Origin of the sequence: Saccharopolyspora flava (genome assembly GCF_900116135.1) — a bacterium.
GTDB classification, from domain to species: Bacteria; Actinomycetota; Actinomycetes; order Mycobacteriales; family Pseudonocardiaceae; genus Saccharopolyspora; species Saccharopolyspora flava.
On sequence record NZ_FOZX01000007.1, the window covers coordinates 112,443 to 170,113 of the forward strand.

General features: G+C 71.3%; 36 protein-coding genes and 1 tRNA gene (2 of these 37 cut by a window edge). 30 read left to right on the forward strand and 7 right to left on the reverse strand.

Going from position 1 to position 57,671, the window contains the following annotated elements:
- From BM424_RS20130 to BM424_RS20155, 6 genes are all read left to right on the forward strand, one after another.
- Nucleotides 1-5,951 carry the 3' portion of a type I polyketide synthase gene (locus BM424_RS20130; RefSeq protein WP_245775999.1) on the forward strand. Its footprint begins 511 nt before the window's first position, so only the last 5,951 of its 6,462 coding nucleotides appear in the window; its start codon lies off the left edge, out of view; the stop codon is at nucleotides 5,949-5,951.
- Nucleotides 5,918-7,483, forward strand: coding sequence for an acyl-CoA carboxylase subunit beta (locus BM424_RS20135; protein ID WP_093420396.1), 1,566 nt, complete (start codon nucleotides 5,918-5,920; stop codon nucleotides 7,481-7,483). The genes BM424_RS20130 and BM424_RS20135 overlap by 34 nt, the downstream gene beginning before the upstream one ends.
- Nucleotides 7,480-8,457: an alpha/beta hydrolase gene (locus tag BM424_RS20140; protein ID WP_093420399.1), complete on the forward strand. Its 978-nt coding sequence runs from the start codon at nucleotides 7,480-7,482 to the stop codon at nucleotides 8,455-8,457. Before BM424_RS20135 ends, BM424_RS20140 begins: the two co-directional genes overlap by 4 nt.
- 346 nt (nucleotides 8,458-8,803) lie before the next feature.
- On the forward strand, nucleotides 8,804-10,138 hold the full coding sequence (locus tag BM424_RS20145) for a PucR-like N-terminal domain-containing protein (RefSeq protein WP_245776000.1): 1,335 nt from the start codon (nucleotides 8,804-8,806) through the stop codon (nucleotides 10,136-10,138).
- 640 nt (nucleotides 10,139-10,778) lie between these two features.
- Entirely contained in the window at nucleotides 10,779-11,807 is a 1,029-nt protein-coding gene (locus tag BM424_RS20150; RefSeq protein WP_093420404.1) for a PQQ-dependent sugar dehydrogenase, read from the forward strand.
- Between the two features lie 155 nt (nucleotides 11,808-11,962).
- Nucleotides 11,963-12,994 carry an aldo/keto reductase gene (locus tag BM424_RS20155; protein WP_093420406.1) on the forward strand — a complete coding sequence of 344 codons (1,032 nt, stop codon included), beginning with the start codon at nucleotides 11,963-11,965 and terminating at the stop codon, nucleotides 12,992-12,994.
- Here the strand turns inward: BM424_RS20155 and BM424_RS20160 are convergent.
- Nucleotides 12,984-13,988: a LacI family DNA-binding transcriptional regulator gene (locus tag BM424_RS20160; protein ID WP_093420409.1), complete on the reverse strand. Its 1,005-nt coding sequence runs from the start codon at nucleotides 13,986-13,988 to the stop codon at nucleotides 12,984-12,986. The genes BM424_RS20155 and BM424_RS20160 overlap by 11 nt on opposite strands.
- 163 nt (nucleotides 13,989-14,151) lie before the next feature.
- Here BM424_RS20160 and BM424_RS20165 point away from each other — a divergent pair, with 163 nt between their 5' ends.
- The 3 genes from BM424_RS20165 (at nucleotide 14,152) to BM424_RS20175 (ending at nucleotide 19,148) form a co-directional block, all read left to right on the forward strand.
- Nucleotides 14,152-15,147, forward strand: a complete 996-nt coding sequence (locus BM424_RS20165) for a zinc-dependent alcohol dehydrogenase family protein (RefSeq protein ID WP_093420686.1) — start codon at nucleotides 14,152-14,154, stop codon at nucleotides 15,145-15,147.
- A 108-nt stretch (nucleotides 15,148-15,255) separates the two neighbouring features.
- Nucleotides 15,256-16,668 carry a sugar porter family MFS transporter gene (locus tag BM424_RS20170; RefSeq protein ID WP_093420411.1) on the forward strand — a complete coding sequence of 471 codons (1,413 nt, stop codon included), beginning with the start codon at nucleotides 15,256-15,258 and terminating at the stop codon, nucleotides 16,666-16,668.
- A gap of 887 nt (nucleotides 16,669-17,555) precedes the next feature.
- Nucleotides 17,556-19,148 (forward strand): long-chain fatty acid--CoA ligase, encoded by a 1,593-nt coding sequence (locus BM424_RS20175; RefSeq protein WP_093420414.1) that lies wholly within the window; start codon nucleotides 17,556-17,558, stop codon nucleotides 19,146-19,148.
- Here the strand turns inward: BM424_RS20175 and BM424_RS20180 are convergent.
- Nucleotides 19,138-20,883: a helix-turn-helix domain-containing protein gene (locus BM424_RS20180; protein ID WP_245776001.1), complete on the reverse strand. Its 1,746-nt coding sequence runs from the start codon at nucleotides 20,881-20,883 to the stop codon at nucleotides 19,138-19,140. The two genes, BM424_RS20175 and BM424_RS20180, sit on opposite strands and share 11 nt — an antisense overlap.
- Nucleotides 20,884-21,018: 135 nt before the next feature.
- On the opposite strand from BM424_RS20180, the gene BM424_RS20185 reads away from it, so the two are divergent.
- A complete protein-coding gene (locus tag BM424_RS20185) occupies nucleotides 21,019-22,365 on the forward strand; it encodes an MFS transporter (protein ID WP_093420416.1) in 1,347 nt (448 codons plus the stop codon).
- A 142-nt stretch (nucleotides 22,366-22,507) separates the two neighbouring features.
- Complete coding sequence (locus tag BM424_RS20190) at nucleotides 22,508-23,983, forward strand: tannase/feruloyl esterase family alpha/beta hydrolase (RefSeq protein ID WP_093420691.1); 1,476 nt, start codon at nucleotides 22,508-22,510, stop codon at nucleotides 23,981-23,983.
- Here BM424_RS20190 and BM424_RS20195 read toward each other — a convergent pair.
- Both BM424_RS20195 and BM424_RS20200 read right to left on the reverse strand, forming a co-directional pair.
- Complete coding sequence (locus BM424_RS20195; RefSeq protein WP_139274108.1) at nucleotides 23,965-24,999, reverse strand: esterase/lipase family protein; 1,035 nt, start codon at nucleotides 24,997-24,999, stop codon at nucleotides 23,965-23,967. The two genes, BM424_RS20190 and BM424_RS20195, sit on opposite strands and share 19 nt — an antisense overlap.
- Nucleotides 25,000-25,034: 35 nt before the next feature.
- Nucleotides 25,035-26,006, reverse strand: coding sequence for an SAM-dependent methyltransferase (locus tag BM424_RS20200; protein ID WP_093420422.1), 972 nt, complete (start codon nucleotides 26,004-26,006; stop codon nucleotides 25,035-25,037).
- Between the two features lie 130 nt (nucleotides 26,007-26,136).
- Between BM424_RS20200 and BM424_RS20205 the strand changes: the two genes are divergently transcribed.
- Nucleotides 26,137-26,210: transfer RNA gene (locus tag BM424_RS20205), tRNA-Pro, on the forward strand.
- Between the two features lie 206 nt (nucleotides 26,211-26,416).
- On the opposite strand, the gene BM424_RS28945 is transcribed toward BM424_RS20205, so the two are convergent.
- Nucleotides 26,417-27,265, reverse strand: coding sequence for a hypothetical protein (locus BM424_RS28945; RefSeq protein WP_175548184.1), 849 nt, complete (start codon nucleotides 27,263-27,265; stop codon nucleotides 26,417-26,419).
- Here BM424_RS28945 and BM424_RS29240 point away from each other — a divergent pair.
- From BM424_RS29240 to BM424_RS20275, 13 genes are all read left to right on the forward strand, one after another.
- The gene (locus BM424_RS29240) at nucleotides 27,256-27,534 is read left to right on the forward strand and encodes a hypothetical protein (RefSeq protein WP_217649769.1); all 279 of its coding nucleotides are present in this window, start codon (nucleotides 27,256-27,258) and stop codon (nucleotides 27,532-27,534) included. The two genes, BM424_RS28945 and BM424_RS29240, sit on opposite strands and share 10 nt — an antisense overlap.
- 337 nt (nucleotides 27,535-27,871) lie before the next feature.
- On the forward strand, nucleotides 27,872-28,861 hold the full coding sequence (locus BM424_RS20220) for a substrate-binding domain-containing protein (RefSeq protein ID WP_093420424.1): 990 nt from the start codon (nucleotides 27,872-27,874) through the stop codon (nucleotides 28,859-28,861).
- 47 nt (nucleotides 28,862-28,908) lie between these two features.
- Complete coding sequence (locus tag BM424_RS20225) at nucleotides 28,909-30,405, forward strand: sugar ABC transporter ATP-binding protein (RefSeq protein ID WP_093420426.1); 1,497 nt, start codon at nucleotides 28,909-28,911, stop codon at nucleotides 30,403-30,405.
- 19 nt (nucleotides 30,406-30,424) lie between these two features.
- Nucleotides 30,425-31,426, forward strand: coding sequence for an ABC transporter permease (locus BM424_RS20230; RefSeq protein ID WP_093420428.1), 1,002 nt, complete (start codon nucleotides 30,425-30,427; stop codon nucleotides 31,424-31,426).
- Nucleotides 31,426-32,514 (forward strand): zinc-dependent alcohol dehydrogenase family protein, encoded by a 1,089-nt coding sequence (locus tag BM424_RS20235; RefSeq protein WP_093420431.1) that lies wholly within the window; start codon nucleotides 31,426-31,428, stop codon nucleotides 32,512-32,514. Before BM424_RS20230 ends, BM424_RS20235 begins: the two co-directional genes overlap by 1 nt.
- Nucleotides 32,511-33,596, forward strand: coding sequence for a DUF4380 domain-containing protein (locus BM424_RS20240; RefSeq protein WP_175548185.1), 1,086 nt, complete (start codon nucleotides 32,511-32,513; stop codon nucleotides 33,594-33,596). The genes BM424_RS20235 and BM424_RS20240 overlap by 4 nt, the downstream gene beginning before the upstream one ends.
- Nucleotides 33,593-34,348, forward strand: a complete 756-nt coding sequence (locus BM424_RS20245; protein ID WP_093420435.1) for an SDR family NAD(P)-dependent oxidoreductase — start codon at nucleotides 33,593-33,595, stop codon at nucleotides 34,346-34,348. Before BM424_RS20240 ends, BM424_RS20245 begins: the two co-directional genes overlap by 4 nt.
- Before the next feature lie 25 nt (nucleotides 34,349-34,373).
- Nucleotides 34,374-35,090 carry a FadR/GntR family transcriptional regulator gene (locus tag BM424_RS20250; RefSeq protein ID WP_093420437.1) on the forward strand — a complete coding sequence of 239 codons (717 nt, stop codon included), beginning with the start codon at nucleotides 34,374-34,376 and terminating at the stop codon, nucleotides 35,088-35,090.
- Nucleotides 35,087-36,232, forward strand: coding sequence for a galactonate dehydratase (gene dgoD / locus BM424_RS20255; protein WP_093420439.1), 1,146 nt, complete (start codon nucleotides 35,087-35,089; stop codon nucleotides 36,230-36,232). The genes BM424_RS20250 and dgoD overlap by 4 nt, the downstream gene beginning before the upstream one ends.
- 11 nt (nucleotides 36,233-36,243) lie before the next feature.
- Nucleotides 36,244-36,867 carry a bifunctional 4-hydroxy-2-oxoglutarate aldolase/2-dehydro-3-deoxy-phosphogluconate aldolase gene (locus BM424_RS20260; protein WP_093420441.1) on the forward strand — a complete coding sequence of 208 codons (624 nt, stop codon included), beginning with the start codon at nucleotides 36,244-36,246 and terminating at the stop codon, nucleotides 36,865-36,867.
- Nucleotides 36,864-37,778 carry a sugar kinase gene (locus BM424_RS20265; protein ID WP_093420443.1) on the forward strand — a complete coding sequence of 305 codons (915 nt, stop codon included), beginning with the start codon at nucleotides 36,864-36,866 and terminating at the stop codon, nucleotides 37,776-37,778. The genes BM424_RS20260 and BM424_RS20265 overlap by 4 nt, the downstream gene beginning before the upstream one ends.
- The gene (locus BM424_RS20270) at nucleotides 37,775-38,626 is read left to right on the forward strand and encodes an SMP-30/gluconolactonase/LRE family protein (protein WP_245776003.1); all 852 of its coding nucleotides are present in this window, start codon (nucleotides 37,775-37,777) and stop codon (nucleotides 38,624-38,626) included. The genes BM424_RS20265 and BM424_RS20270 overlap by 4 nt, the downstream gene beginning before the upstream one ends.
- A gap of 185 nt (nucleotides 38,627-38,811) precedes the next feature.
- Entirely contained in the window at nucleotides 38,812-39,225 is a 414-nt protein-coding gene (locus BM424_RS20275) for a pyridoxamine 5'-phosphate oxidase family protein (protein ID WP_093420446.1), read from the forward strand.
- Nucleotides 39,226-39,621: 396 nt separating this feature from the next.
- Here BM424_RS20275 and BM424_RS20280 read toward each other — a convergent pair whose 3' ends face one another.
- The gene (locus tag BM424_RS20280; protein WP_093420448.1) at nucleotides 39,622-39,846 is read right to left on the reverse strand and encodes a hypothetical protein; all 225 of its coding nucleotides are present in this window, start codon (nucleotides 39,844-39,846) and stop codon (nucleotides 39,622-39,624) included.
- 82 nt (nucleotides 39,847-39,928) lie between these two features.
- Here BM424_RS20280 and BM424_RS20285 point away from each other — a divergent pair, with 82 nt between their 5' ends.
- Entirely contained in the window at nucleotides 39,929-40,525 is a 597-nt protein-coding gene (locus BM424_RS20285) for a TetR/AcrR family transcriptional regulator (RefSeq protein ID WP_175548186.1), read from the forward strand.
- Nucleotides 40,526-40,624: 99 nt separating this feature from the next.
- Here the strand turns inward: BM424_RS20285 and BM424_RS28450 are convergent, their stop codons facing one another.
- On the reverse strand, nucleotides 40,625-40,891 hold the full coding sequence (locus BM424_RS28450) for an alpha/beta fold hydrolase (protein WP_139274109.1): 267 nt from the start codon (nucleotides 40,889-40,891) through the stop codon (nucleotides 40,625-40,627).
- Between the two features lie 810 nt (nucleotides 40,892-41,701).
- Between BM424_RS28450 and BM424_RS20290 the strand changes: the two genes are divergently transcribed.
- The 4 genes in view from BM424_RS20290 to BM424_RS20305 are tightly spaced (at most 14 nt apart) and all read left to right on the forward strand, a layout consistent with a single transcriptional unit that may run on beyond the window.
- The gene (locus BM424_RS20290) at nucleotides 41,702-42,577 is read left to right on the forward strand and encodes an ACP S-malonyltransferase (protein ID WP_093420453.1); all 876 of its coding nucleotides are present in this window, start codon (nucleotides 41,702-41,704) and stop codon (nucleotides 42,575-42,577) included.
- Between the two features lie 3 nt (nucleotides 42,578-42,580).
- Nucleotides 42,581-42,826 (forward strand): phosphopantetheine-binding protein, encoded by a 246-nt coding sequence (locus tag BM424_RS20295; protein WP_093420455.1) that lies wholly within the window; start codon nucleotides 42,581-42,583, stop codon nucleotides 42,824-42,826.
- Between the two features lie 14 nt (nucleotides 42,827-42,840).
- A complete protein-coding gene (gene asnB, locus BM424_RS20300; protein ID WP_093420457.1) occupies nucleotides 42,841-44,811 on the forward strand; it encodes an asparagine synthase (glutamine-hydrolyzing) in 1,971 nt (656 codons plus the stop codon).
- Nucleotides 44,808-57,671 carry the 5' portion of an SDR family NAD(P)-dependent oxidoreductase gene (locus BM424_RS20305; protein WP_093420460.1) on the forward strand. 6,918 nt of this gene lie beyond the right edge of the window, so only the first 12,864 of its 19,782 coding nucleotides appear in the window; its start codon is at nucleotides 44,808-44,810; the stop codon falls past the right edge of the window. Before asnB ends, BM424_RS20305 begins: the two co-directional genes overlap by 4 nt.

The window sequence follows — 57,671 nt, forward strand, 5'->3', positions numbered from 1 at the left end:
CGGCGATGGACCCGCAGCAGCGGCTGCTGCTGGAGGTGACCTGGCAGGCGCTGGAGCACGCGGGCATCCCGCCGCAGGAGCTGCGCGGCAGCCGCACCGGCGTGTTCGTCGGCCTGTCCTCGACCGAGTACGGGTCGCTGACGATGAGCGAGCTCGACACCGTCGACGCCTGGACCGGCACCGGGGCGGCCGCGGCGATCGCCGCCAACCGCCTGTCGTACCTGCTGGACCTGCGCGGACCGAGCCTTACCACGGACTCGGCGTGCTCGTCGTCGCTGGTGGCCGTGCACCAGGCGGCGGCGAGCCTGCGCGACGGCGAGTCGGACCTGGCCGTGGTGGGCGGGGTGAACCTGATGCTCTCGCCCGGCATCACCGCGAACTTCCACCGCGCGGGCGTGCTCTCCGCCGAGGGCCGCTGCGCACCGTTCTCCGCCTCCGCCGACGGCATCGTCCGCGGCGAGGGCTGCGGGGTCGTGCTGCTCAAGCGGCTGTCGGATGCCCGCCGGGACGGCGATCGGGTGCTGTCGCTGGTGCTCGGCACGGCCACCAACTCCGACGGGCGCTCCAACGGGCTGGTGGCCCCGAACCCGGAGGCGCAGCGGGCGCTGCTGCGCGACGCCTACGCCGCCGCCGACCTCGACCCGGCCGTCGTGGACTACGTCGAGGCCCACGGCACCGGCACGCCCCTGGGCGACCCCATCGAGGCGGAAGCGCTCGGCGAGGTCCTGGGCGAATCGCGCGCCGAGCGGCGACCGCTGCTGGTGGGGTCGGTGAAGAGCAACCTGGGGCACCTGGAGGGCGCGGCCGGACTGGTCGGGCTGATCAAGGTGGTCCTGGCGATGCGGCACGGGCGCATCCCGGCGAGCCTGCACGCCGCCGAACCGAGCCCGCACATCGACTTCGACGCCGCGCGGCTGCGCATCGCGGGTACCGGCGCGGCGTGGCCGCGCTACTCGGGGATCGCCCGCGCGGGCGTGTCCGCGTTCGGCTTCGGCGGCACCAACGCCCACGTCGTGCTGGAGGAGTGGCCCGAGCCCGAACCGGAACCCGAGCCCGACGAGGCGGTCCCGCACGTGTTCGCGCTGTCGGCCCGCAGCGAGTCCGCGCTGCGCCGGCGCGCCGCCGACCTCGCCGACGACCTCGGCGAGACCCCGCTCGGTGACGTGGCCGCCGCGCTGGTCACCCGCCGCGACCACCACCCGCACCGCGCCGCCGTCGTGGCCGGTGACCGCGAGGAGCTGGCCGAGAAGCTGCGCGGATTGGCCGGAGACGGCGTGCACGTCGGCGAAACAGCCGGAACCGGGCTGGTTTTCGTGTTCTCCGGGTACGGCTCGCAGTGGAAGGGCATGGGCGGGCGGCTGCTGGAGACCGAACCCCGATTCCGGTCCGTCGTCGACGACCTGGAGCCGATGTTCGCCCAGGAGACCGGGTTCTCGCTGCGCGAGGTGCTGCGCGGGGACGCGGAAGAACCGGATCTCGCCGCGCGGCAGCAGGTCCTGTTCGCCGTGCAGATCGCGCTCGCGGCGACCTGGCGCGCTCACGGGGTGGAGCCCGACGCGATCGTGGGGCACTCGATGGGCGAGGTCGCGGCGGCCGTGGTCGCCGGTGCGCTGCCGTTCGCCGATGGCCTGCGGGTGATGGTCACCCGCTCCCGCCTGCTCGCGGGCCTGGACGCGGGCGGGGCCGGGCGGATGGCCGCCGTCGAGCTCTCCGAGACCGAGTTCGCCGAGCTCGCCGCCGACCACCCCGACGTGTCGATCGCCGTGCACACCTCGCCGACCCAGTGCACCGTCACCGGCGACGCCGCCCAGGTCGAGGCCCTGGTGGCCCGCGTCGAAGCCCGCGGCAGGATGGCCCGGGCGCTCGACGTCGGCGGCGCCGGGCACTCGGCGGCGGTCGACCCGATCCTCGACGAGTTCCGCGCCCGCCTGGGCGAGCTCACCCCGGCCAAACCCGAGATCCGCTGCTACAGCAGCGTTCTCGACGACCCGACGCGGGTGCCGGAGTTCGACGAGCACTACTGGGCGGCGAACCTGCGCCGCCCCGTGCGCTTCACCCAGGCGCTGGCCGCCGCGATGGCCGACGGGCACCGCACCTTCCTGGAGATCTCCCCGCACCCGCTGGCCCGCTTCGCCGTCGAGGGCACCGCCGCGGCCGTCGGCGCCGACCGGGTCACCGCGCTGCCGACGCTGCTCCGCGACGCCGACGACCAGCGGAGCCTGCTCGCGGCGATGGCCGGGCTGCACGTCGCCGGCCACGAGACAGCGCTGCGCACCCGCTACCCGCGCGGCCCGGTGGTCGACCTGCCCGGACCGGCCTGGGAGCACCAGCGGCACTGGGTGCGACCCCGCCGCCGCACGACGTCGGGGGAGCACCCGGTGCTGGGCACGCACGTCGAGGTCCCCGACGCCGACCTGCACGTCTGGCGCGGGGAGGTCGGCACCGACGCCCAGCCGTGGCTGGCCGACCACGTCGTGCAGGGCGTGCCGGTGCTGCCGGCCACCGGCTACCTCGACGCCGCGCTGTCGGCGGCGGCGGTCGCGTTCGGGCCGGACCGGCCGGTGCGGGTGCGGGATCTCGAACTGCGCCAACCACTTCCGCTCGCCGCGGGCACCACCGTGCACACCTCGCTGCGCACGACCGGCGACGACACCGCCCAGGTCGCCGTGCACGCCCGCTCCGCCGCCGGACGCTGGGTGCGGCACGCGGTGGCGACGGTCCGGGCCGAACACCCCGGCCGGCCCGGACCGGAGCCGCTGGGCGAGCTCACCGGCGGACGCCCCGTCGAGGTCTACCGCGAGCTCGCCGAGCTCGGCCAGCACTACGGGCCCGCGTTCCGCGGCCTGCGCACCGCGCGAGCCGGGAACGACCGCGCCTCGGCGGGCATCGCGCTCCCGGCCGCGGCCCCGCGCAGCAGGCACCACGTGCTGCACCCGGCGCTGGCCGACTCCTGCCTGCACGCCCTGGCCGCGGCGGCGGCCGAGCGGGTGGCCGAGGATCCGGGCCTGCACCTGCCGATGTCGCTGGGCTCGGTGCGGGTCTTCGGCGACCCGGCGGAGGGGGTGCGCTGCGACGCCGTCCTCGACCCCGCCGACGAGCACGGCGACGGCCTGGTCGGCACCGTGCAGCTGGTCGACGGGTCCGGCCGCGTCCTCGTCGAGATGGCCGAGGTCTACCTGCGTCGCCTGCGGGCGCCGATGCCGGTTCCGCTGGCGGACAAGACCTTCGAGCTCCGCTGGCACCGCGCCGACTGCGCACCGGCCGAGCGCCCGCGCCGCAGGTGGCTGCTGCTCGCCGACGGACCGGCCGCGCCGGAGGTCGGCCGCGCCGCCGCCGACCTCGTCGAAGCCGGGGAGGAACCGGTCGTGCTGTCCACATCGGACATCGGCGAGCTGGGGCGCTGGAAGGCGGGCTGCGACGGCGTTGTGCTCGTGACCGGCGCGCCTGAGCGCTACGACGAACCCGGCAACGCCCGGTGGCTGCTGCGCACCGCCGTCGAGGCCGCCAACGGGCTCACCGCGGCCGACGGCCGGTTGTGGCTGGTCACCCGCGACTCGGTCGCGGTCGGGGACGACCCCGGCGCTGCGGGTCTGGCGTTCCTGCGCGGCCTGGTGCGGGTGCTGGCGTTCGAGCACCCCGAGCTGCGGGTCACCCACCTCGACCTGGACTCGGCCAGCCCCGGCGCGCTGGCCGCCGAACTGGCCGCCTCGGCCGCCGACGACGAGGTCGCCTGGCGCGAGGGCGCCCGCTTCGCCGCGCGCCTGGAACGCGTCGAGATCCCCGAGCGCCCCGATGTCCCGGTGGTCCGCGACGGCGCCTACGTCCTCACCGGCGGTCTCGGCGGGCTGGGCCTGCTGGTGGCGCGGTGGCTGGCCGAGCGCGGTGCGACGCGGATCGTGCTGTGCGGGCGCAGCGCGCCCTCCGGCCCGGCCTCGCAGGTGCTCGACGAGCTGCGCGGCCGCGGCACCCAGGTGCGGGTGGTGCTCGGCGACATCGCCGAGAACGGCACCGCCGAGGAGCTGATCCGCGAGGCGGGCGCCGGCGGCGTGCCGGTGCGCGGGGTGCTGCACGCGGCCGGTGTCCTCGCCGACGCCACGGTCAGCACCCTCACCGAGGCCGACGTGGAGCGGGTGTGGCGGCCGAAGGTCGACGGCGCGCGCAGGCTGCACGAGGCCACCGCCGGGCTCGACCTGGACTGGTGGCTGGTGTTCTCCTCCGCCGCGGCGCTTCTCGGCTCACCCGGCCAGACCGCCTACGCCACCGCCAACGCCTGGCTCGACGCGTTCGTGCGGTGGCGCCGCGGCCGAGGACTGCCCGCGGCGACGATCCAGTGGGGACCGTGGGACGAGCTCGGCGGCGCCGTCGGCCGCGACAACGCGGTGCTGCGCCCGCTCACCCCCGGCGAGGGCCTGGAAGCCCTCGAAGCCGTGCTGGCCTCCGGACGCGCCGCCACCGGCGTGACCCGCCTGGACGCGGCCGCGACCCTGGAGCTGTTCCCGGAACTGGCGCGCCGCCCCCTGTTCGCCGCGCTGGCCGAGGAGACCGACCGGACCGGAGCCGAGGGCGACGGGCCGGACGTCGAGGCGTTGCGCGCGGCCGAACCCGCGCAGGCCCACCGGGCGATCCTGGCCGCGCTGGTGTCCCGGATCAGCGGCCTGACCGGGCTCGATCCGGCGTCCTTCGACACGACCGCGCCGCTGACCCGGCTCGGGCTCGACTCGCTGATGGCCATGCGGGCCCGCACCGCCTTCGAGCGCGACTTCGGCATGACCGTCCCGATCCCGATGCTGCTGCGGGGCGCCAGCCTGGAGGAGGTCGCCGCCCACGTCGCCGCCGAACTCGGCCTGCAGCCGGTCGAGATCGGCGGCGGGCGGCAGGTGCTCGAACCCCGCGAGCAGGTGGAGCGCTGGATCGCCGCGCTGTGGCGGGAAGTCCTGGACGTCGAGGTCCTCGACGTGCACGACGACTTCCACGCCCTGGGCGGCGACGAGGACCGGGCCGAGCGGGTGCACCGCCGGATCACCGAGCGCTTCCCGGACGCGCCCGGGCGGGCGGAGCTGTTCGCCCGCCCCACGATCGCGCGCATGGCCGACCTGCTGCGGCCCTGGTTCGACACCGCCGAACCGGTGCTGGCGCTGCGCGATCGCGGGGAGCGGGCACCGCTGTTCCTGTTCCACCCGGCGGGCGGCTCGACCGGCGTGTACCGGCCGCTGGTGGACCTGCTGCCCGGCGATCAGCCCTGCTACGGCTTCGAGCGCTTCGACGACGCGCGGTCGGTCGAGGACAGCGCAGGCCGCTACATCGGGCTGCTCCGCGAGATCCAGGGCAGCGGGCCGTACCGGCTCGCCGGCTGGTCCTTCGGCGGGTGCCTGGCCTACGAGGTCGCCCGGCAGCTCACCGAGCTCGGCGAGCCGGTCGACCTGGTGGCCATGATCGACTCGATCCTGCCGCTGCCCGCACCGGAATCCCAGCAGCAGGACCTGCTGCTGAACCGCTACGGCCGGTTCCTCGACTACGTCGAGCAGACCTACGCCACCAGCCTGGGCCTCGGCGTCGAGGACCTGGCCGGGTTGCCGGAGGACGAGCAGATCCGGTTCGTCATGGACCGCATCGCCGACCGCGTCCCGGACATGGGCGAGGCGGTGCTGCACCACCAGTACACCTCCTACGTCGACGCCCGCATCGCCGAGCGGTACCGGCCGCGGCCCTACCCGGGCCGGGTGCTGCTGCTGCGCTCCAGCGAACCGCACCCGCTGACGACCTCGCTGGACCCGCGCTACCTGCGCACCGACGAGTCGCTGGGCTGGGACGAGTTCTGCTCGGACCTGCGGATCGTGCGGGTGCCCGGCGACCACGTCTCGATGATCGACCCGCCGCACGTCTCGGTGATCGCCGACCACCTGGAAGGAGAACTGGCATGCTCGATCGCACGACCACCGCGGATCGGCTAGGCGACCTCAACGCCCGCCACGAGGAGGTCACCAGGGTCGCCGAGAAGCGCGCTCGGGACCGCCAGCACGCCAAGGGCAAGCTCACCGCCCGCGAGCGCATCGACGAGCTGCTCGACGCCGGGTCGTTCGTCGAGCTCGACGAGTTCGCCCGGCACCGTTGCACCGACTTCGGGATGGACGCCCACCGGCCCTACGGCGACGGCGTGGTCACCGGGCACGGCACCGTCGACGGCCGGCCGGTGTGCGTGTTCTCGCAGGACTTCACCGTGTTCGGCGGCAGCATGGGGGAGACCTTCGGGCGCAAGGTGCTCAAGGTGATGGAGCTGGCGATGGACATCGGCTGCCCGGTCGTGGGCATCAACGACTCCGGCGGCGCCCGCATCCAGGAGGGCGTGGAGTCGCTGGCCTACTACGCCGAGCTGGGCAGGCTCAACACCCACGCCTCGGGGGTGGTGCCGCAGCTGTCGATGATCACCGGACCGTGCGCGGGAGGCGCGGTGTACTCCCCGGCGATCACCGACTTCACCGTCATGGTGGAGGGCACCTCGCACATGTTCGTCACCGGGCCCGACGTGGTCCAGGCCGTCTCCGGTGAGCGACCGGACGTCGCCGAGCTGGGCGGGCCCGCCACCAACGGGTCGGTGTCGGGCAACGCCCACTACGTGGCCCCCGACGAGGCCGACGCGTTCTCCTGGGTGCGGGCGCTGCTCGGCTACCTGCCTGCCAACAACCTGGAGCAACCCCCGGTCTACGAGCCGGAGGAGCCCGTCGACCGGCAGGAGGAGCTCGACGGCATCGTGCCGGACTCGGAGAACCAGGGCTACGACATGTACGAGGTGATCGAGCGCCTGGTGGACGGCGGCGAGTTCCTGGAGGTCCACGACCGGTTCGCGCCCAACATGATCTGCGCGTTCGCCCGGATCGAGGGGCACACCGTCGGCGTGGTCGCCAACCAGCCGCAGCACCTGGCCGGGGTGATCGACATCGACGCCTCGGAGAAGGCGGCGCGGTTCGTGCGGTTCTGCGACGCCTTCAACGTCCCGCTGCTCACCCTCGCCGACGTGCCCGGCTACCTGCCCAGCGTGGCGCAGGAGCGCGGCGGCATCATCCGGCGCGGCGCCAAGCTCATCTACGCCTACGCCGAGGCCACCGTGCCGAAGGTGACGGTGGTGGTGCGCAAGGCCTACGGCGGCGGGTACGCGGTGATGGGCTCCAAGCACCTGGGAGCCGACGTCAACATCGCCTGGCCCACCGCGGAGATCGCCGTCATGGGAGCGCCCGGCGCGGCGGCGATCCTGCACCGCAAGCGCCTCGCCGAGACCGAGGAGTCGCAGCGCGCCGAGCTGCACGCCCGGCTCACCGCCGAGTACGCCGAGGCCTTCGCGACCCCGTACCGGGCGGCCGAGCGCGGGCACGTGGACATGGTGGTGCAGCCCTCGCGGACCCGTCACCAGGTGGCGCGGGCGCTGCGGGTGCTGCGCACCAAGCGCCGGAGCCTGCCGGCCAAGAAGCACGGGAACATCCCGCTGTGAGCCGGTTCCTGCGGTTGCTCGCCGCCGTGGTCCTGCTGCTGCCCGCGCTGTCGGCACCGGTGCGGGCCGCTCCCGGCGTCACCGCCGACGACGGTGCGCGGGTGGTGCGGGAGACCCCGGTGGGCGGCCGGGCGGTCGACCTGGAGATCGCCTCACCGGCCCTCGGCGGCACCGCGATGGTCCGGCTGCTGCTGCCCGCGCACCGCGCGGCGCAACCCGGCCGGACCTGGCCGGTGCTGTACCTGCTGCACGGCTGCTGCGAGACCGCCGACTACCAGTCCTGGACGTGGTTCACCGACGTGGAGGAGTTCACCGCCGAGGAGGACGTGCTGGTGGTGATGCCCAGCGGCGGGCCTGCCGGGATGTACTCGGACTGGTGGAACGGCGGTGCGGGCGGGCCACCGGACTGGGAGACCTTCCACCTCACCGAACTCCGCCAGATCCTCGAACGCGGCTACGGCGCCGGGACGTCCCGGGCCGTGGCGGGGGTGTCGATCGGCGGGTACGGGGCGCTGGCCTACGCGGCCCGGCATCCCGGGATGTTCGGCGCGGCGGCGTCGTTCAGCGGCATCCCGAACACGCTGTTCCCGGGAACTCCGGCGGTCATCAAGGGACTGCTGGTGCGGGAGGGGCTCGACCCGCTCGGGTTGTGGGGCGATGAGCTGCTGCAGCACCGGATCTGGTCGGACCACAACCCCTTCGACCACGTGGAGCGGCTGCGCGGCGTCGGGCTCTACGTCTCCGCAGGCAACGGGACGACCGGTCCGCTGGACCCGCCGGGGCAGGCCGATCCGCTGGAACCGGCCTCGCTGGCGACGTCGAAGAGCTTCACCGATCGGCTCACCGCGGAGGGAATTGCGGTCACCGCGCACTTCTACGGCAGGGGAACGCACGATTGGCCCTACTGGCAACGGGAACTGCGCGAGTCGTGGCCGGTCCTGGCGACCGCGCTCGGGCTGAATTCGGGGCGTTGAAAAAACGCGTTTCTGCGCGGAATCGGCATGTCGAAAAGTCTTTTTCGGGGCGATGTGGGGCAAAACTGGGAAAGATGGTGATGTGAAACCTCTTCGCAAATCCCTGGTCACGCTGGTTCACTGGACCGGCGGCCGGGTGAGCGGCGCCGGTGGGAGCGGGTTTTATCACTCGCGGCACAAACGGGATTCGAGAATTTAGCACTCGCCGGAAGAATCACCACCCGAATAGCCGAAACCTCGATGTGCGCGCGCGGAATCAGTCCGAAGTGCGTTGACACGTCCCCGGCGCCGTCCCTATGTTCTCGTGATTGCAATCGCGTTGCCGAAAAGGCGCGCGTTGTCCCCGATGAAACACGAACTGGGGGAGATGATGGCGATCGACGTCGGAGGCGGAGCGGTGCGCGAAGGAGGGCCGCGCGGGTTCGGCGGCGCCGGCCGGCGAACCGATCCCCGACGCCGGATCACCGCGCCGCACAGCGACAGAGGAGCCTCCGGTCCCGAGAACGGTTGCGCCAGGCAGTTGTTCACCGCGCTGCCCAAGGAGATCGCCGACGGGTTCCGGCCTTACGTCACCCCGCTGGCCAAGGCGATCGTCCGCGAGATTCAGAGCGTCGTGCCCGAGTACGCCCAGCCGCTCGACACCGCCTTCGGGGTGTACTTCACCCGCGGCATCGAGCAGGCGATCCTGCAGCCGCTCAACAACATCCGGGAAGAGGAGGACGGCGCCGACGACTGGTCGGAGTACTTCCGGCTGATGGGCAAGCTGGAGTTCGCCGCCGGGCGCGGTCTGCAGAGCCTGCAGACCGCCTACCGGGTGGGCGGGCGCGTCGCGTGGCGGCACTTCGCCGAGTTCGGCAAGAAGCTCGACGTGCAGGTGGACCTGATGTGCCTGTGCGCCGAGGCGATCTTCGCCTACGTCGACGACCTGTCGAAGCTGTCGTTCGAGGGCTACTCCACCGCCCAGGAGCGCGCCGTGGGCACCCTGACCCGCCGCAGGCGGCGGCTGCTGGAACTGCTGCTGGCCGAGCCGCCGGCCTCGCCGCAGTCGATCGGCGACCTCGCCGACAGCGCCCGCTGGGACGTGCCGGAGTGGGTCACCCTGGTCGCCCTGGAGCCGGTCTCCGACGACCCGGACGACCCGCGGCTGGACGACGACGTGCTGGTCAACCTCGAAGGCGCCACACCCTGTCTGCTGATCCCCGGCGAGCCGCGCGACCCGGCGCGCCTGATCACCGAGCTCGGCGGCCGGCGCGCCGCGATGGCCCCCAAAGTCCGGATCGGCGACGCGGCCCGGTCGCTGCGCTGGGCGCGGCACGCCATCGACCTGGTGCAGCGCGGCGTGCTCCCGAACCGCGCGCTGACCCGTTGCGCCGACCACCTCACCACGCTGTGGCTGCTCAGCGACGAGTTCCTGGTCAGCCAGATCGGCGCCCGCTGCCTGGCCCCGCTCGACGAGCTCACGGTCAAGCAACGCGCCCGCCTCAGCGAAACCCTCCTGGTCTGGCTGCAATCCCGCGGCAGCGCCCGGGAACTCGCCGAACGCCTCGGCATCCACCCCCAAACCGTCCGCTACCGCATGAACAAGCTGGAACAGCTCTTCGGAGACCGCCTCAACGACCCCGAAGACCGCCTCGACATGGAACTAGCCCTACGCGCCGAAACCCTCCTCCAACGCACCTAACCCACCCCAACCTCGCGCTCCCGAGGGCGAGCTCCAGACCTCGTCCCCCGGGGTCTTGCGCTCCCGAGCTCGCGTCCCCGATCTCGAGCTCCCGATCTCGCACCCGCGAGCTCGCGTGCCCGGGTTCGTGCGTTGAGGAGGTCGATGCGGGGCGCGCGTGAGTCACCAGGGGACAGCTTTTCCTCGAATTAACCGGACAAAACAGTCATTGATCATGGGTGATTAGAGGAAAAACTGTCCCCTCCGCAGCGCCACCGCCGCCCGCAACCCCCCACCCCTCCCACAGCCTCGACCACTCTCGACTCGACGGCGAGTGCTCCGACGGCGGCTGCTCGTCGTTTCTCGCCGTCGTCCTCGGTGATCTCTCGGGTGCTCGGGGTGGGGGAAGTTTTCATGAAAACTTCCCCCACCCCGGAACCGGGGACATTCGGGTGAGAACCGTCGTCTTCCGAGGTGAGAGACGTGTTCTCGGAGACTCTCGGTGTCGGGGGGATGACAGTTTTCATGAAAACTGTCGTTCTCCGGGGGACGGGAGGTTTTCATGAAAACTGTCCCCCAACCGCACCATCCGAGATCACGTCTCAGGTACTACCGTGAGGAACGGGAGGAATCGGACGGGGGTCGGAGGTAGGGAGTGGGGATGCGTTCACGGCTCTCGGCAGTCGTTCTCGTGCTGCTGGTCATCGCGGCCGGGTGTGCGGGTGAACCGGCGCCGGCGCGTGCGGTCGAGCCCGCTGCGGTCGAAGGGCTGACCACGCCGTGGTCGGTGGTGTTCGCCGGTGGCACGCCGATCATCAGTGAGCGGGACACCGGGCGGATCGTCGAGGTCGACCCGGGTGGGCGGGTCCGCGAGGTCGGGGTGATTCCTGGTGTGGTGGCCTCGGGGGAGAGCGGGCTGCTCGGGCTGGCGCTGCGCGACGGGCACCTCTACGCCTACTCCACCGGCGCGGACGGCAACCGCATCCAGCGCTACCCGCTGCTCGGCGCGCCCGGATCGTTCCAGCTGGGGCCCGGGCGCACCCTCCTCGACCGGCTCCCGGCGGCGAGCCGCCACGACGGCGGGCGGATCGCCTTCGGCCCCGACGGGATGCTGCACGCCGCCGTCGGCGACGCCGGTGACAGCGCCTCGTCCCAGGACCTGTCCTCCCTCGGCGGCAAGATCCTGCGCATGACGCCCGACGGCGGCGTCCCGCCCGACAACCCGTTCCCCGGATCGCTGGTGCTCAGCTACGGCCACCGCAACGTCCAAGGCCTCGCCTGGGGACCCGACGGCACGCTCTACGCCTCCGAGTTCGGGCAGAACACCTGGGACGAGCTCAACATCATCCGGCCCGGTGCGAACTACGGCTGGCCCACCGTCGAAGGCATCGGCGGCGCGCCGGGCCTGACCGACCCGGTGCAGCAGTGGCCCACCGACGAGGCCAGCCCCAGCGGCATCGCGGTGCGCGGCGAGTCGCTCTACCTGGCGAACCTGCGCGGCGAACGCCTCCGCGAGGTCCCGCTGCGCGACCTCGGCACCTCCACCGAGCACTTCGTCGGCGAGCACGGCCGGTTGCGCGACGTCGCCGTCGCCCCCGACGGGACGCTGCGGGTGCTGACCAGCAACACCGACGGTCGCGGCGATCCCGCGCCGACCGACGACCGGATGCTCGCCTTTCCCGCACCCTGACCCGAAAAATGTGAACGCCCTGCTCCGCCGAAGCGCCCGCCGGTTGTGAGACCCGAGACGAACGGCTGCCCCGAGCCGTGCGAAGTGGTTGCATGACCCCACGGCGGCCGGACCGATCCGGCCGGAAATCCGGCAGAGCGGAGGAATGGGAACCGATGGGCCACGGGGCGTTCGAGAAGACCTACGCGGCGGCCGACGACCGCTACGAGACCATGCAGTACCGCCGCGCGGGCGCCTCCGGGCTGGACCTGCCCGCGTTCTCTTTCGGCCTGTGGCAGAAGTTCGGCACCGACTACGCCTACGAGACCCAGCGCGAGATCGTGCTGCACGCCTTCGACCTGGGCATCACGCACTTCGACAACGCCGACCGCTACGGCCCGCCGCACCGCGCCGCGCAGAAGTTCTTCGGCAAGGTGCTCGCCAAGGACCTCGCCCCCTACCGGGACGAGCTGATCCTGTCCACCAAGGCGGGCAACCCCATCGGGCCCGGCCCGTACCAGAAGGGCGGCTCCCGCAAGTCGCTGCTGTCCTCGCTGGACCACAGCCTGCGCGACCTCGGCACCGACTACGTCGACGTGTTCTACAGCCACAGCCCCGACGAGTCGACCCCGCTGGAGGAGACGGTGGGCGCGCTGGTCAGCGCGGTGCAGCAGGGCAAGGCGCTCTACGTAGGCATCTCCAACTACCAGCCCGACCGCGCCCACCGCGCCGCCGAGCTGCTGCGCGAGGCCGGGGTGCCGCTGCTGGTCCACCAGCCCCGCTACTCGATGTTCGACCGCACGCCGGAGAACAACGGGCTGCTCGACCTCGCCGCCGACGACGGCTTCGGCCTGGTCGTCTACTCACCGCTGGCCCAGGGCCTGCTCACCGACAAGTACCTGCAGGGCGTCCCGTCCGGTGCGCGCGCCGAGAACAGCGCGTTCCTGTCGCCCGACGTCATCGACGACACCTACCGCGCCCGCGCCGCCGCGCTCAACGAGCTCGCCCAGCAGCGCGGTCAGTCGCTGGCCCAGCTGGCGCTGCAGTGGGTGCTGCGCCGCCCGGAGGTCACCTCGGCGCTCATCGGCGCGAGCTCGGTGTGGCAGCTCGACCACAACGTCGAGGCGCTGCGCTTCCCGGAGCTCACCGACGCGGAGCTGGCCGTGATCGAGAAGCACGGCGTGCACGGGACCGGGCTCAAGCAGTAGTCCGGCAGCCGCAGGAATCCCGGTGCACGAACCGGGATTCCAGCCGCACCTCGACCGGGTCGCGACCGGGATCGTCCAGCTTGTCCAGCAGCAGCCGCAGCGCCTCGGCGCCGACCTCGCGGCTGGGCTGGGCGATCGCGGTCAGCCTCGGCGTGAACAGGTCCGCCCACGGGAAGTCGTCGAAGGCCACCAGCGCCACGTCCTCGGGCACCCGCAGCGACAGGTCCCGCACGGCGCGCATGGCGCCGATCGTCATGGCGTTGTTCGCCGCGATGATCGCCGTCGCCGGGCTCGGGCCGGTGAGCAGCTCGGACGCGGCCCGCCGCGCCGACTCGGACTCCGAGGAGCCCTCCCGGCACAGATCCGGATCGGCCTCGATGTCGTTGCGGCGCAAGCCCTCCCGGTATCCGGCCAGCCGCTCGTCGGTGGTGCTCAGCCCGGCGAGGCCGGCGACGAACCCGATCCGCCGGTGGCCCAGTTCGGCGAGGTGGTCGACCAGCGCGGCCGTGGACTCGGTGTTGTCGGTGCTGACCTGGTCGTAGTCCCCGGGCAGCACGCGGTCGGCGAGCACGGTGGGCACGTCGTGGTCGGCCAGGTAGCGCATCGTGCGCGACGGGTCGGGGGAGGGGGCCAGCACGATCCCGTCGATGCGCCGCTGGTGCAGGTGGGAGACGACGCGCAGCTCGTGGTCGGGGTCGTCGCGCGGGTCGGCGACCAGCAGGCTGTAGCCGCGGTCGACCGCCTCGGCCTCGATGCCCTGCAGGATCTCGGTGAAGAACGGGTTGCTCGCCGAGGAGATCGCCACCCCGATCGACAGGGTGCGCGCCGTGGCCAGCGACCGGGCGAGCGTGTTCTGGATGTAGCCGACCTCCTCGACGGCCGCGCGCACGGCGCGCTCGGTCTCCGGCCGGACCTTCCGGGTGCCGTTGAGCACGTAGGACACCGTCGCCGAGGACACCCCGGCGACTCGTGCGACATCTGCGAGCGTGGCCACGCGCGACTCCCTCGTTCCCGTTTTCGGCTGGGAATTTACCATCAGGTTAAGCGCTTGCCTAAGCGTTTAACCGAAAACTAGTTTGTGCGGCACACCGCGCTGGGGCGGTCTATTCGGCGATCTCCCGGCGGTGGTGCGAGCCAGCGTGACGGGATGAGTGATCGTGCAAGCCGTAGTGATCGAAGGACCAGGCCGGGCCGTTGTCAAGGACGTCGCCGACCCCGAACCGGCCGCCGGGCAGGTGCTCGTGCGGGTGCACGCCAGCGGGCTGTGCGGGACGGACCTGCACCTGGTCGACGGGGTCCTGCCCACCGACTACCCGCTGACCCCCGGGCACGAGTTCGCCGGTGAGGTGGTCGAACTCGGCGAGGGCGTCAGCGGGATCGCGGTCGGCGACCGCGTCGCGGTCGACCCCAACCTGCCGTGCGGTACCTGCCGCTGGTGCCGGGCCGGGCGCGGGAACCTGTGCACGGTCTGGGACGCCATCGGCGTGAGCAAGGCGGGTTCGGCGGCCGAGCTGGTGGCCGTGCCCGCGGGGATCTGCTTCGCGCTGCCCTCGACGGTGTCCTACACCGCCGGGGCGATGGTGGAACCGCTGTCCTGCGCGGTCCACGGGCTGAGCCGGCTGCCGCGACTGCCCGGCTCGCACTACCTCATCTACGGCGCGGGCACGATGGGCCTGCTCATGGCGACGCTGGTGCGCCGGGCCGGGGCGGCCTCGGTGTCCACAGTGGACCTCAACGCCTCCCGGCTGGACTTCGCGCTGTCCTACGCCTCCGACCGCGCCACCACCGACGCCGACGCCCTGGAGCAGCCCGACGGCTACGACGTGGTCATCGACGCCACCGGCGCGGTCCCGGCCATCGAGGACGGCCTCGGCCGCGTCCGCAAGGGCGGCACGTTCCTGCAGTTCGGCGTCGCCGACCCGAACGCGCGGGCGAGCTTCTCACCGTTCCGGGTCTACCACGAGGAGATCGACATCCTCGGTTCCATGGCCGTGCACAGGGGTTTTCAGCCCGCGATCGAGCTGGTCGCCTCCGGCACGGTCGACGTCGAGTCGCTGGTGTCGGCGACCCTGCCGCTGGCCGACTACGACGAGGCGATCACCCGCTTCCGCGCCGGAGACGGCCACAAGATCCACGTGGCCCCGGCCCGGTAGCACGCAACCGGGGTGATCTCCGCGGGGTGGGGAGGTTTTCATGAAAACCTCCCCACCCTCGCGTACGGGGACACCCCCACTTCTGAGTCCGACGAAGGGTTTCGAGCAATGACGCCAACCACCCCCGCGACGGAGCGTTCGCGCACGCGCAACGCCCTGATCTGGATATTCGGGGCGCTGGGCGGAATTCTGTGGGGTTATGACACCGGTGTGATCTCCGGTGCCATGCTGTTCATCAAGCAGGACATCCCGTTGACCCCGCTCCAGCAGGGGCTCGTGGTCAGCGGCCTGCTGGTCGGTGCGATGGCGGGCGCGGGGGCGTCCGGTCGCCTCGCCGACGCGTGGGGGCGGCGCAAACTGATCCTGTGGGCCGCGGTGGTGTTCACCCTGGGCACCGTCGGCGCGATGCTGGCCACCACCGCGTGGATGCTGGTGGCCTTCCGGTTCGTCATCGGCATCGGAGTCGGCATCGCCTCGGTGGTCGTGCCGCTGTACCTGACGGAGCTGGCGCCGAAGCAGTCCCGCGGCGGCCTGACCTCGCTGATGCAGCTGCTGGTGACCGTCGGCATCCTCGTCGCCTACATCACCGACTACGCGCTGGCCGACAGCGGTGACTGGCGCTGGATGCTGGGTCTGGGCGCGGTTCCGGCGGTGCTGCTGGGCATCGGCATCTACTTCCAGCCGGAGAGCCCGCGCTGGCTGGTCAAGCACGGGCGCGCCGACCAGGCCCGCGAGGTGCTGACCAAGCTGCGCGGCGTCCGCGCCGAGGAGGTCGAGGAAGAGCTCGACGAGATCCGCGCCGCCGACAAGGAGAAGGAGGCCGAGAACGCCGTCGGCGTGCGCGAGCTGCTGACCCCGAGGCTGCGCCGCGTCGTGCTGCTGGGCCTGGGCCTGGTGTTCTTCCAGAACTTCATCGGCATCAACACGATCATCTACTACGCGCCGACGCTGCTGACCACGCTCGGTTTCGGCACCTCCGGCGCGATCCTGGCCAACGTCGGCATCGGCCTGGTCAACGTGCTCATGACGCTGCCCGCGCTGCGGCTCATCGACCGCGCGGGCCGCAAGTCGCTGCTGGCGGTCGGCAGCATCGGGATGCTGGTGTCGATGCTGGCGCTGGGCATCGCCAACGTCGCGGGCCTGTCCTACGGCCCGCTGCTGGTGGCGGTGACCCTGGGCAGCATCGTGGTCTACATCGCCTCGTTCGCGGTGTCCTGGGGCCCGGTGCAGTGGGTGATGCTGCCCGAGCTGTTCCCGCTGCGGATGCGCGGTTCGGCCGTGGGCATCTGCCTGGTGTTCAACTGGCTGTTCAACATGGCCGTGGCCCTGGTGTTCCCGGTGCTGCTCGACATCACCGGGCCGGGCGCGATGTTCCTGTTCTTCGCCCTGATGGCGGTCCTGTCGTTCTGGTTCGTCCAGCGCGGTCTCATCGAGACCAAGGGCAAGAGCCTGGAGGCCATCGAGCAGGAAGTCCTCGGCACCGACCCGGAACCCGTCGCCAAGCAGCCGGTCAACGCCTGACCCACCGGCGATCAGTGGCCCCGTCCGCCCCTCGGACGGGGCCACTCCTGCGTTCCAGGGACACCAGCGCTTCGGCGACGGTGTCCGGCGTCTCGTAGGTGGGGCTGTGGCCGGCGTCGACGATCCGGCAGCACGGGTTCGAGGTCGGTTTCGCGCTGACTGCGCAACGCCTGCAACGCCGCGCTCAGCGGCACCGAATCGCCCGCACCCGCCAGCAAGATCACTCTCCGTGTCCGCGAATACCGGGGTTTTCGACCGGTCAAAAACCGCGGTATTCGACCCGACGAAAACCGCAGTTTTTGACCGCCACCGAGGGGCACCGGGGGCGTGGGCGTCACCAGGGGGGCAGTTTTAGCCATAACTGTCGCGACCTGGTGTCCGTTTTGTCCGGACAGTTTGGACTAAAACTGTCCCCTGGTGACGAACGAACCCGCCCGCACCGTTCACCCGGCTCTGTTGTCGTCACGATCGGTGATCGGAGGATGGTGATCGATGGCGCTGGGGCGCCGTTCTCGGGGGAGGTCTGGGGGGAGGCCTGCGCGGGGTCTGGTTGGGTTCCTGATTTCACTGGAAATCGGGAACCCGGGGTTTGTTGGGGTCGGGGTGCTCGCTCGGGTGTGGGTTTGTGCCTCTGGGGGTGTGGGGAGAGTGGGTGGTTCTTCTCTTCGGGTGGGGGTTGGGGGTGCTTAGCGTGGGGTGGTCCGGTTGGTGTTGGCGGGTGTGGCTCGTCGGGTGGAGGGGGTTGTGGCGTGGGTGATTCGGTTCGAGCCGGGGAGGCCGGTGTTGGGAGGGACTCGGGCGCTGGGGGAGCGAGGGGTGTCTGGGCGGTTGAAGGTGGCGCGGATCCCGGGGAAGCTGGGGGTGCTGGGGGTGGCTGGGATGGGTTGATGCAGGGGTGGCCTTTGAGCATTGCTCATGTTGTGGAGCGGGTTGAGCGGCTTTTCGGGGGCAAGACCGTGACGACCGCTGGGGTGGAGCGGGTTTCGTACCGCGAGGTCGTCCGCAACGTGCGGCGGTTGGCGACCGCGCTGGACGCCTTGGGGGTGCCGGTCGGGGCGCGGGTGGGGACGTTCGCCGCGAACAGCCGCCGGCACCTGGAGCTGTACCTGGGGGTCCCGTCGACCAAGCGGGTGCTGCACTCGATCAACACCCGGCTCTCGGCCGAGCACCTCGACTACATCGTCGGCCATGCCGCCGACGACGTGCTGTTCGTCGACCGGGCGCTGCTGGAGCGGATCTGGCCGCGCGCCGCCATGATGCCGAGCGTGCGGCACTGGATCGTGCTGCCCGACGGCAGCGACGCCGAAATCCCGCGCGACCCGCGCATTCTCGACTACGACGACCTGATCTCCGGCGCCGACCCGTTCCCCGGATCGTTCGAGCAGCGCTTCTCCCTCGCCGACGAGAACCGGGCCTCCGGCCTCTGCTACACCTCCGGCACCACCGGCCCGCCCAAGGGCGTCGTCTACAGCCACCGCTCCACCGTCCTGCACTGCCTGGGCACCCTGGCCGCCGGGCTCATCGGCATCGCCGAGGACGACGTGGTGATGCCGATCGTCCCGATGTTCCACGCCAACGCCTGGGGCCTGCCCTACGGCGCGATGATGGCCGGAGCCTCGCTGGTGCTGCCCGGCTCGTCGAACGCCCCGGACCACCTGCTGCGGCTGATGCAGGACGAGCGCGTCACCGTCGCCGGCGCGGTCCCGACGGTGTGGACGAGCCTCTCCGACCGGCTCGACGACCACGACCTCAGCGCGGTCCGCTTCCTGCTCGGCGGCGGCTCGGCCGTCGCCCCCGCCCTGTCCGAGACCTACCGCGAGCGCATCGGCGTGCCGATCACCCACTCCTGGGGCATGACCGAGATCAGCCCCGTCGGCGCCATCGGCGGCCTGCGCACGCAGCACCGCACCGCCACCGACGCCGAGCAGGTGGCGGTCCGCGCGGCGCAGGGCCAGCCGCTGCCGCTGGTCAACGTCCGGATCACCGACGTCGACACCGGCCGGGAACTGCCCCGCGACGGGCGCGCCGTCGGCGAGCTGCAGGTCGCCGGACCCTGGGTCGCCGGCGGCTACTACCGCGTCGACGCCCCCGAGAGCTTCACCGACGACGGCTGGCTGCGCACCGGCGACCTCGCCACCATCGACCCCGACGGCTACCTGCGGCTCGTCGACCGGATCAAGGACCTCATCAAGTCCGGCGGCGAGTGGATCTCCTCCGTCGAGCTGGAAACCGCGCTCGCCGCCCACCCCGACGTCGTCGAGGTCGCCGTCGTCGCCCGGCCCGACCCGCACTGGGACGAACGCCCCGTCGCCCACGTCGTCCTGCGCGAAGGCAGCACCACCAGCGCCGACGATCTGCTGGAACACCTGAGGCCGAAGGTCGCCAAGTGGTGGCTGCCCGACGAGATCGTGCTGCGCGCAACGCTTCCCAAGACCGGCACCGGCAAGCTCGCCAAGAACGCCCTGCGCGTCACGTCGTAGCGCGCAGCCGGTGCAGCCGGAGCGCCAGCTGCAACTCCAGGTCGTCGTCCTGCCGCCAATCCACGCCCAGCACCTCCCCGGCCCGATCCAGGCGCTTGAGCAGCGTGTTCACGTGCACGTGCAGCGCCCGGGCGGTGGCGGCGACCGTGCCGCGGTGGTCGTAGTACGCGCCGAGCGTGGCCACGAGCTCGGTGCCGCGCCGCCGGTCGTAGTCCAGCAGCGGGCCGAGGCACCCGGTGAGGAAGCGGTCGAGCTCGGCGGCCCGCTCGGTGTCGAAGACCATCCCGTACAGCGCGTACCGGTCGCTCATCGCCCCGACATCGCGGTGACCCAGCGCCCGCACCACCGCGCAGCAGCGGCTCGCCAGCGAGAACGCCCGCGACCAGTCCTGGTTCACCGCGCGCTCACCGACCACGACCACCGGGCGACCCGCCGACCGCCGCACCCGCCGGTGGACCTCGGCGACCGCGTCGTCGGACCGCGGCAGCACCACCACCGCCCGGCCCAGGTGCTCCCCGGCGAGCCCGCCGCGTTCGCGCGCGAGGTCGTGCAGGTGCCGGGACAGCTCCGCCGACGACATGCCCTCGGCCTCGGCCACCAGCACCAGGTCCAGCGCGTCCACGTCGACGCCCCGGGCGCGCGCCCGCGTCCGCTGCGCCGCGCCCACGCCCGCACCGCCGATCATAAGCTCGGTCAGCAGCTCACCGCTGAACCGCTCACCGGCCTCGGCGACCGCCCGCTCCTTGAGGATCAGCAGCCCGAGGATGTGGGTGGCGCGCTCCAGCGTGCGCAGGTCGGCGTCACCGGGGGACGTGGCCCGGCTCCACGCCAGGGCGCCCAGGTAGCTGTCCCCGGCCTGCACCGGAGCCGCGCTGCGCGCCGGGCCCGCGGCGTCCACCACCGTGGTGCAGCGGCCCGAACGCCGCGCGTCCTCAACCAGCTCGGCCAAGTCGGAGAACGGGCACGGTGACTCCGAATCACGTTGCGCCAGAACGAGTCCCGCCTGGTCGAGGAGCGCGACGCTGCCGCCCAGCTGATCGGCGAGCAGCTGCACCACGTCGCCCGGTGTCCCGCCCTCCAGCACCGCGCCGGTCAGCGCCTCGTGCACCGCCTGCGCGCGCTCCATCACCGCCACGTGCTCCTCGATGCGCCGGTAGGCGATCTGCAGCTCCTGCACCGACTTCCGGCTCTCCTCGTACAACCGCGCGTTGTCGATCGCGACGGCGGCGTGATCGGCGAAGGCCGTCAGCAGCGCGATCTCCTCGGCCTGGAACGACCGTTGAGCCCGGTCCGCGGCGAACAGCGCGCCCACCGCCTCACCCCGGATCACCAGCGGAACCCCGAGCAGCGCCACCAGCCCCTCGGTCGCCACCAGCCGGTCGAAGCCCGGATCGTGCTCGATGGCCGTGCTGGCGGCGTAGTTCGACACCCAGTGCGGGCTGCGCCCGGCCAGCACCTTGCCGCCCAGGCCGACGTCGGTGGAGATCGTGGCCGCCAGGAACGACTCCGAGATGGTGCCCTCCGACGCCCGCGCGGACAGCCTCCCGTCGGCACCGACCAGCGACAGGTAGGTGAAATCGGTGCCGATCAGGTCGTGCGCGTGGTGCACGATCGAGTCCAGCACCTCGTCCAGCTCGCCCAGCGCCGTCAACGACTTCGCCGTCGCGTACAGCGACGACAGCTCCCGCTGGCGGCGCACCAGCGCGTCCAGCTCGGCTTCTCCGCGGATGGCCACACTGCCTCCCCACTCCGGCCCGGGTGGGTGAGCCTGCCACCGCGACGTCCGCAGGTGTGTGTGATTCACACCTCATTGCCGGGGTCGGTGAACCATACGATCACGCCACTGCGCTCAACGACGAAGGCGGAACGCATGGCAACTCCCCTCAGCAGACCCGCGAACCCCCGCAGATCCTTCCGGAAACTGCTGGCGGCCGGGCTCATCGGCAGCTCCCTCGAGTGGTACGACTTCTTCCTCTACGGCACGGCGGCCGCGCTGGTGTTCCCGAAGGTGTTCTTCCCCGAGTCCTCCGCGCTGATGGGAACGCTGCTGGCGTTCAGCACGTTCTGGGCGGGATTCGTGGCCAGGCCGATCGGCGGGCTGCTGGCCGGGCACCTCGGCGACCGCTACGGCCGCAAACCCGTGGTGGTCACCTGCCTGGCGCTGATGGGCGCGGCGACGTTCCTGATCGGCTGCCTGCCCAGCGCCTCCTCGGTCGGCGCCCTGGCCCCGGCGCTGCTGGTGGCGCTGCGGTTCGTGCAGGGCCTCGCGGCCGGCGGCCAGTGGGGCGGGATCGTGCTGCTGCTGACCGAATCGGCAGGCCCCAAGCGGCGCGGCTTCGCCGGAACCTTCGGCCAGACCAGCGTTCCCGTCGCGGTGATCATCTCCAACCTGATCCTGGTGGCCTGCAGCGGCCTGATGTCCGACGCGGCGTTCCTCAGCTGGGGGTGGCGGATCCCGTTCCTGGTCAGCGTCGTGATGTTCGCCGTCGTCCTCTACATCCAGACCAAGGTCGAGGACACCCCGGAGTTCCGCGAGCTGCAGGCCGCGAGCGCAGGCGAGGCGGTGGTGCGCGCACCGCTGGCGCGCGTGCTGCGGCAGAAGTGGGGAGTGATCCTGCTGGGCTGCGGCCTGCTGTCGGCCACCAACAGCCTGTTCTACATCAGCATCTCCGGGCTGCTCAGCTACGGCACCACCGGCCTCGGGCTGCCGAGGAACGCGCTGCTGGCGATCGTGCTGATCGGCTCGCTGGCGATGGTCGCCACGATCCCGTGGGCCGGGCACGTCTCGGACAAGGTGGGCAGGCGACCGCTGATCCTGATCGGCGGACTGGGCGTGGCGGTGTGGGCGTTCCCGTACTTCCGGCTGGTCGACTCGGCCTCGCTGGGACTGATCTTCCTGGCCGTGGTGGTGGGTTTCGTGTTCCAGTGCCTGACCTACGGCCCGATCGCGAGCTTCCTCGGCGAGCTGTTCGCGCCCAGCGTCCGCTACTCCGGGGCGTCGCTGGCCTACCAGCTCTCGGCGATCATCGTCAGCGGCGGCACACCGTTCCTGATGACCGCGCTGATCGCCCGGACCGGCAGCACCACCCCGGTGGCGGCCTACATCGCGGTGATGGGCCTGATCACCTTCGCCAGCGCCTGGTTCCTGCCCGAGACCAACCCCGCCGAGGTCCGCGCCGACCCCGACGCCGTTCCCGGGACCGCGCTGCACGGCTGAGACGACCAGGAGGTCAACGGTGACCGCACGATTACCCGCGCTGGCAACGGCTTTGGCCGCCTCCGCGCTCCTGATCACCCCGCCCGCCGAAGCCGGACCCGGCTGCGACGGACTGGACGGGATCGACATCCCCGCCTCGGCGATGAGCCTGCCGACCGGCGGCGGCCACGTCACCGCCGTCACGCGGACGCCGACGCTGTGCCAGGTCGACGCGGATCTGCTCCCGGTCGACCCCGCCGCTCCGCCGATCAAGATGCGCCTGGCGCTGCCGCAGGCGTGGAACGGCAAGGCGATGATGTTCGGCGGCGGAGGCTACGACGGCACCATCCCCGACCTCACCGCCCAGGTCCCGTTCGGCCCCGCCGACCGTCCCACGCCGCTGGCCAGGGGATACGCGGTCTTCGCCAGCGATTCCGGGCACCAGGCGGGACCGGTCGGCGTGCCGTCGCTGGACGGCTCGTTCGGCGTCAACGACGAGGCGCTGCGCAACTTCGCCGCCGGCGACGCCACGAAGAAGACCCGCGACGCGAGCCTGTTCCTGCTGCGCCGCGCCGGCGCCGAACCCGGCGAGATCTACTTCGCGGGCGGCTCCACCGGAGGCCGCGAAGCCCTCAACGTCGCGCAGCGCTGGCCCACCGCCTTCGACGGCGTGATCGCCGCCTACCCGGCCTGGAACAACCTCAGCGAGATCCTCGACCTCGGGCACCTGACGAGGATCCTCGCCCGCCCCAACGCCTTTCCCGGACCGGAGAAGCAAGCGCTGCTGCACGAATCGGTGATGAACGCCTGCGACGGCCTCGACGGCATCACCGACCGCGTCATCTCGAACCCGGACGGCTGCCGCTTCGACCCGCACGCGCTGCGCTGCCCGCGCGGCGCCGACACCGGACCGCACTGCCTGTCGGATCCGCAGATTGCCTCGGTGATGGCGATGTCCGCACCGTTCCGCTGGCCGTACCCGATCGCCAGCGGTGAGACCGGCTACCCGGGCTTCCCGTTCCTCTCCGGCGCCGACATGCGCACCCCGTTGCTCGGCTTCGGCACCACACCACCGGCCAACCCGATGCCGGACACCAGCGGGTACGGGATGCGGTTCTGGGACCAGTGGGTCAAGCACTTCCTCACCCGCGACCCCGGCCACGACCCGCTCGCGGTCGACCCGAGCGCGCCGGGGGAGTGGCGGCAGCGCATCAGCGAGCTCTCCGCGATCCAGGACCGCAACGACGCCGACCTGGGCCCGTTCCAGCGGGCGGGCGGCAAGCTGATCCTTTTGCACGGCGCCGCCGACGAGCTCGTCTCGCACTGGTCGACCACCGACTACCAGCAGCGCGTCCGCGACATCCTCGGCGACCGCGCCACCGGCGAGTTCCTGCGCTACTACGTGGTTCCCGGCGCCAACCACGCCAACGCCGGAACACCGGCCTTCGCCGCGGGCTGGGACTCGCTGACCGCCCTGGAGACCTGGACCGACACGGGCCGGCCACCGCGGAACCCCGTGGTGACCGACCTGAACCACCCGCGCACCCGGCCGCTGTGCGAGCACCCGGCCTGGCCGCGCTACGTCGGCGGGAACCCCGACGACGCGGCGAGCTTCCGGTGTCAGCAGCCCGCCGCGTAGACGTAGCAGCGCAGTCGCGGTTCCCGGTCGGTCTGCGGCGTGCCCACCAGGTTCACCCCGGGCGCGGCGGTGCTGAGCAGGCCGGGGAGCGCCGACAGCGGCTGCAGGTAGGTGTTCACCGACAGCGGGTCGACGTGCGGCATCAGCGGCTGCCCGCACACCGAGGCGTCGACGCGGGCCGGGTCGGCCGGGCCGGGGTTGTCCAGCGCGTCGACGACCAGCGCGTAGGTCACCGGGTCGGTGGTTCCGACGAGCAGGTGCGTGGAGACGTCGGTGGCGCACACGTCCTGCAGAGCGATGTTGCTGATCAGCCCGCCGCCGGTGTGCAGCTCGGAGGATTCCGGCGGCGTCACCACCTCGTCGAGCCGGGAGTAGAGGACGGTGTAGCTGATGCCGGGGAAGGTCTCGGCCCGGCTGTTGAGCGCCTGCCCGAAGTCCGACCCGGCCTGCTGCTGCCACACCGCCGGTTCGCACTCGACCGGCTTCGGCCCGCACGCGGGCATCGACTCGGTGCCGTGGTTGGAGGGCGCCATGCCGATCACGTCGTCGACCATGCCGCGCACGTCGGGCCAGAACCGCAGCGCCCACCGCGGGTTCATGCCGCCCTGGGAGTGCCCGAGCACGGCGATGCGCTTGCCGGTGAGTCGGTGCATCTCGCGGATCCCGTGCACCAGGTACTCCCCGGCGACCTGGATGTCGCCGAGCGTGTGGTCGGGCATGGTCACCGCGCAGTAGAAGCGGTCCTGCGCGTCGAAGGCCCGCGCGTAGGTCCAGGAGTAGTTCTCCTCCGGCGTGACGCTGGTGGCCGGGCTCAGCAGCACCGGCTCGGAAGCGGCCCCCGGATCACCGTGGCAGGTCAGCGACTCCCGCAGCTGGTCCGGCGGCACGCTCAACGCCGGCCCCGGCCGGTCCAGGGGCGCGAAACCCGACTCGGCCTGCGCGGGCACCGGCACGAGAGCCGGCAGCAGGACCATCCCCAACGAGAACACGACGCTGTGCACCCAACGGCTGATCATGGTGCGTACAACGACGAGCCCCGCCCGAGGTTGCGCTAGCGGGTCTTCTCGCTGATCGCGTACCAGGCGTAGGGGCGCATCTTCTCGGATTCGGCGACGTCCTCCGGGCAGGTGATCATGTCCGGCCGGTACTCGGGCAGCTGCGCCACGCCCGGCCCGAGCAGCCGCCAGTCCTCGCCGATCCCCTCGAACCAGGCGGTGAGGGTGGGCCGGTCCCGCAGCCACAGCGGGTTGGGGGTCACGTCGCACTCGGTCCGGAACCGCTCCATCGCCGCCCGCGCCTGCGGGTCGGGCACGTCGGAGGCGAAGTGGGTGACGGCGATCCGCGAACCCGCGGCGAGCTTGCCCGCGTAGCGCCGCAGCACCCCGGGGACGTCGCCATCCGGGCCGATGAACTGCAGCACCGACACGGCCAGCAGGCACACCGGCTGGTTCAGGTCCAGCAACCGCTGGGTGGCGCAGTCGTCGAGCACCTCGCGCCAGTTCAGCAGGTCCTCCTGCACGACCCCGGCCCACTCGACGTCCTGCAGCTTGACGCGCGTGTGCGCGGCGGCCACGGGCTCGCAGTCGACGTAGACCACGCGCACCGGTTCGTCGGCGTGGTCCTGCAGGATCTCGTGCACGTTGCCCATGGTGGGGATGCCCGAGCCCAGGTCGAGGAACTGCCGGATCCCGGCGTCGTAGGCGTCGAGCACGGCCCGCCGCAGGAACGCCCGGTTCTGCCGAGCCACCCCCGCGATCTGCGGCCACATGCCCATCAGCCGCTCGCCGAAGATCCGGTCGATGGCCCAGTGCGCGGTCCCGCCCAGGAACCAGTCGTAGATCCGCCCGGGGTTCGGACGGCTCACGTCCAACCCCGCCGCGTCACGTGACTGCTCGACCACCGGCGACCCCCTGCCTTCGAACGCGTACCCCGGAATGATCGCATCCCGACCCCGCCAACAGGAGGCGGGACAGGCCGGAAAAGGGACGGAGGCCCACAACCGGACCAAACGGAACTCGATCATCAATCTAGCGGCGAGCAGCCGCTCCAGGGGCGCCGAAAAGGGTCCTGACCTGCTTAAATGGCCTTAAGTGGGCCCCCATGATCAGCCCCGGAACCGTGGGGTAAGCTATTGGCACACCCCACGGGGTGGCCGGGACGTAGCGCAGCTTGGTAGCGCACTTGACTGGGGGTCAAGGGGTCGTGGGTTCGAATCCCGCCGTCCCGACGGCCGAAACAGCCCGCTGGCTATGCGCGTAAGCGCAGGTTAGCGGGCTTTTTCGTGTTCGGGTGCGGATCTTGTGGTGGTCGGCTCCGCAAGATCGTTCGGCCCGTCCTGGAGCGAATCAGGAGCGAGCGGGCTCCAACTTTTTCTGATCATCCAAATGGGGTCGCGTTAGCCGGTCACCCAGTGAGGTGATCTTTCAAGATTCGTCAGCGGTCGCCAGTTGTCGCGGAGTGCTGCCAACGACATCGCTTCCGTTGCTTGCGGTTGTTGCGGGTTCGAACCGTTTGGTGCCTGTTGCGGTCGGTTTGTGGTCGTGAGGTGGTCTTGGCGTCTGAACGGCACGGTTGGTTACCGGTCGCCGCAGCGATGCAGTTCGACTTGGTTGGCGCTGTTCGCTCGATTTGTCCGTGTTGGAAGACGCGGTGCGCGGGTAGCCCCGGCGAACTGAGGCCGTCGATGGTGGGGCCTGAGATGAGGCCGGTGTATCGCGCCGTTGGCGGTCTGGTCACCCCGTGGAGCGGTATCGCTGGAATCGGGTGCGGGCAGCGGCGCAGTTTCGGTGGTGTTGGGGTACGGGGCGGCAGCGGCGTTTCCGGCAACTCACTGCCGAGTGCCTGGTTGACCGGCCGACTCTTCTCGTACCAGAACGCGACTGGACGGAACTCGTTGTCGTGACTCGTGTTGATGTAGCCGACGAGCTCGACTCGCTCGCCGTCACGCAGTGGCTGATCCAGACCCCACCTTCCCGTGTAGCTCGGCGGCGCGATGACGACCTCCAACCCGTTGTGCGAGCCGCTGTACGACGGTGCAACGTTGAACGGGCCGCTGTCTTCGGGGGCCTGCAACTCTTCCGGCAGTTCCCGCTTGGGCGAGCCAGCAGGAAGATCGCGGTCAACGGTCACCGTGAAGAAGGAATGTGGCTCGCCCCGGCGAACCTGCGAGACGGTGCCCGCCACGTAGTAGAGGCGATCGGTGTCGAAGTCGTCCCAGCCGTGATGCGCCTGCGCAGGCGCCGCGGTGAGCAGCAGTGTTGCGGAGGCCACCGATGCGATCACCAGCCCGCCGTGCCGGGCGCACCGGCGGGGCGCTCAACTTCATCGGGAACCTGTCGTCGATCGCGACCCCGATCGTGATCGGTTTCCTGGTCACCGACGAGAGCTTCACCCCGGCGTTCGGCTACATGCCCGCGATCACCGTCGCCGGGATCCTCCTGTCGTATGCGTTCCTGGTCGGCAGGGTTGAGCGGGTTCCCGAACGGATCGTGATCGATTGGGAGCTGCTGATCACGACGTGCCAGCTCGTCACACAGCGCGTACGTGCCTAGCGGTTCGCCACGTCCTCATTCTCATCGCGGGGTGGCCGTGCGTGGTTCGGGTGGCCGACTTCTCGAACGCAGCGATGGTGGGCAGGTGCCCATCGCAGGCGTATGTGCGGTGTACAAGTCAGGTGTTCATGGTGAGTGCAAGGTTCTCGATCAACTTCAAGGCTCTGCCGTGCACCGTTGATGTCAATGGTGGTGTCAGTGGGGACTGAAATCGGAGTCAGTAGGTATTAATTATTAATTAATCTTGACTTGGGTGGGTGTCCCGAACGAGACTTCTCAACCGCAAGCGGTGCGGCTTTCTACCAGCCGTACGGGACGTGGTGGCGAGGAGAGATCGATGGGCGCAACGAGGCGCAGCCGGATCGGCCTGGTGCTGTTCGCGGTGGTGCTGCTCGGTTTGGTCGCGGGATGCGGTGGCAGGGTGGGAGAGAACGGGCGGATCGGTGTGGTCTACATGGACGCCCAGGGCTTCTACGCCGGAGTTCGCGTCGGCATGCAGCAGGCGGCGACCGCGCAGGGTGACGCCCCGCAGCTGCTCCAGATCAATGCCCAGGGCGATGCGTCGATGGAGAGCACCTTCATCGACCAGGTCAGCGCGGCGAAGGTCGACGCGTTGATCCTGTCACCGGCCTCGGCCAGCGCGTCGGTGCCCGCGATCAAGCTCGCGCACCGCAGCGGTATCCCCGTGGTCTGCTACAACACCTGCATCACCGAGGAGAGCGCGCGGCAGTACGTTTCCGCCTACGTCCTGGGTGATCCCATCGAATTCGGCCGCATGCTGGGGAACCGCGCAGCCGAGCACTTCCGGTCCGTCGGCAAGCCCGATCCCCGAATCGCGGTCGTCAATTGCGAGTTCGTCGAGGTCTGCATTCAGCGCCGACAAGGCTTCGAGCAGGCGTTGAAGGAACAGTTCCCCGGTGCCACGATCGTCGCCAACCAAGAGGGCTCGACGATCGACGAGGCGGTCGACGTCGCCGAGCGCATCCTCACCGCCCACCCGGACGTCGACGCGTTCTACGGCGAGGCCGGTGGAGCGACGATGGGCGCGGTGCGCGCTGTGCAGGCCCGCGGAAAGGTCGGGCAGACGGTCGTGTTTGGCAGCGACATGTCCACCGAGGCCGCTCAGGAGCTCGCTGACGGCAAGGTTCTCAAGGGAGTCGTGGACATCTCGGGCATCGCCGTCGGCGAGCTCGCCGGGAAGGCCGCCGGCGAGATCCTCCGGGGCGATTCCCCCTCCTACCACGTGGTGCCCGCTCCGATCGATCTCTACGGCACCTCGGAGCAGGGACGGGCCTGGTTGACCGCGCACCCGGACGGTGTCCCGTGACCGACCTCCGCCCAGATCGGAAATCCGAACGAGCGCAGGGAGAAGCAGTGGTCGACAGCCCCGTCGTCGTGGTCAGCGGCGTGACCAAGCACTACCAGGGCGTCCGCGCGCTGACGGACGCCGACCTGAGCATCGCACCAGGGGAGATCCGCGCCCTGCTGGGGCGCAACGGTGCCGGCAAGTCCACCCTCATCCGGGCTCTGTCCGGTGTGGAGCGCGCCGATCGCGGAACCATCGCGGTGCGCGGTGAGGAACTCGGGGACGGCGGAGTTCGTCGGTCGACAGAGCTCGGAATCAGCACGGTGCACCAGGAGCTGAGCCTGGTGGCGGAGCTGAGCGTGGCGGAGAACCTCTACCTCGGCCGGTGGCCGCGACGTGGTGGCGCCGTCGACTTCGCGGCCATGCGGGAGGGTGCGGCCGAGGTGTTCGACCGGCTCGGCCTGGACATCGACCCGGCCGCGTCGGTCGAAACCCTGTCGCTGGCGAGTCGGCAGCTCGTGGAGATCTGCCGGGCGCTGCTGGAACAGCCCCGGTTGCTCATCCTCGACGAACCGACGAGCGCACTCGCGGCCCAAGAGGTGACCGTCGTGCTTGACACCGTCACCCGCATCGCCGAGCAGGGCGTGGCCGTGATCTACGTCAGCCATCGGCTCGAGGAGATCCGCAAGATCGCCCACAGCGCCACCGTCATGCGCGACGGCCGGATCGTCGACACCGTCGACGTCCAGCAGGCCGATACGGCGACGATCGTCGCGCTGATGCTGGGCGAGTCCGCGGTGGCGGCCGAACGACCACCAGTGCGCGCGGTCGACCGGACCGTCGACGCCCTGCTGACGGTGCGGGGACTGGCGATGCCGCCGAAGGTCGTCGACGTGTCCTTCGAGGTCTACCCGGGCGAGATCGTGGGCCTCGGCGGGCTGATGGGGTCGGGCCGCACCGAGGTCCTGCGGGCCATCGCCGGGTTCAGCCCGGTGGCCGGTGGTGCGATCAGCGTTGATGGGCGTGACATCGGCGCCGCGACACCGGCGGTGCGCAAAAAGTTGGGGATCGGCATGACGCCCGAGGATCGCAAGGGCGAGGGCGTGGTGCCGTTGCTCGGCGTGCACGAGAACCTCGTGCTATCCGAGTTCGGCAAGGTCAGTTCGGGGCCGACCGTCTCGCCCGGGCGCGTTCGGCGGGCCGCCGAGAACCTCATCGCGCGCTTGTCGATCGCCACGGCCTCCCCGCTCACGCCGATCGTGAACCTCAGCGGCGGCAACCAACAGAAGGCCGTGATCGGTCGATGGCTGCACGCCGGCAGCCGGATCCTGCTTCTGGACGAGCCGACCCGCGGCGTCGACGTGCAGGCGAAGGCCGAGATCTACGACTTGGTGCGCGCTCTCGCCGATGAGGGCGCTGGGGTCGTGTTCGTCTCCGGCGAGCTCGAAGAGCTCCCGCTGGTGTGCGACCGGGTGCTCGCGCTGCGCGGTGGGCGCGTCGTGGACGAACTGATCGGCGAGGAACTGACCACGGATTCCGTGCTCGCCGCGGCGATGGCGGCTTGAGAGACGACAAGGACGACAAATGACCGTGACACAGACGTTGCCGGAACAGCGGCGCAGCGCGGGCGGGGTGCTCGCCGGACGCTCGCTCAACGAAATCGGCCTGATCGCCGCGATCCTGGTGCTCTACGTGGTACTGGGCAGCACGGCGGCCGGGTTCCTGAGCTTGGACAACCAGCTGGGGATGCTGCGCGACGCCGCCACCGTGGGCATCGCGGCGTGGGGCGTCACGCTGGTGATCATCGCCGGTGAGATCGACATCAGCATTGGCCCGGCTGTGGCCTTCGCTTCCGTGCTCGTGGCCAAAGGGGCGTCGGAGTGGGGTCTGGGTGTGGTCCCCGCGGTGCTGGTGACTTTGGCGGCCGGCGCGGTCTGGGGCGCGCTGGCGGGCTGGTTGCGGGCCCGGTTCGACGTGCCCTCGTTCATCGCCACTCTCGGAATCTGGAGCGCCCTGGGCGGTCTCGGCCTGTACATGACCGACGCGCTTCCGGTCGTGCTCCCGGAGAGCGGGCTCTTCGAGGTGCTCGGCGGCGCGATTCTCGGCATCCCGACGTCTGCGATCGTGATGGTGGTCCTGTTCGCGGCCTTCACCTACATCGCGCACTACACGCCCTACGGACGTTCGGTGTACGCCGTCGGCGGCAACGCCCCGGCCGCCCGGATGGCCGGCATCAACCTCGCCAAGATCCGGGTGCTGCTGTTCGCGACGACGGGTCTGCTGGCCGCGATCACCGGAGTGCTGCTGGCCGCGCGGCTCGGTTCGGGCAACGGCGGTGCGGCCTCGGGGCTGGAGTTCGACGTGATCGCCGCCGTCGTCATCGGCGGAACGGCCCTGGCGGGTGGGCGAGGTTCGATGCTCGGAACGCTGCTGGGCGTCATCTTCATCACCGTCATCGGAAACGGCTTGGTGCTGCTGGGCGTGGACTCGTTTCTGCAGAACGTCGTGCGCGGCGTGATCATCGTCGTGGCGGTCCTGGTCAACGTCATCATCACCAAGCGCACGCGTGCCACGAGGGAGAGCTGATGAACGAGCGCAGGACGATGCTGGGCGCGTACTTGCCGGGGGATTCGACAGCGGTGCTGCGCGAACTCGACGTGCCGCGACCGGGCCCGAACCAGGTGCTGGTCGAGGTCGGTGCGTCGGGCATCTGCGGGTCCGACATCGGCTACATCTACCACGAGCACAAGGGGCATCGCGGAGTCGACGGAGCGGCTTATCGCGGAGTGGTCGCCGGCCACGAACCGGCCGGCCGCGTCGTGGCATCCGGTCCCGGGTGCAAGCGGTTCGGCGAGGGCGATCGGGTGATCGTCTACCACATCGCCGGTTGCGGGCTGTGCGAGAACTGCCGCCGTGGCTACTTCATCAGTTGCAGCGCGGAGGAGCGGCAGGCGTACGGGTGGCAGCGCGACGGGGGCCACGCCCGGTACGTGCTGGCGGAGGAGGCGACCTGCGTACCGCTACCGGACGCGTTGTCCTACGTGGACGGTGCGTTGATCGCCTGCGGGTTCGGCACGGCCTACGAAGGGCTGCGTCGCATCGGTGTCAACGGCGACGGCGACCTCCTGGTCGTCGGGCTCGGACCAGTCGGGTTGGCCGCCGGGATGATCGGCAAGGGCATGGGGGCGCGCACGATCGTGGGCGTCGAGGTCTCGCCGCAACGCCGGGCGTGGGCGGAGAAGCTCGGGGTCTTCGACGCGACCGTCGAACCGGCTGAGTCGGCCGAGGACACCGCCGCGCTCGTCGCCGATGTGCTGGGCGCGCCCGGTGCGAGCACCACGATTGACTGCTCAGGTTCGCGTGCGGGCCGCTCCGCCGCGATCGCCGGTGCTGCGGAATGGGGCAGGGTCTCCCTGGTCGGTGAGGGCGGCACCCTGGAGACCGAGGTGTCGGACGCCTTGCTGCACAAGCAGCTGACGCTGCACGCGTCGTGGGTGACCTCGCTGGTGGCCATGACCGAGCTGGCCGAGAACCTCGCCCGCTGGGGAATCCGCCCGCAGGACGTGGTCAGCGACCGCTTCGCCCTGGACGACGTCGACGAGGCGTACCGGCTCGCCGCAGGTGCCAGCCAGGGCAAGGTCGTGCTGCTCCCGTCACCGGAGCTGCGCACGTGAGCGCGCCGCACGTCGAGCGCAGTCCCGACGGTGAGGTGCTGTGGCTCGGCAACGGTCTGCTGACCCTCGGCCTGGTGCCGAGGCTCGGCGGACGGCTGCTCTCGTTGTCCGGTGCGGACGGGCGAGAACAGCTGTGGCGCAATGACGAACTGCTCACCAGCGACCTCGTTCCGCGGCGGGAGCACCGTCCGCATTCCGGCGAGCTCGGCGACTGGGTGAACTACGGGGGCGACAAGACCTGGCCCGCCCCGCAGGGGTGGGAGCACAGCGCGCAGTGGGCCGGCCCGCCGGACCCGGTGCTCGACTCCGGCCGCTACGAGCCGGAGATCGAGGTCGGTGAGGACCTGGCGGTGGTGACGCTCACCAGTGGCGATGACCCTCGCACGGGTCTGCGGTTCGCGCGGCGGTTCGAGCTGCGGCGAGGTCGCTGCTCGTATCGGCTGGAGCTGACCGCGATCAACACGAGTCAACGCGATGTCCGGTGGTCGTTGTGGAACGTCACCCAGCTCGCCGGTGACGGTGCGGGAGGTACGTACGTGTCGAGTGCCGCGGAGGTGACCGATCTGCTCGCGGGGACCGGGTACCCGAAGTGGACGGCGGAGGACGGTCGCGTGCACGTGCCCCATCAGGACGTGGTCGGCAAGCTCGGTTTCCCCGCAGCCGAAGGTTGGCTGGCCCACGTCGGACCGGGCGCCACGCTGACCCAGTCTTTCGCCGTTGATCGCGAGGCGGAATACCCGGACGGCGGCTCGCGCGTCGAGGTGTGGATGGAGCACCCGTTGCCCGAGCCGCTGGCGGCCCTGGGTGATCTCGATCCGCCTGCCCGCATCGTGGAGTGCGAGGTGCTCGGGCCGCTGACCGCCCTCGCGCCAGGTGAACGAACGACGCTGACCCTCGACTGCGCTGTCACGGCGGGGGACCAGCCCGTTCGGCGCGTGAACGAGTGGGGGCACTGGACCGACGACGAGTTCGTCCCCCACGCCGACGGTGTGATCGAGGCAGCGGAACGGGTCGAGGTGCGTGCGGGTCGGCCGGTTGCGCTCCCGCCAGGGCAGTGGGAATTCGTGGAGGTGAACCGATGAGCGAACGGCTCGACGACCGAGTTGCGATCGTCACCGGCGGCGCGCAGGGCATCGGTGCGGCGACCGCCGGCAGGCTCGCCGCCGACGGCGCGGCGGTGGCGATCCTCGACGTCTCCGATGGCGCTGATGACGTCGCCGCGGAGATCAACGCCGCAGGTGGGCGGGCGCTCGCGGTGCGCTGCGACGTCAGTTCCGAACGGGAGTGGGCCGCGGCGGTGGACAGCTGCCGCGAGGAGCTCGGTCCGGTCGACGTGCTGGTCAGCAACGCCTACGTGGTTGACGTGCTGCCTGCGCACGAGACGAGCCTGGCGTCGTGGGAACGGCAGCTGTCGGTGAACCTGACCGGCACCTTCCTCGGTTTCCGGGCGTGCTTGCCCGATCTCGAGCGCGATCGGAACGGTTCCGTGGTGCTGACCTCGTCGGTGCACGCGCTCGTCGGGCTTCCGGGACGGCCGGCCTACGCCGCGAGCAAGGCCGCGCTCACCGGTCTCACCAGGCAGCTCGCCGTGGAGTACGGGACGTCGTTGCGGGTGAACTCGGTGTTGCCCGGACCGGTGCTGACCGCTGCGTGGGACGACATCGACGAGGCCGACAGGCGGCGCAGCGCCGAGGAGACCGCGGTCAAGCGCCTCGGTGACCCGTCGGAGGTCGCTGCGGCCATCGCCTTCCTGGCTTGCGACGATGCCTCTTTCGTGACCGGGACGGCGTTGACCGTCGACGGCGGGTGGAGCGTCTACAAGATGTCGTCATGACCGCGGCATCGAGGAGGAATGGGACATGAACGCCTACAGCGGGCGAGGCGTGCACGGGCAGACTGTGTCGACGCTGGGGGCGCGCATCGTGGCCGGGGACATCGCGGTGGGCGAGGTGATCGACCTCGGTGAGCTCGGTCGTGAGCTGGACGTGAGTATGACGGTCCTGCGGGAGGCCACCAAGGTGCTGGCCGCCAAGGGACTCGTCGAGGCGCGGCAGAAGCGCGGCACCTACGTGCGCGCCCGAGAGCACTGGAACCTGCTGGACAGCGACGTCATCCGGTGGCGTAGCGAAACAGGCGACACGGCAGAGGTTCTGCGGGACCTGGCCGAGGTGCGCGCGGTCGTCGAACCGGCGGCCGCGGCGATGGCCGCCCAGCGCCGCCAGGACAGCGATCTCTCCGAGCTGGACGCCGCGCTGGAGGACATGAGACGGGCCGCGGGTCCGGAGGCCGAGGTCGCCGCCGACCTCAGGTGGCACCGGGCCATGCTGCGGGCCACGCACAACGACATGCTCGCGCGGATGGACGTCTTCATCGAACCGGCGCTGCGGTTGCGGGACGCGCTCGTGCACGGCGCCAGCGCGGACGATCCCGTGCCGAGTCACGCCGAAGTGGTCGAGGCGGTGCGCCGGGGGGACGCCGATGCCGCTGCTGCTGCGGTGGCATCGCTGCTGGACAAGGCCTCCCACGACGTCGCGGACGTCATCGGTACTGGAGAGAAAGAGATGCAACGCGAGTGAAGATCACATCTGTGGAGACGTTCCTGGTCCCACCCCGATGGTTGTTCTGCCGAGTGGCGACCGACGAGGGCATCGTCGGCTGGGGCGAGCCGGTGGTGGAGGGACGCGCGGAAACCGTACGCGCCGCCGTGGATGAGCTGTCGGACCTGCTGCTGGGCTGCGACCCGAGCCGGATCGAGGACCTGTGGCAGCTGATGACCAAAGCCGCGTTCTACCGGGGAGGTCCGGTGCTCTCCAGCGCGGTCGCCGGACTGGACCAGGCGCTGTGGGACATCCTCGGCAAGTCGCTGGGAGTTCCGGTGCACCAGTTGCTGGGCGGGGCTGTCCGCGACGAGGTGCGGATCTACGGGTGGATCGGTGGTGACGAGCCTGACCAGGTCGCTGACGCGGCCGCAGCGCAGGTCGAAGCCGGACTGACCGCCGTGAAGATGAACGCCTCCGGTCGCGCGAGCCGGATGCCGACGCGCGCGGAGACCGACGAAGTGGTCTCCCGCGTCGCCGCGGTGCGCGAGGTCCTCGGTGACTCCCGTGATGTGGCCGTGGACTTCCACGGCCGCTTCGGCGCGGCCGCCGCGCGCCGCGTGTTGCCCGAACTGGCACCGCTGCACCCGCTGTTCGCCGAGGAGCCCGTGCTGCCGGATTACCCGCACGCGTTGCGGGACGTGGTCACGGCCAGCCCGGTGCCGATCGCGTCTGGGGAGCGCCTGTACTCGCGCACGGAGTTCCTGGCCCCGCTGCAAGCGGGCATCGCGGTCGCCCAGCCGGATCTGTCCCACGCAGGGGGCATCTCGGAGGTGCGTCGGATCGCGTCGCTGGCCGAGACCTTCGACGCCCTGCTCGCACCCCACTGCCCGCTGGGACCGCTCGCGCTCGCGGCGAGCCTGCAAGTGGCGTTCGCGACCCCGAACTTCCTGATCCAGGAGCAGAGCATCGGCATCCACTACAACCGGGACGCCGAACTGCTCGACTACGTGCTCGACCGCGCCCCGTTCGCATTCCACGACGGCGCGATCCGGCGCTGGGAAGCACCGGGCCTGGGAGTGCAGATCGACGAGGACGCCGTGCGCCGCGCCGACACGCAGGGGCACCGCTGGCGTCCCCCGACCTGGCGGCACACGGACGGCTCGTTCGCGGAATGGTGAGGAGAAGCGGAATGGACTTGGCAGAACAGCTGGTGCGGCACCGGCTGATGGCGATCATCCGCGGCAGCGACCCGGCCGCGTGCGAGCGGACGGCCGAAGTGCTCGTCAACGCGGGGGTCCGGCTGCTCGAGGTCTCGCTGACCTCGACCGATGCGTTCGGTGTGCTCGTCCGCATCACCGATTCCCTGGGGGATGAGGCGTGCATCGGCGCGGGCACCGTGCTCAGCGCGGACGACGCGAAGAACGCCGGTGCGGCCGGTGCCCGCTTCGCCGTGACACCTGCGGCCTCCGATGGCGTGGGTGCAGCCGTGGAACTGGGGATGCCGGTGCTGGCCGGGGCGATGACTCCGTCGGAGGTGCTCGCCGCGCACCGGGCGGGAGCGGCTGCGGTGAAGCTGTTCCCGGCCGAGAGCTTGGGCCCGCGCTACCTCAAGGCGCTGGGCGACCCGTTCCCCGGTGTGGGGTTGGTGCCGGTCGGCGGGGTCGACCTCTCCGACGTGCCGCGCTACCTCGCCGCAGGTGCGCTGGCCGTCGGGGTCGGTAGCCCGCTCGCCGGGGACGCACCCCACGGCGGTGATCTCGCGGCGCTGCGGGAACGCGCCGGGCAGTACCTGGCGGCGGTGGGTGCGCGATGACCGTCGTGACGTTGGGCGAGACGATGATGGCTTTGCGCACCACGGGGCTCCTGCGGCTCGGCGGGAGTGCGCGCACGTCGATCGCCGGAGCCGAAACCACCGTCGCGATCGGGCTCTCCCGGCTGGGCCACTCCGCCAGGTGGGTGAGTCGTCTCGGTCGGGATGAACCGGGAGAGCTGATCCTGCGCACGTTGCGCGCGGAGGGCGTCGACGTGTCGGCGGTGTCACGCGACGATGCGCCCACCGGGTTGATCTTCTTCGAAGAACGGCTGCCGGACCTGGTCAGAGTGCAGTACTACCGCGCCAACTCGGCCGCCACGCGGCTCGGCCCGGACGACGTCCGCACGGCCGTGTCCGGCGACGTGAGTCTGGTGCACCTGAGTGGGATCACGGCCGGACTCGGCGAAGGTCCCCGTTCGGCGGTGGAAGCGGCGTTGGACATCGCGGCCGAACGCGGAGCCACGGTGTCGTTCGACATCAACTTCCGCTCGAAGTTGTGGTCACCCGAGACTGCGGCGGACGTGCTGACGCCGCTGATTCGCCGAGCCGACGTGGTCATCGGATCGACCGGCGAGCTCGACCTCGTCGGCGGTGTCGAGTCACTGCTCGCTGCAGGAGTGGGGGAGGTGGTGACCAAGCTGGGTGCCGGCGGCGCAGAATCCGCCACTGTGGACGGAAAGGTGAGCGCGCCGGGGAACCGGGTCGAGGTGGTGGACTCGATCGGAGCGGGCGACGCCTTCACCTCCGGTTACCTGTCGGCTTTTCTGGACGGTCTGCCCGCGCCCGAACGGCTCGCCCGCGGAAACGCCTGCGGCGCCTTCGCGGTCTCCACCTCGGGCGACTGGGAGGGGCTCCCGACCCGATCGGAACTGGCACTGCTCGACGTCGAGAAGGGGGAGGCGCTGCGGTGACGGAGTGGAACGCGTGGCCCGGCGAACGCTTCGACCTCGGCGAAGGAGTGCGCGTGGTCGACGGGCGTGTGGTGATGGTCGACATCCTCACCGGCCGTCTGTTCGAGCTGCCGAACGACGGCGGCCCACCACAGGTGATTGCCGAAATCGCGGAGCCGCTCGGGGCGGTTGCCCCGCGGCCCGGAGGAGGCTGGATCGCGGCCGCTGGAACCGGCATCGCCGTGCTCGGCTCCGAAATGCGGTGGCTGGCCGAGCTGGAGAGCAACTCGGGAATGCGGATGAACGACGGTGTCGCCGACCCGGCCGGTCGTTTTTGGGCCGGTTCCATGGCGTACGACAACACACCAGGAGCGGGCACCCTCTATCGCGTGGACCCGGACGGCACGACCAGTGTCGCAGTGCGGGGCTTGACCGTGCCGAACGGGCCAGCCTTCAGCGCGGACGGTTCTACGATGTACCTCGCCGACAGCGCAAAGGGGACGGTCTACCGGTACCGGGTTGATCCGAGCACCGGGACACTTCATGATCAACATATGTTCGCCTCCCTGGACCACGGCAGTCCAGACGGTATGACCGTGGACGCCGAGGGCTTCCTGTGGTCGGCAATCTGGGGAGCCGGACAGGTGCGCCGATACGCGCCGGACGGATCGGTGGATCAGGTCCTCGACGTCCCGTGCGCTCAGCCGACCAGTGTCTGCCTCACCGGAGACCATCTCATCGTCACCTCGGCGAACATCGGGATCGAAGTTCCCACCGCGTTCGACGGCGCCGTGTTGGCGGCGCCGTGCACTGTGGTTGGAACACCCACCCGCTTTGCCACCTGCGGAAACGACCCGAACACCTGCTGACGATGAGACGGACGTAGCTCGTCCGGCGGTTCGGGACCAGCCTCCTGACCAACGCCGCATGCGTCCGAGCAGGGCGGAACATCACGAGGCTGCAGGGCAGGGGAGAATCGGTGCGCGACTCCATGAGGTGGCCACCTCCTGCCGGAACGCGACGAGCTTGTGCACCACATGACGAAGCGGGATGCATGACGATCGATCCAGCCGCGACTGAGCCGAAGGACAGCCATTTTTGGCAGGAACGCAGGATCTGCTTCCTCGCCACGCAGCGCCCCGATGGCAGCCCGCACCTCGTCCCCGTCGGCGCCACCTTCGATGCTGAAACCGGCATCGCGCGCATCATCAGCAGCGCCGGAACCCGGAAGGTACGCAACGTTCTGGCGGCTGGCCCTGACGTGGTGGTCGCGGTCAGTCAGGTCGAAGGCAGGCGCTGGGGCACCCTCGAAGGCAAGGCGCTGATCAAAGACGATCCGGAATCCGTCGCCGAAGCTGAGCGGCGCTACGCACAGCGATACCGTCCGCCTCGCCCCAACCCCACACGAGTGGTCATCGAGATCACCGTCACCCGCGTCATGGGCAACGTGCGCACACCCGGTTGGTAACCGCCGCGCCAGGGAGGCTTGCGGGTCTGGAGCAGGAGTGAAACTGGAGCGAGCAGACGTCCGCAGCGTTGGCGAACTGCATCGAACTGCAGCGCCGAGAACGTAAGATAGTGCAGTTTCTCGATTATCGCTTCTGCCTGTCTCTTGTGGACGGCACTGGGGGTCAAGGCGTCGTGGGTTCGAATCCCGCCGTCCCGACCGGCAAGAGGGTTTCCGCAGGTCAGAGCCGGCGGGAACCCTCTTTTTGTGTTCTTGTTCAGCCTCCCGGAGTCAAGCACGCCGCTCATGGACACCTTGACTGCGGAGTTCTCGAATGGCCGTGTTTGATCTTGGGGAGCTCGGTCGGGCCTCTCGAGTGTTTGGAGATGCCTCAGGCTGTGGCGTGAGCGCCCGTATCTACCGACGATTTTTCGCTGATTCGAGCGCGAAGACCGTGATGACCGTGAGCGCCAGGACGGCAATCGGTGCGACGTAGTGGGACGTGCCGATTTCGTCGGGGAGGACCAGGGTCCACAGCATCGGGCCCCGGCCGAGGGTTAGCCCGGCCAACGGGATCACGCCCAGTGTCAGCCCGGCAAGCACGGCGAACCCCTGTGCGCTCTCCAGATTCTTCGCGTTCACAGCTTCCCCTTTTTGCAATGCGAGTGCATTGACGCGCCGAGGGTACATGGCGATGCACTCGCATTGCAATACGATGAGCCTCGTGCCGAAGATCGTGAACGTTGAAGAGCACCGGGCGCGGATCGCTGCCGCGGTGTGGCGTGTTGTCTCCGACCGGGGGCTCGATGCCGTGTCGCTGCGGTCCGTCGCTTCCGAGGCCAAGGTGTCGATGGGGCAGGTGCAGCACTACTTCGCGTCGAAGGACGACCTGCTGTACGCCGGGGTCAAGTACTCCTATGGGCTGATCGATCAGCACGTGGAACAACGGCTCGCCGAGTCAGAGGGCTCGCCCCGCGAGGTGATGCTCGCGATCTTGACCGTGCTTGTCGGCGAGGAGCCCGTGGTGCGGGACGCGATTCGCGTCAACATCGCCTTCGCGGCCCGCACCCAGAACGAGCCTCGGATCCAGGACCTGCTGACATCCGGCGACGACGAGATCGTCAATCTCTGCACGCAGGTCCTCGCCCAGGCGCAACGAGACGGCCGCCTGAGTTCCGATCTCGACCCCGTGACCGAAGCTCAACTCTTGTTCGGCCTGGCCACCGGACTCGGGACGCAGGTCGCGGTCTATGGGCGCAGCGCAGATCAAGCAATCGACGTGTTGACGTATCACCTGCGCAGGCTGGGCATCACGTCGTAGGAGCCCGGGCCGGCTCCCACGTCCACCACTGTTCGGGTCACCCGCGGCCTCGGCCAGGCCCATGCAGGGCAACCGACGATCGACCCGAGCGTCTTAAGGTCATGACAGACCGTAGTCCCGTTGCTGACAGCGAGCTGATGAGGTTCGCAATGACTGTTGTGCACGAGGCAGGGCAGTTGTCCGTCGACTACTGCGCCCGTTGCCGCGCCGGTCATAGCTGATCACCGTGAACTCATCGGCCAACAGGTCGGCGAGCGCGTCGAAATGGCCGCCGTCGCCTGTCGCACCCATGATCAGCAGGACGGGCGGCCCCGTCCCCCTGGTCTCGTAGTAGAGCGCGGTCCCGTTGACATCGATCGTTGGCACCTCTGCCCCCAGTCGGCTCGAGATGGGTCGTATCCCATGATGCCAGCAGGTACAAGTCTTCGGAATGCGGCTAGATACGCGCGCAAGGCCGACAGCGCGCTGAACATGGCGAATCTGGATGGGATCCTCCGGTCGCGTCGCTAATCCGAAGCCGTCTGGGCCTGGAGGGGCGCGGCGGGGTCGCTCTGATCCGCGACGCCGGCGTCGGCGCCCGCCGGAGGGCGTGAGTTGCAACGCTGGCGCGAGGTGGGTTGAGGGTTGTGTTCCTCGGGGTGTGCGAATTTCCCGTTTGGAAAAAGTTGTGGGGGAGCTGTATAAGGGTTCGGCTTTGGGGTCTGAATGTGGTGTTGGTTGGGGTTTTCGGGTCATCCTTTCGGGCGTTGCGTGGGGGATAACGGCGGTGTTATTTGCGGTTGGATTTTGTGCTGGTGGCGGTGATTCGGGTGGTTGGTTGTGGGGGTGTGAGTGAATCGTCCGCTAGTCGAAGGCGGCTAGGGAAACACCCAGAGTGGGTGTTCTGGGAAGTGGTGCTGGCCACTTGATCGGGATCTTGCGGGTGCTTGATCGGTTACTCTAGGTTGATCAACGAGCATGATTATCAGACGTTGACCTCGTGCGATCCGATCTAGCAGTTGCAGAGCGCGTTCGCGTGCCTGCTGGTCCTCGTAATTCCACGGCTCCGCATCCGCGTGTTCGCGGTGTGCTGGGTCGCGCAGTTGTGCGTGCAGTTGCAGTCATTCTTCGCCGGGCACATCGGAGTGCTGTTGGCGGCAATTCCGTGATGGGTAATTCCCCGAGTTGAGGATGAGTATGGTATTTGCGCTGCTCTTTCCCGGGCAGGGGGCGCAGTTCCGAGGAATGGGGAACGACCTGTTCCCGCGGTATCCCGGATTGACCCGGTTCGCCGCCGATGTGCTGGGGTACGACCTGGCCGCGCTGTGCCGCGACGACCCGGACGGGGTGCTGGCGCGGACCCGGTACACCCAGCCGGCGCTGTTCGTCGTCAACGCGCTGCACACCTTCGAGCGCGAGCACCACGAGCGGCGGCGGGCGGACTACTACCTCGGGCACAGCCTCGGCGAGTACAACGCGCTGCTGGCCGCCGGGGCCTTCGACTTCGAGACCGGGTTGCGGCTGGTCGCCAAGCGGGCCGAGCTGATGGACGCCGCCTCCGGGGGTGCCATGACCGCGGTGATGGACGCGCCCGAGGCCCGGTTGCGGGAGATCTTCGCTGAGCACGACGTGTCCGGTGTGGACGTCGCCGGGTACAACACCGATCAGCAGCTGGTGATCGCCGCGCCCGACGAGGTGCTGCGGGCCGCGCACGCCGCGCTGCAGGAGCACGGCGTGCGGTTCGCGCCGCTGCGGGTCAGCGCGCCCTTCCACTCCCGCTACATGGCTCCGGTGCGCGCGGAGTTCGAGGAGTTCCTGCGGGGTTTCACCTTCGACGTCCCGCACACGCCGGTCATCGCGAACACGACCGGACGCCCGCACCGGCCGGACGCGCTGGTCGCGGCGCTGGGCGAGCAGCTGGTGTCGCCGGTGCGCTGGACCGACAGCGTGCGGCACTTGCTCGGCGAGGACCCGGACCTGGAGTACGAGGAGATCGGCGGGCAGGCCGTGCAGCGCATGGTCGCCCGCATCCGCCAGGCGACGCCGGTCGCCACCACCGAGAGCAGGGAGTGAGCAGTGGACCGCACCACGAAGATTACGCAGTTCATCGAGGAGCGCTGCCTCGTCGAGTTCGGCACCGACGTGACCCCGCAGGACGACCTGTTCAAGACCGGTGTCCTGGACTCCTTCGGCTACGTGCAGCTGATGGCGTTCCTGGAGCAGGAGTTCGCGCTGGACATCGACCACGAGGACATGCTCACCAACGTCCTGGTCTCGCTGGAGTCCATCGACGGGTACGTGGCCGCGAAACTCGGGCAGTAACGGGGAGAACCAGCATGTGCGGAATCACGGGCTTCGCGGCTCCGGCGCTGACCGGGCAAGCCGACGAGGTGCTGACCTCGATGCTCGCGCTGATCCACCACCGCGGGCCCGACGAGGCCGGGTACTACGTCGACGACGGGGTGGCGATGGGCACCGCGCGTCTGTCCATCGTGGACATCGACAGCGGTTCGCAGCCGATCGGCGACCCGTCGGAGCGGTTCTGGATCTGCTTCAACGGCGAGCTGTACAACCACGTCGAGCTGCGCGCGGAGCTGGCCGCGCTGGGCCGGCCGTTCCGCACCCGCTCGGACACCGAGGTCGTGCTGCAGGCCTGGATCCAGTGGGGCCCGGACTGCCTGCGGCGGTTCAACGGGGCCTTCGCCTTCGCCCTGCGCGACGCCGAGGCCGACGAGCTGTTCCTGGCGCGCGACCGCTTCGGCAAGCGGCCCCTGTTCTACGTCGACCGGCCCGGTGAGCTGCTGTTCGCCTCGGAGCTCAAGGCGTTCCGCGCGGTGCCCGGATTCCGCTACGAGCTCGACGGGCGCGAACTGGCCTCCACCTACGCGACCTGGACGCCGCTGCCGGACCGGTCCGTCTTCCAGGGCGTGCGGCAGCTGCCGATGGGCTCCTACATGGTCGTGCGGGGCGAGCGCCGCGAGGTGCGCACCTACGAGCCGCTGGCCGTGGACGCCCTGCCGTTCGAGGGCAGCGCGGACGAGGCCGTCGAGCTGGTGCGGGAGAGCCTGCACCGGGCCGTGGAACTGCGGCTGCGCAGCGACGTCGAGGTCGGGGTCTACCTCAGCGGGGGCCTGGACTCCTCGATCGTCACCCAGCTCGCGACCCGGCTCTCGCCGCACCAGGTGCGGACCTTCTCGGTGTCGTTCGAGGACGCCGAGTTCGACGAGTCCCGCCACCAGGAGCTCGTCGCCGACCACCTCGGCACCCGGCACTCCGCGCTGAAGATCACTGGGGCCGACATCGCCGAGCACTTCCCGGACGCCGTCGAGCACGCCGAAGCACCCGCGTTCCGCACCGCGTTCGTGCCGATGTTCCTGCTGTCCCGGCACGTCCGGGACGCCGGCATCAAGACGATCCTCAGCGGGGAGGGCGCCGACGAGGCTTTCCTCGGGTATTCGCTGTTCCGCGAGACGACGCTGCGCGCGGAGTGGTCCGGGTTGACCGAGCAGGAGCGGCTCGACCGGCTGGCCGGGCTCAACCCGGAGCTCGCGCACTTCGGCTCCGCGCACCGCAAGCACCTGCTGGGCCTGTTCGAGCAGTTCGCCACCGAGCGGATGCCGGGCCTGTTCTCGCACGAGATCCGTTACCAGAACGGCAGATTCGCGAGCCGGCTGCTCAAGGACCGGGCCGATCCGTTCGGCGACCTGCTCGCGCTGGTGCGCTACACCCCGGGCTACGCGGAGCTGTCGGCGACGCAGAAGGCCCAGTGGCTGGAGTACAAGACGCTGCTGGCCGGGTACCTGCTGTCGACTCAGGGTGAGCGGATGGGTCTGGCGCACTCGGTGGAGAACCGCTGCCCGTTCCTGGACCCCGAGGTGGTCCGCGCCGCGCGCGCCGTGAACCTGCGCTTCGACGACGGTTCCGAGGAGAAGCGGGTGCTCAAGGACGCGTTCCGCGGCGTGCTGCCGGAGCGCAGCGTCACCCGCCCCAAGCAGCCGTACCGGGCGCCGGGCAGCGCCGCGTTCAAGGACCAGCGCCCGGAGTACCTGGAGCTGCTGCTGTCGGAGAACGAGCTCAGCCGGATCGACCCGATCGATCCCGTCTTCGCCCGCAAGCTCGTCAACAAGATCATGGCGACCCCCGCTCCGGAGATCAGCACCAAGGAGGACCAGGCGTTCGTCCTGCTGCTCTCGACCGCCGTGCTGCACCACCGCTTCGTGCAGGGCGCCGCGGTGCCCGACGTGGCCCTGAACCTGCGCACCACCGTTGATCGGCGGGGACGCACCCGCCTGGGAGGAACCCGATGAGCACCGAGCACTCCGGCGACATCGCGATCACCGGCCTGGCGCTGCGCTTGCCCGGCGCGGACACCCTCGACGAGCTGCACGGCCACCTGGTCGCCGGCCGCTCCCTGATCCGCGAGGTGCCCGCCGAGCGGTGGTCGCAGGAGCGCTGGTTCGGCGATCCGCGTCGCGGCGCCGAGAAGACCAGCAGCATCTGGGGCGGGTTCCTGGAAGGCGCGGACCGGTTCGACGCCGACTTCTTCGCCATCTCGCCGCGCGAGGCCGAGTCCATGGACCCGCAGCAGCGGTTCGCCCTGGAGCTGTCCTGGCAGGCCGTCGAGGACGCCGGGTACCGCGCGGCGGAGCTGGCGGGCACCCGCACCGGCGTGTTCATGGGCGTGTGCCACCAGGACTACGCCGAGCTGATGGAGCGGGAGGGCGCGGTCACCGACGCCTACTTCCCGACCGGCACCGCGTACTCGATCATCGCCAACCGGGTGTCGTACTCGCTGGACCTGCAGGGCCCGAGCATCACCAACGACACCGCCTGCTCCAGCTCGCTGGTGTCGGTCTACGAGGCGGTGTCGGCGCTGCAGCGCGGCGAGTGCGAGCAGGCGCTGGCCGGGGGCGTGAACCTGGTCTGGTCGCCGAAGCACTTCGTGGCCTTCAGCCAGGCGAGCATGTTGTCGCGCACCGGCCGCAGCAAGGCCTTCGACCAGGACGCCGACGGCTACGTGCGCGGTGAGGGCGGCGCGGTGCTGCTGCTGAAACCGCTGGAGCGGGCGGTCGCCGACGGGGACCCGGTGCACGCGGTGATCAAGGGCGTGGCGACCAACCACGGGGGCCGCACCAGCTCGTTGACCGTCACCAACCCCTCGGCTCAGAGCGAGCTGATCGAGGGCCTGTACGCGCGGGCCGGCATCCGGCCGGACAGCGTCAGCTACATCGAGGCGCACGGCCCGGGAACGCAGGTGGGGGACCCGATCGAGGTGGTGGCGCTCAAGCGCGCGTTCGCCGCGCTGCACGAGCGCCACGGCACCGAGCCGCGTCCCGGCAGCACCGGGATCGGCTCGATCAAGACCAACATCGGGCATCTCGAGGGCGCGGCGGGCGTGGCCGGGATGGTCAAGGTGATCGCCGCGATGGCCGGGCGCACCCTGCCCGCGACGGTGCACTTCGAGAAGCAGAACCCGATGATCAAGCTGGACGGCAGCCCGTTCTTCATCGTCGAGGGCACGCAGGAGTGGCCGGACGGCGCGGCGCCGCGACGGGCGGGCGTGAGCTCGTTCGGGTTCGGCGGGACGAACGCGCACGTGGTGCTCGAAGAGCACCCGGACGGCCGCGAGCGCGAGCCGATCCCGGGGCCGCAGCTGGTGCCGTTGTCGGCGAAGAACCCCGACCGCGTGCGCGCGGTCGCGCAGCGGCTGGCCGCGCACCTGCGCGGCCAGGACGGGGAGCTCGCCGACGTCGCCCACACCCTGCAGGTCGGCCGGGAGCCGATGGCCGTGCGGGCGGCGTTCGTGGTGGACGGGATTCCGGAACTCATCGACGCTCTGGAGGAGTTCGCCTCCGGCTCCTCGGACGCGGTCGTGCGCGGTGACGCCGCGGCTCCGGAGCTGCGGGAGGCGGCCGAGCGGTGGGTCGGTGGCGAGGACCTCGACTGGTCCGCGCTGCGCGGTGACGGCCCGCGCCCGCGCCGCGTGCGGCTGCCGGTCTACCCGTTCGACCGGCAGCGGTACTGGTTCCGGGTGCCCGAGCGCTCCCCGGAGACCGGTGGTGCGCTGCACCCGCTGCTGCACCGCAACACCTCGGACCTCGCCGAGCAGCGCTACACCTCGACGTTCACCGGGACCGAGCCGTTCCTGTCCGCGCACCGGGTGGGCGGGGCGCGGGTACTGCCCGCGGTGGCCTACCTGGAGATGGTGCGCGCCGCCGCCGAGCGCGCGTTCGCCGACGGCGCGGCCGGGGTGCCGGTCGTGCGCGGGGCGACCTGGCTGCGGCCGGTCGTGGCCGGTGACGAGCCCGCCGAGGTGAACTTGGCGCTCGTGCCGGGGGAGACCGGTGCCTCCTTCGAGGTGTACGCGGGCGACCGGGACGAGGCGGTGGTGCACGCGCGCGGCTCGGTGGAGATCGCAGCGGTCGACCGGCCCGAACCGGTGGATCTGGACCGGTTGCGGGCGGCGTGCCCGCGGCGGCGCGACGTCGAGGAGGTGTACGCGGAGTTCCGGGAGCAGGGCCTGGAGTACGGCCCGGCGATGCGCGGGTTGCGCGAGATCTTCCCGGGACGGCGGGAGCTGCTGGCGCGCATCGAACCGGGCGCCGAGTCCGGCGATGGTGTCGTGCTCGCGCCCGCTGTGCTCGACGCGGCGTTCCAGGCCTCGGTGGCGCTGCTCGACGCGGATCCGGCGGGTGGCCCGGCGATGCCGTTCGCGCTGGAGAGCCTGGAGGTGTTCGCGCCGTGCACCGCCGAGACCTGGGCGTGGGTGCGGTACCGCGACGGCGCGCCGGACACCTTCGACATCGACCTCTGCGACGCCGGCGGCCAGGTGCGCGCCCGGCTGCGGGGGCTGGTGCAGCGGCGCGACCGGTCGCGCACGCTGGTCACCGCCACGACCGGCTGGGTCGAGCAGGCCGCGTCACCGGAGGCCGACGTGCCCGAGGTGCACGCGTTCTACGCCGGGAAGTCCCTGCCGGACGGGCTCGCGGCGACCCACCTGCCGCTGATCACGCCCGACGGCGCGGGGGAGGGTGTCGAGCGCACGGCGCACCTGCTGCTCGAACGGGTTCAGGAGGTGCTGCGCGGCAGTCCCACCCGTCCGCAGCGGTTCGTCGTGCTCGTCGACGACCGGCTGCCCCGGCACTTCCACGCGTCGCTGACGGGCCTGTTCCGCACGGTTGCGCTGGAGAACCCGCTGGTGTCGGGTCGCGTCGTCCGGGTCGCCGGGACCGCGCGGGTCGCGGAGGTACTGCGGGTCGAGGCCGCGGACGCGAGCGGTGACGCTGAGGTGCACCACGCCGCCGACGGGACCCGCCGGGTGCGGCGCCCGATCGAGGCGGCTCGGCCGGCCGGGCCGCGCGTGCCTGCGCTGCGGGAAGGCGGGGTCTACTGGGTGACCGGTGGGCTCGGCGGTCTCGGGCGGCACGTGGCGCGCTACTTCGCCCGCGCGGGCGCCGTCGTGGTGCTCAGCGGCCGTTCGGCGCCCGGTGCGGCGCTGGAGGAGCTGCGCGAGTCCGGTGTCCACGCCCATCACCTCGTCGCCGACGTCACCGACGCCGAGGACGTGCTGCGCGCGGCGCGGGAGATCGTGCGCGAGCACGGCCGTCTCGACGGGATCGTGCACGCCGCCGGGGTGCTGGCCGACGACTACCTGCTGCGCAAGGACCTGGACGACGTGCGTGGCGTGCTGGCGCCGAAGGTGCGCGGGGCGCTGCACCTCGACGCGGCCTCGCGTGAGCTCGACCTGGACTTCTTCGCCCTGTTCTCCTCGGTCGCCGGGGTCTACGGCGGCACCGGGCAGGCCGACTACGCCGCGGCGAACGCCTTCCTGGACGCCTTCGCCGAGCACCGGCAGGTGCTGGTCTCGGCCGGGGAGCGCACCGGCCGCACGGTCGCGATCAGCTGGCCGCTGTGGGCCGACGGCGGCATGACCGCCGACGAGGTGACCCGGGAGGCGATGCGCCGGCGGCGCGGCTGGGAACCGCTGCCCACCGAATCGGGGCTGCGCGCGCTGGGCGGGCTGCTGGAGGACGGGCCGGAGCACGCGATCGTCGCCTACGGCGCGGATCCCGTTCTCGTGCCCCGGGAAACCACTGCTCCCTCCACTTCGGACAGTGCTGTGGCCGGTGAGCATTCCGCGCAGGAGCTGGCCGCTGGTGCGGTGGTGCTGCTCAAGGACCTGCTCGGGCAGGTGCTGCACCGCGACCCGGACGCCATCGACGGGTCGGTCAACCTCGTCGAGTACGGGATCGACTCGCTGAGCATCCTGGACATGACCACGCGGCTGGAGGACCGGTTCGGCCCGCTGTCGAAGACGCTGTTCTTCGAGCACACCACCCTCGACGGCGTCGCCGGGTACTTCGCCGCCGAACACCCCGGCACCCTCGCGACGCTGCTCGGTGACGCCGGGGCCGAGCTCCCCGAAACTCCTTCCGACACCGGGAAATCCGCCGAGCAGCGGCCCCGGTTCGCCCGCGCCTCGGTCACCGCGGAACCCGCGCACGACCCGCGCGCGCAGCGCCACGACATCGCCGTCATCGGCCTGTCCGGCCGCTACCCCGGAGCCGAGAACCCGGACCTGCTGTGGACGGCGCTGGAGGAGGGCCGCCACGCCTTCACCGAGGTGCCCCGGGACCGGTGGAACCACGACGCGATCTACAGCCCGGACCGGGACGTGCTCGGCAAGAGCTCCATCCGCACCGGCACGTTCCTGGACGGCATCGACGAGTTCGACCCGCGCTACTTCCGGGTCTCCAAGCGCGCCGCCGAGCAGATGTCGCCCGAGGTGCGGCTGTTCCTGCAGGCCGGGGTCCAGGCCCTGGAGGACGCCGGGTACTCCCGCGAAACCCTCCAGCGCGACTACGACGGCGATGTCGGCGTGCTCGCCGGGACGATGAGCAACCACTACAACCTCTACGGCTTCGCCGAGAACCTGCTGCGCGGCGCCCCGGCCAGCGGCAGCTACACCGCGACGCTGCCGAACATGCTGTCCTACTTCTACGGGTTCACCGGGCCCTCGATCTTCGTGGACACCATGTGCTCGGCCGCCTCGACCTGCATCCACCAGGCGGTGCAGATGCTGCGGGCCGGGGAGACCCGGATGGTCGTGGCCGGTGGCGTGAACCTGCTGCTGCACCCCTACAACCTGATCTCCTCGTCGCAGGAGCACTTCACCACCGCCACCTCGGACATCATCCGCAGCTACGGCGTCGGGGCCGACGGCACGATCCTCGGCGAGGGCGTCGGTGCGGTCGTGCTCAAACCGCTGGTCGAGGCCGAGCGCGACGGCGACCACGTCTACGCGGTCATCAAGGGCACCGCGCTGAGCAACGCCGGTGTGCGCAACGGCTTCACGGTGCCCAACCCGCACATGCAGGCCCGCGCCGTCGGCAAGGCGCTCGACGACGCCGGCGTGGACGCCCGCACCATCGGTTACGTCGAAGGCCACGGCTCCGGCACCGCCCTCGGCGACCCGATCGAGGTCAAGGCGCTGACCACGGCGTTCCGCGAGCACACCGCCGACAGCGGCTACTGCGCGCTGGGGTCGGTGAAGTCCAACGTCGGTCACCTGCTCGCCGCGGCGGGCATGGCCGGGTTCACGAAGGTGCTGTTGCAGCTGCGCGCGGGGAAGCTGGCGCCCTCGCTGCACTCCGAGCGGCTGAACCCGGACATCCCGTTCGACGGCACCCCGTTCCGGGTGCAGCGCGAGCTGGCCGACTGGGAACCGATCACCACCACCGACGACGGGCGCCCGGTGGTGCACCCGCGGCGGGCCGGGATCACCTCGATCGGTGCGGGCGGGATGAACTCGCACATCATCGTCGAGGAGCACCCCGGCGCGGTCGAGCGGGAGCCGGGCGACGGCCGCGACGAGCTGTTCGTGTTCTCGGCGATGACCGACCGGGCGTTGCAGGAGTCGCTGACCCGGTTCCGCGCGTTCCTGGCCGCGGCGGAGGAGACCGACCTGTCGGCGATCGCGCACACGCTGCGGGTGGGCAAGAACGAGCTGCCGCGCCGGTGGGCGTTCCTGGCGGCCGACAAGGCGACCGCGCTCGCCGCGGTGGACCGCTACCTGGCCGGCGACCACGACCCGGTGCTGGCCGGTCGGGACGAGCGGGCCGAGACGCCTCGGGAGGTCGCGCGCACCTGGCTGGAGGGCAAGCCGGTGGACTGGAGCCGCGTCGTCGGCGCCCGCCCGCCGCGCCGGGTGTCGCTGCCGTCCTACCCGTTCGAGCGGGTGCGCTGCTGGGTTCCGCAGGACTCCGAGGCGCCCGGTGTGCTGGCGCCGCTGGCATTGCGGGAGAAGGTGCATCCGCTGCTGGGCCGCAACGAGTCCGATGTGGACGGGTTGCGGTTCGGGCTGGACCTGAACTTCGACGACCTGCGGGACTACGCGGTGCAGCGGGACGGTGTTCCCGAGCTGGTCGGGTCCTTCGCGGTCGAGGTGGCGCTGGCTGCGGCACGGGCGGGTGGTTTCGGCGGTCCCGTCGCCGTGCGCGGACTGCGCTCGGCCTCCGTCCCGTGGTCCCGGGCCGCTCGGTTGGTGACCGGGTTCGGCGGGGTGCGGGGTGGCACCGGTTCCGGAGTGGTGTTCTCTGAGGACGCCGCGGGGGAGCGGACTCCGGTCGTCGCGTTCGACGTGCTCCCGGGGGAGCCGGTCTCCGGCTCGGCGGGGCTGCCGCAGGACGTGCGCGGCGCAGCGACCGAGGTGCTGGACCGGGAGCGGATCGCCGCCGAGCTCGCCGAGGGCGGGCTGGTGCACGAGCCGCTGTTCTGCGGTGTCGCGGGGGCCTGCCGGTTGCCGGACGGGCGGCTGGTGCTGGAGGTCGCCGAACCGCAGGTGCGCCGGGACCACGTCCGGCGCAACACGACCTTCGACGCGCCCGTGCTCGCGGCCATCGCGCAGGGCGTGCTGCTGGAGGCCAAGCGCGCCGGCGAACCCCGCTGGCAGCACCGGGTTCTCGAAGTCGTCGACGAGGTCCGGGTGCGGGAAACGCCCGAGATCGCCCACGTCGTGCTGGAACTGCGCGACGGCAGGGGACGCGTGCTGCTGGTCGACCGGGACGGCGGCGTGGCCGGGGAGCTCACCGGCGTGCGCTGCGGTGAGGGCACCGCGCTCGGCGCCGCCGCGCCGACCCCGGCGTTCGCCGCGGTGACCGCCGAGCCGGTCGTGCACGCCCACGCGCCGCAGGAGCCGACCGCGCAGCCGGGAGCGCCGGACGGCGAGCTCGACTCCGTGGTCGATGAGCTGCGGGCGATGGCGGCCGACTTGCTCAAGTTCGAGGTCGACGAGCTCGACCCGCACACCGGCTTCGACGCCTTCGGGTTCGACTCGATCTCGCTGGTCGCCCTGGCCAAGAAGATCCACGCGCGCTTCGGCGTCGAGCTGACCCCGGCGGTGTTCTTCGACGAGTCCACCTTCGACGCCCTCGGCCGCCACCTCCTCGCCGAGCACGGCGACCACGTCCGCGCCAGCGACACCGAGCCCACGGCCACCGTCAGTTCACCTGCGCCCGAACCGATCTCGTCGTCCACTGAGGACCACAAGGCCGACGAGCCGATCGCCATCATCGGTGCCGCGGGCCGGTTCCCCGGAGCGCGGGACCTCGACGAGTTCTGGGCCAACCTGCTCGCCGGCCGCGACTCGGTCGGCCCGTTCCCGGTCGAGCGCTACGACTCCGCCTACGCGCAGGTCATCGCCGAGTCCGACTTCCCCAAGCACGCGGGAACGCTGGAACGGGTCGACGCCTTCGACGCCGGGTTCTTCGGGATCTACCCGCGCGAAGCCGAACTGATGGACCCGCAGCACCGGCTGGCGCTGGAGACCGTCTGGCACGCCGTGGAGGACAGCGGCCGCACCCCGGACGCCCTGCCGCGCGACACCGGCCTGTTCTTCGGCGTCTCCGGCACCGACTACGCGACCCTGCTGCACGCCCACGGCGTCGCACCGGACGCGTTCACCGCCACCGGCAACGCGCACTCGATCCTGGTGAACCGCATCTCCTACCTGCTCGACATCCGCGGGCCCAGCGAGCCGGTGGACACCGCCTGCTCCAGCTCGCTGGTGGCGGTGCACCGCGCGGCCGAGGCGATCCGCTCCGGGGCCTGCGAGCTCGCCATCGCCGGCGGGGTGAACCTGCTGCTGAGCGCCGACACCTTCGTCAGCGCGCACCGGGCCGGGATGCTCAGCCCCGACGGGCGCTGCAAGACCTTCAGCGCCGAGGCGAACGGGTACGTGCGCGGCGAGGGCGTCGGCGCGATCGTGCTCAAGCCGCTGTCGGCGGCCGAGCGCGACGGCGACGCGGTGCTGGCGGTGCTGCGCGGCACCGCCGAGAACCACGGCGGCCGCGCGAACTCGCTGACCGCCCCGAACGCCGACGCCCAGGCCGAGCTGGTGCGCACCGCGCTGGCCGGTCTGGACCCGGCCACCATCGGCTACGTCGAGGCGCACGGCACCGGCACCGCGCTCGGCGACCCGGTGGAGGTGCGGGCGCTGCACAGCGCGTTCGGGCGCGCCGGTGCCGGCAGCGGGCGGACCGGGCTGGGCTCGGTCAAGGCCACCATCGGGCACCTGGAGGCCGCCGCGGGCATCGCCGGGGTGCTCAAGGTGCTGCTGTCGATGCGCCACGGCGTGCTGCCGGCGACCCCGGTCAGCGGTGAGCTCAACCCGCACATCCGCCTCGACGACGGGCCCTTCCGCATCGTGCGGGAGACCGAGCGCTGGGAACCGACCGGTGCCGCGCCGCTGCGGGCGGGGGTGAGCAGCTTCGGCTTCGGCGGTGCCAACGCGCACGTGGTGCTGGAGCAGCACGTCGCCACCGCGCGCCCGGAGGTGGGCGGGCCGGTGCTGGTGCCGCTGTCGGCTCGCACCGACGCGCAGCTGCGGGACGTGGCCCGGAACCTGCTGGCGCACCTGGACAACTCCTCGACGCAGGAGTCGCTGGCCTCGCTGGGCTGGACGTTGCAGAGCGGCCGGGTCGCGCTCGACGAGCGGGCCGGCTGGGTCGTGAACTCCCGCGCGGAGCTCATCGCGCGGCTCGGCGCGTTCCTGGACGGCGACCTCACCGACGGCGTGCGCGGCCGGGTCGCTCGGCGCCCCGGCGGCCTGGCCGAGCGTCCCGCCGGGCCGGACGAGCAGCGGGCCCTCGAACGCGGCGACCTGACGACCGCGCTCGCCGCCTGGGCGGAGGGTGCCGTGCTCGACTGGCGGGTGCTGCACGGCGAGCGCGTGCCGGGGCGGGCGCACCTGCCGACCTACCCGTTCGAGCGGGAGCGCCACTGGATCCCGACTGCCGCGGAACCCGACGCCCCTCAGCCCGCGTCGTCCCCGGACGACGCCGGGGACGACGTCGGCACGACCCTGCTGACGCCGAGGTGGACGCCCCGGCCCGCGAGCGCGGACCGCGCGGCGGTGGGCGAACGCGTCGTGATCACCTGCGGCCCGATCGGTGCGGACCTGTCGATCGCCGGGGTGCGCCACGAGCGGGTCACGAGCGAGAAGTCCCGCGCGGACGGCCGGTTCACCGAGCTGTCCCGGCAGGTCTTCGAGGTGGTGCGCGACCTGGAGCCGCAGACCTCCGCGCTCGTGCAGGTCGTCGCGCCGGCCGACGACGCGACGGGCCCGGCGCTGGCGGGCCTGCTGCGCACCGCCGAGCAGGAGAACCCCCGGCTGGCCGGGCAGGTCCTGCTCCTGCCCGAGGACACCGCGGCCGAGGACGTGCGCAGCGCGCTCGACGACAACGCCACCAGCACCGACGACCTGGTGCTCTACCGCGACGGGACCCGGCACGTGCGGACCTGGCACCGCGCCGAGCCGCCCGCGCGGCACGACACCCCGTGGCGGGCCGGAGGCGTCTACCTGATCACCGGGGGAGCGCGGGGCATCGGCGCGGCCGTGGCCCGCCACATCGCCGCCTCGGTGAGCGGGCCCCGGCTCGTGCTCGCCGGTCGCTCGGCACCCGACGCCGAGGTGGCCGGACTGCTCGACGAGCTTCGCGCGGCCGGTGCGACCGCCGACTACCGGCAGGCCGACGTCTCCCGCTGGGAGGAGACCCGGCACCTGGTGGCGTCGGTGCGCGCCGACGCCGGGGACCTGCACGGCGTCGTGCACTCCGCCGGTGTGGTCCGCGACGCCGCGCTGGCGCGCAAGACCACCGAGGACTGGGACGAGGTGCTGGCCCCGAAGGTCAGCGGCCTGGTGCACCTGGACCGGGCGACCGCGCAGCTGCCGCTGGACTTGCTGATCGCGTTCTCCTCCGGGGCGGGCATCACCGGCAACGCCGGGCAGGCCGACTACGCCGCCGCGAACGCCTTCACCGACGCCTACGCGTCGATGCGCGCGGCCGACCGGCCCGGCCGGACCCTCGCGATCGCCTGGCCGTTGTGGCGCGACGGAGGCATGGCCGTCGACGCGGCCGGGCGGGAGAAGCTGCGGCGCAGCAGGGGACTGGTGCCGATGAACACCACCGACGGACTCGCCGCGCTGGAATCGGCGTGCGCCCTCGACACCCCGCAGGTGTGGGTGCACCACGGCGACCGCACCCGCGCCCCCGGCGAGGTACCGGCGGCCGGTGACGGGTTGCGGCGCGCGGTGCAGCGCAAGCTCGTCGAGCTGTTCGCCGAGACCACGAAGCTGCCCGCCGCCGGGGTCGACCCGGACCGCCAGCTGGCCGCGATGGGCCTGGACTCGATCATGGTGGTGCAGCTCAACCGCGAGCTCGCCCGCGGCTTCGACGGGCTGCCGACGACGCTGTTCTACGAGTTCCCGGCGCTGAGCGCCCTCGCCGCGCACCTCGCCGACGAGCGCACCGCCGAAGCCGCCGCCTGGACCGGGTACTGGCCGGAGGCCGCGCCGCGTCCGGTCGAGTCCCGGCCGGAACCGGTCCCCGCACGGCCCGCCGAAGCCGCCGCCGAGGAGCCGATCGCGATCATCGGCCTCAGCGGCCGCTACCCGCAGGCGCGGAACCTGCCCGAGTTCTGGGAGAACCTGCGCGCCGGGCGCACCTGCATCGGCGAGGTGCCCGCCGACCGCTGGCCGTTGGAGGGCTTCTACGAGCCCGACCGCAAGACCGCGATCGCGACCGGCCGCAGCTACAGCAAGTGGGGCGGTTTCCTGGACGGTTTCGCCGAGTTCGACCCGCGCTTCTTCCGGATCGCCCCGCGCGACGCCTACGCCATGGACCCGCAGGAGCGTCTGTTCGTGCAGGCCGCCTGGGAGGTGCTGGAGGACGCCGGCTACACGCGGGACCTGCTGGCCGAGCGGCACTCCCGCAACGTCGGGGTCTTCGCCGGGGTGACCAAGTCCGGTCACGCCCGCCACGGCGCGGGCCTGCTGCCCTCCGGGGAAGCGGTCGTGCCGGGCCTGTCGTTCGCGTCGCTGAGCGCGCGCACCTCGCACGTGCTGGACCTGCGCGGTCCGAGCATCACGCTGGACACGATGTGCTCGGCGTCGCTGACGGCGGTGCACGAGGCGTGCGAGCACCTGCGTCGCGGCAGCTGCGAGGTCGCCATCGCCGGGGGCGCGAACGTCTACGCGCACCCGCTGGACTACGTCGAGCTGTGCCGCTCGCAGATGCTGTCCGCGGGCCCGGAGTGCCGCAGCTTCGGCGCCGGGGCCGACGGTTTCGTGCCCGGCGAGGGGGTCGGGGCGGTGCTGCTCAAGCCGCTGTCGCGGGCGCTGGCCGACGGCGACCGCGTCGAAGCGGTCGTGCTGGGCAGCAGCGCCAACCACGGCGGCGGCGTCAACGGCTACACCGTGCCCAACCCGGCCGCGCAGGCCGACCTGGTGCGGGACGCGCTGGCTCAGGCCGGGATCTCGGCCCGCGACGTCGGCTGCGTCGAGGCGCACGGCACCGGCACCGAGCTCGGCGACCCGATCGAGATCGCCGGGCTGACCAAGGCGTTCGGCGCGGACACCGGCGATCTCGGGTTCTGCGCGCTGAGCTCGGTGAAGTCGGGGATCGGGCACCTGGAGGCCGCGGCGGGCATCGCCGGGCTGACCAAGGCGGTGCTGCAGCTGCGGCACCGGACGCTGGCGCCGAGCCTGCACGCCGACGAGCCCAACCCCGGCATCTCCTTCGAGCGCACCCCGTTCTTCCTGCAGCGCGAAGCGCGGGAGTGGGACTCCGACCGGCCGCGCGTCGCCGCGGTGTCCTCGTTCGGCGCGGGCGGGTCGAACGCCCACGTGATCGTCGCCGAGCACGTCGCCGAGCCCGAACCGGCGGGCAGCGCGGGCGAGCAGCTGGTGGTGCTGTCGGCGCGGACCGAGGAGGAGCTGCGCCGCGCCGCCGGACACCTGGTGTCCTACGTGGACGCTGCGGAGCCGGATCTGGCGGCGTTGGCGCACACCACGCGCACCGGGCGCGAGGCGATGGCCGAACGCCTGGCCGTGGTGGTCTCCTCCGCGCAGCAGCTGCGGCGGGTGCTGGCCCAGGTCGCCGGGGGCGACTTCGCGGGCGTGCACCGGGGCACGGCGGACCGCCCGCAGGGCGCGCTCGCGGTGATCTCGGCCGATCCGGAGCTGCGCGAGCAGCTGGTGCGGCGCTGGGCCGCCACCGGCGAGCTGGACAAGCTCGCCGCGCTGTGGGTCGACGGGGTGCGGCTGGACTGGCGCGCCCTCGACGGCGACGGGACGCGTCCGCCGCGGCCGATCTCGATGCCGACCTACCCGTTCTCCCGGGAGCGCTACTGGATCGGGGACCTGCCGCCGGCCGCGGTCGCCGGAGCCGACCCGAACCGCGCGGACCAGGTGGTGGAGCCGGTGCCGAGCACCGCGCCCGCGGCGGTTCCGGACGCCACGCCCGCCGAGCCGCCGAAGCTGGAGGTGGTGGTGCCGCGGCTGGTGCGGGAGAAGCTGGCCGGGGCGCTGGCGATGCGCCCGGACGAGATCGACGGCGAGCATGCCTTCGCCGACTACGGCCTCGACTCGATCCTCGGGGTGCGCGTGGTGCACGAGCTCAATGACGCGCTGTCGCTGGAACTGTCCACCAACGCGATCTACGACTTCAGCTCCGCCGACCGGCTGGTCGAGCACCTGCTGACCGAGCACGCCGCCGACATCCGGCTCGCCGAACCGCTGACCGAATCTCCAGCGGAATCCGAAAGTGGTGTCGTGGAACGGGTATCGGCGGAAGGAGTGTCCATATCGGAGTCAAGGTCGAGCGGTGAT

Excerpts from the sequence above, each read along its gene's own strand:
- BM424_RS20230 (WP_093420428.1), top strand. The coding sequence starts at position 30,425 with ATGACCGTGACACAGACGTTGCCGGAACAGCGGCGCAGCGCGGGCGGG.
- BM424_RS20145 (WP_245776000.1), top strand. The coding sequence starts at position 8,804 with ATGAAACACGAACTGGGGGAGATGATGGCGATCGACGTCGGAGGCGGA.
- BM424_RS20275 (WP_093420446.1), top strand. The coding sequence starts at position 38,812 with ATGACGATCGATCCAGCCGCGACTGAGCCGAAGGACAGCCATTTTTGG.
- BM424_RS20195 (WP_139274108.1), bottom strand. The coding sequence starts at position 24,999 with ATGATCAGCCGTTGGGTGCACAGCGTCGTGTTCTCGTTGGGGATGGTC.
- BM424_RS20190 (WP_093420691.1), top strand. The coding sequence starts at position 22,508 with ATGAGCCTGCCGACCGGCGGCGGCCACGTCACCGCCGTCACGCGGACG.
- BM424_RS20235 (WP_093420431.1), top strand. The coding sequence starts at position 31,426 with ATGAACGAGCGCAGGACGATGCTGGGCGCGTACTTGCCGGGGGATTCG.
- BM424_RS20220 (WP_093420424.1), top strand. The coding sequence starts at position 27,872 with ATGGGCGCAACGAGGCGCAGCCGGATCGGCCTGGTGCTGTTCGCGGTG.
- BM424_RS20290 (WP_093420453.1), top strand. The coding sequence starts at position 41,702 with ATGGTATTTGCGCTGCTCTTTCCCGGGCAGGGGGCGCAGTTCCGAGGA.
- BM424_RS20175 (WP_093420414.1), top strand. The coding sequence starts at position 17,556 with ATGCAGGGGTGGCCTTTGAGCATTGCTCATGTTGTGGAGCGGGTTGAG.
- BM424_RS20155 (WP_093420406.1), top strand. The coding sequence starts at position 11,963 with ATGGGCCACGGGGCGTTCGAGAAGACCTACGCGGCGGCCGACGACCGC.
- BM424_RS20265 (WP_093420443.1), top strand. The coding sequence starts at position 36,864 with ATGACCGTCGTGACGTTGGGCGAGACGATGATGGCTTTGCGCACCACG.
- BM424_RS20135 (WP_093420396.1), top strand. The coding sequence starts at position 5,918 with ATGCTCGATCGCACGACCACCGCGGATCGGCTAGGCGACCTCAACGCC.
- BM424_RS20260 (WP_093420441.1), top strand. The coding sequence starts at position 36,244 with ATGGACTTGGCAGAACAGCTGGTGCGGCACCGGCTGATGGCGATCATC.
- asnB (WP_093420457.1), top strand. The coding sequence starts at position 42,841 with ATGTGCGGAATCACGGGCTTCGCGGCTCCGGCGCTGACCGGGCAAGCC.
- BM424_RS20200 (WP_093420422.1), bottom strand. The coding sequence starts at position 26,006 with ATGATCGAGTTCCGTTTGGTCCGGTTGTGGGCCTCCGTCCCTTTTCCG.
- BM424_RS20245 (WP_093420435.1), top strand. The coding sequence starts at position 33,593 with ATGAGCGAACGGCTCGACGACCGAGTTGCGATCGTCACCGGCGGCGCG.
- BM424_RS20185 (WP_093420416.1), top strand. The coding sequence starts at position 21,019 with ATGGCAACTCCCCTCAGCAGACCCGCGAACCCCCGCAGATCCTTCCGG.
- BM424_RS29240 (WP_217649769.1), top strand. The coding sequence starts at position 27,256 with ATGCGATCACCAGCCCGCCGTGCCGGGCGCACCGGCGGGGCGCTCAAC.
- BM424_RS20250 (WP_093420437.1), top strand. The coding sequence starts at position 34,374 with ATGAACGCCTACAGCGGGCGAGGCGTGCACGGGCAGACTGTGTCGACG.
- BM424_RS20150 (WP_093420404.1), top strand. The coding sequence starts at position 10,779 with ATGCGTTCACGGCTCTCGGCAGTCGTTCTCGTGCTGCTGGTCATCGCG.
- BM424_RS20170 (WP_093420411.1), top strand. The coding sequence starts at position 15,256 with ATGACGCCAACCACCCCCGCGACGGAGCGTTCGCGCACGCGCAACGCC.